The following is a 54,889-nucleotide window of genomic DNA, read 5'->3' on the forward strand; positions in this document are numbered from 1 at the left end:
TGCCGGTGGCCGCGGCGTCGGGGGCGGTCGCGGAGACCGAGACCGGCACCCAGGAACCGTCCGTCTCCGGCTGCCAGGCGGACACGTTCGTGAGCCGGTTGCCGTCGGCGTCGTAGTAGCGCAGGTAGATCCCGAGGTCGTCGCGCTGGACGTTCATCATCGCCGCGGCCGTGTACGCGCGCCGGGGGTCCACCTCGAAGGGCGCGCTCTCCACGCCGACGGAGTAGGTGGCCGAGTCGTCGACGAGCGCCAGGCTGTGCGCGCCGTCGTGAGCGACGGCGTCCGTGACCTGGAAGGAGGTGCCTGGGCGGGCGGCCGCGAGGGGAGCCCAGCCCGGGATGCCGTCGTCGCCGGCGACCTCCTCGAAGGACGGGTTCACCAGGACGGGGTCGGGCGCGACGGCGTCGCGGGTCTGCGCGGCGGGCGCCGGCGCCGCCGCCGCGGCCAGCATCATGGCGGCTGCGCCGGCCACGGCCGCCGGCATCGTCAAACGCCGCCGGATGGGCGTGCGGCGTGGATCTCGGTCGATGTGCGCGGTGATCATTCCGACCTCCCTGAAGCGGACGGGACCGGGCACCGCCCGACGCGAGGAGCGTCGATGCCTCCGCACCTGCAACCGGTGGCATGCAAGCGGTTGCAGGCAACCTAGTGGCGCCCTCCGGGCGCCGTCAAGGGTGTGTCACTGCCCCCGATGCCGGGATCAGGTCGAAATCGACGGTGAAGGTGTAGCCCCACGGCAGACGCGCGCCGGACACGGTCCAGGCGGCCAGGGCATCGACCCCGCCGGCCCAGGTGCCGAGGTCACGGGTGATCCGCTCGTGGACCGCGGGGAGTTCGTCGAGCGGAGGATCGAGCAGGCCACGCTCGCGCGCCTCGTCCTGGATGCGGCGGCGCACGACGGGGAGGTAGTGCCCGTCCTCGACGATCTTGCGGGCGAGGAACCGCCGGCGCTCGGCCGCGGCGGCCGGGGCATCGCACAGCCGCGCGGACACGCCGGCCGCCAGCGTGGTGCCGATCGTGTTGCCCGCGGTGTTCCACCCTCCGTATGCGGCGAGCCGGCCCAGCAGGCCCCGGCTGTCCAGGAGCTCGACCAGGCGCGGGTCGCCGCCGTTGGCGTAGTGGACGTCGGCCAGGGCCACCGGGCGACCGGCGGCCAGCAACCGCTCCACCTCGTCGGCCACAGGACCCGGAGGGGACCCGGCGGCGAGGTCCGGCGGGTTCGACACCCAGTCGCCGGGAGCGGCCGCCGGCGGATGGACCACGAGCACCAGGTCGGCCTCGTCCGGCTCGCTCACCTGGACGCCGCCCACCGCCCGGATCTGGTTGGCCAGGCCCACGCGAACCGGTCGATCCTCGTACGGCGCGATGCGGTCGAGGCCGGCCACCTCCGGGCACACGACGGCGACTCGCGGGCGGACCCCGGCAGCCTCGGCCGCGACCCGGGCGACCAGGACGCTCGGCACCTCGTCGGCACCCGGATACATCAGCACGGGCACGCCGAGCCGGTCGGCCCACTGGCCGAGCAGCCGCCGTTCCGCCGCCGGGAGACCACGCGGGGCGGTGTCGTCGGACGAGATCACGAGCGTGTCGAACACGCCGTCGGCGGCCAGGTCGAGGGCCGCCAGATTGACGACGTGGTTGCGGTTGCGACGCTTGACCATGTCGCGGACATACCCGTCGGGCACCTGAGCGCGAGCCGCGGCGACCGCGTCCGGCTCGGCCTCGCCGAGCGACGCCTCGTCCCAGAGCCGGGACAGCGTTCCCAACCGCTCTCCGTGGGTGGCCCAGTACGCCGGCTCCTGGCGCGAGCGTCCCGGGTTGTCGTACGTGGGCAGCCGGGTCACGACGCTGTACGCCGTGACCGGGACGCCGAGATCGCGCAGCGCGTCGAGCCGGGCGACGACGTCGGCCATCCGGTCGTCGGTGTTGCGGGACGGGATCAGGCCGCCGTGGGCGAGCAGCTCCAGTGATACGACCAGGTGGTCCACGTCGGCGGCGACCTCCCGCAGCCAGCCGGCCAGGGCCGCGGTGTCCGCGGGTGTCCGGAACGACGGCATCGCCTCGTCCGGCGGCGTCAGGACGTCGACGCCCGCGCAGCGGCCGATCGTCACCGCGTAGCCGCGGGTGTTCGGTCGTTCGTCAGGTGGGAGCAGGGCGATACGCATCACGGGGCGACCTCTCGCTAGCGGGATGGGCAGCGTCTCAGTAGAGACCGGGCTGCGACGGAGGCGGCACCGTCACCCCGCCGTCGCGGACGGTCGTCAGATCCGGCCAGACGCCGCCGAGCGCCTGGTTGGCCGCCGGCGCGTACTGGCGGCTGTTGTACTCCAGGTGGGGCGAGGGCAGGTCGAGCAGGCTGACCAGGCGGGCGGAGTGGACGAACGCCAGGTCCACGGCGGTGAGGTCCTGCACGGTCACGTAGAGCCCCGCCGCCTTCGCGACGGCATGGGCGAGCAGGGCAGCGCTGTGGCCTTTGCCGGCCTTGATGGCCACACCACTCCAGCCGCGCTCCCGCAGACCGTGGACGGCGCGCGGATCGACCAACCCCTCGTCCATGACGACCGGGGCGAGGCGTCCGACGCGGGTGAGGCCGTCCGGGTCCGGCGTGGCGTCCCGCGGCACCGGCTGCTCGACGTAGGCGAGCGCTCGGCGTGCGGCCGGGGCGGATCGCTCGAGCACATCGAGCAGCCGGAACACGTCGGCCGCGCTCTCATACCCCTCGTTGGGATCGACGGCGAGGGCGACATCGACCCCCAGGCCATGGCCCAGCCGCCAGACAGCCTCGATGCGCCGGGCGTCGTCGTCCACGTCCGCCCCGCGTACCTTGACCTTCAGGTGACGTACGCCGTCCGCGCCGAGCCACTCGCGCAGCGAGCGCTCGCCGTCGGCGGTCTCCGCCGGCTCCAGCGGGTCGCCCACGCCGACCACGTGCTGGACCGGCACCCGCGACCGCGCCGGCACGAGGAAGTCGCCCGGCCAGCGTCCGCTCATCCGGCCGCCGGACACCACGCCGAGGTCGTCGTGCAGGTAGCGGCCCGTGTACATCGTGTGTGCCGGCCGGCCCGCCGCCCGGGCCCAGCCGTCGTGGACGGCGTTGTCCACGGCGCCGAGTGCCAGGAGCGCGGCCAGGGACGGAACCGGATCGACGCCACCGGCTGCCGCGGCGACCTTCGCGGCGGTCTCGGCCAGGGTGGCGTGGGCGTCGAGCCACCGCCGGATCGGGTCGGACGGCGGCGCCGCGCACGCGTCGTCCGCCAGCCGCGCCGTCAGCGCGCGCAGTACCTGGTCGCGCCGCTCGACGGAGAGTTCGGAGCGCGGCCATGCCCACGGCACCGACAGGATCGTCGCGCCCCGGCCGGACGCGACGGTCCCGAGCCGGTCGCGCACGTCGACCTCGACCACGGCCATCGTGAACCACGCGATGGTCCGGCCGCTGATCGCGAACGGGCGGCCGAGCTCGATGGGGGAGAACGTCACCCGCGCGTCGAGCACGTCGACATCGGTGTCGAGCCGCCGCGTGCCGGTCACGGCTCGGCCTCCAGCTCGACCAGCTGCATGAGGTTGCGGGCGATGTGGAACGGGTCCTTCACCGGCAGCGCCACGACCTCGTCGAGCGGCCGGCCCGCCCGGTCCCGGATCTGGATCCACTCGGTGCCGTCGCCGCGACCCGGGAAGGTGTCGATCGTGTAGGCCCAGATGCGTTCGAACCAGGCGGCGGCGGTCTCACTGCCGTATCGGCGGGCCGCCAGTGCCGTCGTGTAGGCGGCCTCGGTGTGCACCCACCAGAGCTTGGTGTCCCAAGTACGCAGCACGAGCTGCTCGTACGGGGTGCCGTGGTCCCGGCCGCGCGGCGCACTCGCACCGTCGCGGTCCGCGTATCGGACCAGCCCGCCGTGCGTCTCGTCCCAGGCCGAAGAACAGAGCGGGCCGACACTGGCCAGCAGGTCCTCGACGACGTCGTGGCGGTCGAGCAGCATGGTCGTGTGCAGCGCCACCCACAGGCCCTCGAGCGCGTGTCCGGGCACCCGGTGCCGAGCCACGAGGGTGTCGTCCTCGCCGGCGTCGAGCGGACGCATCTCCACGAACGTGCCGTCGGTGAGCCGGTGGGCGAGGACGGTCTCGAGAGCCGCGGAGAGCCGGTCACGATCCGGCGCCCGCAGCCGGCCGAGCCGCTCGAGCGCCTCCGCGTGCACCAGGAGGGTGTTGAGGAGGATCATGCGGGGACCGAAGGCCACGAAGCCCGCCGGGACGTCGTACGGCGGCGTCGGGGCAGTGCCGTCCGAGATCTCGCGATCGGCCCGCGCGAGTATCGGCTCGGCGAGCTCCAGCCAGTGCCCTTCGCCCGTCGTGGCGGCCAGTTCGGCCAGGCCCATGACCACGAAGCAGTCGGCGTAGACGCTGCGGGTCTCCCCGTTCGGCCCGGCCGACGGGGCGCCGTCGGTGGTGGTGACGAAATGGCAGGTCCCGTCGTCGCGGATGGCGTGCTTGGCGAGGAAGTCCGCGCCCGCGCGAGCGTGACCGACGAGAGCGTGCGGGTCGGCGCCGAGCAGGCCGCGGTCGGCCAGCCGGGCGGCCCGGGCGAGCAGCCAGACGAAGCGGCCCTGCGACCAGGTGTACTTGTCCGTCGACACGAGCGTGCGGCCACGGTTGTCGAAACAGGTGTGGAATCCGCCGTGCGCCGAGTCGATTCCGCGCTCCAGCCAGAACGGGAGGATGACCGTCTCGAGCTCACGCCGCGCCGTGGTTCGCATCGTCTTCCCTCTGGTCGCAATCGCTTGCAGTGGCAATCCGCGGCTACAGTAGCGCGGGGAGGAGAGATCAGTGGCAGGAGATCGGCCGAAGCGGGTGACGATCTATTCGATCGCCCGGGAATGCGGCGTGTCGGCGTCGACCGTGTCGCGGGCGTTCACTCGCCCGGAGATCGTCAACGACGACGTGCGCGAGAAGATCCACGCCGTGGCCAGGCGTCTGGGGTACCAGCCGAACAAGGCGGCCCGGGGGCTCGCCACCGGCCGGGCCGGCATGATCGGCCTGCTCGTGCCGGACATCACGAACCCGTTCTTCCCCCCGCTCGTCCGGTCCATCCAGCAGGCGGCCTCGGTGGCCGACTGGTCGGTGCTGCTGGTCGACGCCGACGAGGTCGCCGCGGAGGAGACGGAACTCGTCGAGCAGGTCAGGAGCCAGGTCGACGGGTTGATCGTCGCCTCGCCGCGTTCGACGGACGCTGACCTGGAGACGACGCTCGGGGACATCCCGACCGTGGTCATCAACCGGGTCGTCCCCGGCCGGCCGAGCGTCGTCTGCGACAACACGACGGCGCTGACCGCCGCCGGGCAGCACCTGCGAGAACTCGGTCATCGGCGGTTCGCGCTGCTGAAGGGGCCGGAGGCGTCGTGGGCGGCTCGGCAGCGATCCGAGGCGATCCGTCAGTGGGCCGCCGACGCCGAGGTCGACCTCGTCGAGTCGGGCGACTTCGCCGCGTCGTACGACGGCGGACGCGAGGCGTCGCGCGCGTTCCTGGACAGCGACGCCACCGCGGCGTTCGCGTTCGACGACCTCATGGCCTGCGGCGTCCTCGCCGGGCTGGTCGAGGCCGGCAGCTCCGTGCCGGACGACCGCAGCCTGGTCGGGTGCGACGACGTCCTCCTGGCCCGAACGGTCACGCCCAGCCTCACCACGGTCACCGCGCCGGTCGGTGCTCTCGGCGCGGCAGCCATCGACCTGCTGCGCGAGGCCATCGGTGGCGAGCCCGCACGCGAGCTGCGCCTCGACGGCACGCTGACATTGCGCGCATCGACGGGCACGGTCCCGGTGGGCGCCGTCCGGGCGTGACGGCGCCCAGCTGCCCGCGCCCGTCCGGCGGCAGGCGATCCGGCACGCATCCGGGCTGTGGAACGCGCCGAGCTGGGTACGGACCGGGACAGGAAAGGAGACATCATCATGACGAACCAGCCTCCGAGCCCCGTCCGCGACAAGGACTACAACCTGGTGACCGTCCTGCAGGCGTCGCTGGAGTACGCCTGGCAGATGGAGACGTACGCCGCCGACGCCGAGCAGGCCGGCGACCCTGAGCTCGCCGAGTGGTTCCGCAAGATCCAGCACAACAACGTCAAGGCGGGCGAGCAGGGCAAGCAGCTGCTCGCCGCGCGGCTGGCGGGAAACCGTGAGGGCTCAGCCGGCTAGGCCCACGCCCCCGCACACCGGCAGGAGCCGGCCCCGCCCGCGAGGGCGGGGCCGGTCCGTCTATCCGGGTTCGTCTATCCGGGGGATGGGCCCTGCCGCGGTTTCGTCGGACTGGTCGGCACACCGTGAGGCGGCGCGTGGGTCGGCGGTCCCTGGCTTCCCGGCCCCACCCGCTGCGTGTCCGACGGCGGACTGCTGGCCTGGGGGCCAGGCGGCGGTTCGCCCTGGGCCGGCACGGCACCGGACTCGAGCTCGCTCATCCGCGTGCCGAGGATCTGCTTGATGTGCGGTCGATCGGCGTGTTCGGATTCGTACTCGAGCAGCCGGCGCACACCACCGACGTCCAGGTGCCGGATCGCGTGCGGAAGGGTCTCGGCCGACAGATGGTCGTAGTCCTCCACCGGAAGGGTCTCCTCGTGGCCCACGTCGTACCTCCGTTCTCTGGTCGACACCCAGATCGTTACCCGTGCACCCGGCCGGCACACGGATTCACCTGTCGTCGCGGTCCTGGCGGTGGTCGCCCGCCCCGAGGTGCGCGGTGAACCAGTCGCCGGCCAGTCTGGCGGCGTCATCGAGTGCGCCGGGTTCCTCGAACAGGTGCGTGGCGCCCGGCACGATCTCCAGTTCGCGCACGCAGTGCATCCGCTGGAAGGCCTCCTGGTTGAGGCCGATCACCGGCTCGTCCTCGCCGCCGACGATGAGCAGGGTCGGGGCCTCGACGCTGCGGAGTGCGTCACCGGCCAGGTCGGGACGCCCGCCGCGGGAGACGACGGCGCTCACACGGACGCCGGAGCCTGCCGCGGCGACCAGGGCCGCAGCGGCGCCGGTACTGGCGCCGAAGTAGCCGAGCGGTAGAACAGCCGTCGAGGGTTCGCCGGCCAGCCATCGGCTCGCCAGTTCCAGGCGCCCCGCCAGCAGTCCGATGTCAAACCGGTACTCGCCGGTCGCGAGGTCCGCTCGCTCCTCGTCCTCCGTGAGCAGGTCCGTGAGCAGCGTCGCCAGCCCGCGGCGCTGGAGGGCGCGAGCGACCGAACGGTTGCGCGGACTGTGCCGGCTGCTGCCGCTGCCGTGGGCGAAGAGCACGGCCCCGTGGGCGTTCTCAGGCACGGTGAGGTCGCCCTCGATCGCGCCGCCGTCCGGGACGGCGACGGTGACCGGCCGCGCGGTCATGCGCTGGTCCAGGTGTCGCCAGCACTCATCCGTGGTGCGTACCCGCGCGCCGCCGGGCCAACCCGCGGCAGCCCGCATGCGCCCGGGTTCGCCGGGTACCCGCCGGGTGTGACTGCTACAGAGCTGAACCATGACCTGGACCTCGCCGAACTCGGCCAGCAGCTGCGGGTCGATGCCGTCCGGTGTTCGGCCGCGTCCGGCTCGGGTCACCCGACGTCGTCCATGTCGGCCGCTGATCTGATGGGGACCCTGTTCGCCCGGTATCTGCGCTACGACTTCGACGAACCCGGCAACCCGGGCAACGACCACCTGATCTTCTCCAAGGGCCACGCATCGCCGTTGCTGTATGCGCTGTACAAGGCCGCCGGCGCCATCACGGACGAGGAGCTGCTGACGTTCCGGCAGGAAGGTAGCCGGCTCGAGGGACACCCGACGCCGCGGCTGCCGTGGGTCGACGTGGCCACCGGGTCGCTCGGCCAGGGCCTCCCGGTCGGCGTCGGGATCGCCCTGGCGGGCAAGCACCTGGATCGGCTGCCGTACCGGGTGTGGGTGCTGTGCGGGGACAGTGAACTGGCCGAGGGCTCCATGTGGGAGGCGTTCGAGCACGCCGGACACGAACGGCTGGACAACCTGGTCGCCGTCGTCGACGTCAACCGGCTGGGGCAGCGCGGTCCGACCCGGCACGGCTGGGACACCGCGGCGTATGCGCGCCGGATCGGTGCGTTCGGCTGGCACACCATCGAGATCGACGGACACGACCTCGCCCAGATCGACCGCGCCTACGACGAGGCCATACGCGCCGGCCGGCCGACCGCCGTGCTGGCCCGGACGGTCAAGGGTGCCGGCGTGGCCGCCGTCGCCGACCAGGAAGGCAAACACGGCAAGCCGCTGCCGAGCACCGACGATGCGATCGCGGAGCTCGGCGGCGTCCGTGACCTCAGGGTGCGGGTGGCCGGCCCGGAGCACGGGTCGGCGCCGCACCGGTTCGGCAGCGCCAGCGCACTGGAGCGGCCGGCGTTCGAGATCGGGACGCAGGTGGCCCCCCGGGCAGCGTTCGGCGCCGCCCTGGCCGCGTTGGGTACCGCGCGGCCGGAGGTGGTCGGCCTCGACGGCGAGGTGGCCGACTCCACCCGGATGGAACGCTTCGCGACGGAGCACCCGGAGCGGTTCTTCCAGTGCTACATCGCCGAGCAGCAGCTGGTGGCCGCCGCCGTCGGTATGCAGGCCCGCGGCTGGATCCCGTACGCCGCGACGTTCGCCGCGTTCTTCACCCGCGCCTACGACTTCATCCGGATGGCGGCGGTGAGTGGCGCGGATCTACGGCTGGTCGGGTCGCACGCCGGGGTCGCCATCGGACAGGACGGCCCGTCGCAGATGGGCCTGGAGGACATCGCCGCCTTCCGGGCGGTCCACGGCAGCGCGGTGCTCTACCCGTGCGACGCGAACCAGACGGCCGCGCTGGTGGCCGCGATCTCCGACTATCCCGGAATCGGTTACCTCCGCACGACGCGCGGCGACCTGCCGGTGATCTACGGTCCGGACGAGGAGTTCACCATCGCCGGCAGCCGGGTGCTGCGCTCGTCCGACGCTGACCAGGTCACCCTCGTCGGCGCGGGCGTGACCGTGCACGAGGCCCTGGCCGCGGCGGACGAGCTGCGGGGCGACGGCATCGCCGCCCGGGTCATCGACCTCTACTCGGTCAAGCCGGTCGACGCGGTGACGCTGCGGGAGGCCGGGCAGGCGACCGGCCGGATCATCACCGTCGAGGACCATTGGGCCGAGGGCGGGCTGGGCGACGCCGTCCTGGACGTCTTCGCTCACGGTGACGCGGCGCCGACGATCCTCAAACTCGCCGTCCACGGGATGCCGGCCTCGGCGTCGCCCGCCGAGCAGCTGCGCACCGCGGGCATCGACCGGACGGCCATCGCTCAGGCCGCCCGTACGCTGCTGGCCGCCCCGTAGCCGCTGGGCGGCGGGTGCCCCGCTCGGCGCCTCTTCCCGGGTGTTTGAACGATAGTTCTAGTTGTACTACCGTTCAGACATCTGCCTGGAGGAGGATCAATGACCCTGACCGCAGCACGTCGTGCCGGAACCCGGGAATGGGTGGGCCTGGGCCTGCTGGCCCTACCCACCGTTCTGCTGGGCCTCGACGTCACGGTGCTGTACCTGGTGCTGCCCAGCATGGCGGCCGATCTCGACCCGACGGCGACCCAGACGTTGTGGATCATGGACGCGTACGGCTTCTTCATCGCCGGACTGCTGATCGCGATGGGGGCCCTGGGCGACCGGATCGGCCGCCGCCGGCTGCTGACGATCGGGGTCGCGGCGTTCGCGATGGTCTCGGTGATCGCGGCCTACGCGCCCAGCGCCGAGCTCCTGATCCTGGCTCGCGCGCTGCTGGGTGTCGCGGGCGCCACGCTCATGCCGTCGACGCTGTCGCTGATCTCCACCATGTTCCGGGACGTGCGGCAGCGCGCGGCGGCCATCGGCGTGTGGGCCACGATGTTCGCCCTGGGGATGGCGGCCGGGCCGGTGGTCGGCGGCGCGCTGGTGGACCGGTTCTGGTGGGGAGCGGCGTTCCTGCTGGCCGTGCCGGTCGCCGTTCTGGTGCTGGCCGGTGCGCGGGTGTTGCTGCCGGAGTACTCCGCGCCCGGGGCCGGGCGGCTCGACCTCATCAGCGTCGCCCTGTCGCTGGGTGCGATCCTTCCGGTGATCTACGCCGTCAAGCACGCGGCCGACGACGGCTTCGGCCCGCGGACGCTGCTCCTGGTGGTGGCCGGCGGGATCGCCGGGGGCGCGTTCGTGCGCCGGCAGCGGCGGCTCGCCGCACCGCTGCTGGACGTGACCCTGTTCGCCGACCGTGCGTTTTCAGCCGCCTTGGCGGTTCTCCTGATCGGACTGGTAGGCGTCGGCGGCACGATGTACCTGGTCACCCAGTACCTGCAACTGGTCGAAGGACTCTCGCCGGCGGCGGCCGGGCTGTGGATGGGACCGCCGGCCCTGGCCATGTTCGCCGCGGCGATCGGCGCCCCGATCGTCGCCCGCCGAGTCCGGCCCGCCACCGTCATGGCCGCCACCCTGGCGATGTCCGTGGCCGGATACTCGCTGCTGGCCACCGCCGGCGTCGGCGACCCGGTACCGGTCGTGGCCGGGTTCGCCCTGGTCTATCTGGGCCTGGGCGCCATCGCCGCGCTGGGGACGGACATCGTCGTCGGGGCCGCTCCGGCGACGCGGTCCGGCTCGGCGGCCGCGATGTCCGAAACCGTCCAGGAGCTCGGCGTCGCCGTCGGTGTCGCGCTGCTCGGCAGTCTCGCCACCGCGGTGTACCGCAGCCACGTACCCATGCCCGCCGGGACGCCGTCCGACGCGGCCGAGCGGATCGTTGACGGCCTCCCCGGTGCGCTCGCCGTGGCCGGCGAGGTCCCGCCGAGCGCGATCCAGGCGGCACGTGAGGCCTTCACCACCGGCATCAACGTCGCCTCGCTCGTCGCCGGTGCCGGCATCGCCGCCGTCACCGTCATCTGCGCGCTCACCCTCCGGCATGTCCGCCCCCTCGGCGAAGACCCGCCGTGACCGGCGCTTCCTCGGTGTCGAGATCCAGGGGGTGACACTGATGCCAAGACGTGCATCAGTGTCACCCCCATCGATCAACGACGACCCGGCCCGCGGTGATCGAGTGTCACGGCGGGGTGACGTCGTCGACCTCCACGGCGACGTCGGCGGCGGTGACCGGCGGCCGGACCGGGCCCAGAACCTCCCGGACGCGGGTGACCACTCGGCGGCGGACCTCGTCGGCGAGGGGATGGATGCGTTCGGGGTAGCGCACGCTCACCCCGACGGTGATGGCGACCAGCAGGTCGTCGCGGAGATCGAGCCGGGCCCGGGCGAGGCGCACGTCGGGCAGGTCGTCGACCGCGTCGGCCAGCTGCATCGTCACGACCTGGTCACTGACGTGGACGGTGCCGTCCGGGCTGGCGGCACGCACCGGGCGGGAACGGCGGGTGGCCGTGAGGACATGGTCGAGGATCCGGCGCGAGGCACCGGCCCATGCCCGGTCGGCGTAGGAGCGCAGCGCGGCCGCCGCCTCGTCGACGATCGCGGCGTCGGGCTCGCGCGCCGCCCCGCGGTCGCGACCGTCGTTGTCCGGGCTCGGCTTCATCGCCATGGCGCCAACCTTTCCGCGAGTGCGCGTCGGGCACGATGCAGCTGACCGCGGACGGCATCCCGTGATGTGTGCATGACCTCGGCGATCTCGTCGTAGGTGAGGCCGTCGATCTCGCGCAACAGCCAGGCCACCCGCTGGTTCAGCGGCAGCGTGGCCAGCGCCTCGTCCAGCGCCGCGACCAAGGCGTGACCGATCGTCTCATGGGCCGGATCGTCCGGCGCGGGAACCGACTGGCCCACGCTCAGGTCGCGCGGCTCCGGGCGGCGGCGCCGGCGCAGATTGTGGGCCTTGTTGAGGGTCAGCCGGAACAGCCAGGTCCGCAGGGCCGCGTCGCCGCGGAAGTCGGCGAGGTTCCGCCACGCCGCGACCAAGGCGTCCTGGACGGCCTCCTCCGCGTCGCCGTCGTCGAACAGCACCCGGCGGGCGAACCGGAACATCGCCGGGCCGTGGCGCTCGGCGATGACCGCGAAGCCCTGCCGGTCGCCGAGACCGGCGCGGCGGGCCAACGCCAGGTCGTCCTCACCGGCGAGGCGGCGCTGTTCCACGGCCATGGCACCAGTGTGCGGCGATCTGGTTCTCCTGACGGGCGCCACGGGAGCGCATAGTGTGATGGGTATCACATTTCCCGGCCATGACGACCGGTCGGGCGGTGGTGTCCAAGGGGGACGGAGCCGGCTCGCCAGAGGCCGGCAGTGATCGACGAGGGAGTCGACATGGGGGAATCGGAAACGAGGCCGTTCGGCGGCAGCAACCCGGCGACGGGCGGCAGCAACCCGGGGACGGAGGCGAGCGGCGGCCCGCTCGTCAGCGAAAAGGGACGCACGAGCATCGCCGACAGCGTGGTGTCGAAGATCGCCGGAATCTCCGCGCGCGAGGTCGCGGGCGTCTTCGACCTCGGCGGCGGCACGGCCCGCGCGGTGGGAGCACTGCGGGAGCGGATCCCAGGCTCCCGGACCAACCTGCAGCAGGGTGTGACGGTCGAGGTCGGCGAGCGGCAGACCGCGATCGACGTCGACATCGTGGCCGAGTACGGCGTCTCCATCGTCGACCTGTCCGACGGTATCCGCCGCAACGTCGTCGCCGCGGTCGAGCGGATGACAGGGCTCCAGGTGACCGAGGTGAACATCAACATCAACGACGTGCACCTCGAGGAGGAGGACGACCAGGAGCCGGCGGAGAGCCGGGTCGAATGACCAGCACCGGCGCGGGTGGTGCCGTCGCACGCTCCGGCGAGCTCGCCGATCACGTCGCCGAGGCGGTCCTGGCCGTCGACGGCGTGACGGACCTGCACGGCGGGTTGTTCGGTGAGATCGGCACCTACCTTCCGGGGCGCCGGGTACGCGGCGTCCGCCTCGGCCCGGCCGGCTCGGCGCAGGTGCACGTCGTGCTCCGGTGGGGCGTGGACATCCCGCGAACCGCCGGCGCCATTCGACGGGCCGTCGCGGCGCTGGTGGACGGCCCGGTCGAGGTGACGGTCGAAGACCTCGCCACCGGACCCACCGCCGGCGGTACGAGAGGAAGCGGATCATGAACGCCACCACCACGGGACTCCTCGTCGGCATCCTGCTGGCGATCGCCGCCACGACCGGGGGACTGGGCGGCTTCCTGCTGGCCGTCATCCTGGGCGTCGTCGGCCTCGGCGTCGCCGGCCACCTGTCCGGTGAGCTGGATCTGGGCCGCATGTGGCGGGCCCGGGAACGCGAATGACGACGGTCGCGGACGGGACGGGCCTGCCGGCTCGGCCCGCCGACACGGACGACGCGGCCGGACGGGGCCAGCTGACCATCCACCCCCGGGTGGTCGAACGGATCGCCGAACGTGCCGCCGTCGACGCCACCGGCCTGCGGGAGCACGCGTCGCGCTGGTCCCTGATCGGCGGCGGCGGACGGTTGCCGAAGGCATCGGCCACAGTTGTCGGCCGGCACACCCGGGTGGCCGTGACGGCGGCGGCCGCGGCGGACCGGACAGTGGCGGAGGCAGCCGCCGGCGTGCGCGACGGGGTCACCCGCACAGTTCACGACCTGACCGGCCTGGAGGTCGACGAGGTCGACGTGCACCTGGCGGCCCTGAGCGGAGAGCCACCGCCGGGCCTGGATCCGCTGCCCGCGGCCGCCGCACCACGACGAGGCGGTGCGGCGCGCCGGGCCGGGATCCTGCTCGCGTTCGTGCTGGTCGCGCTCGGCGCCCTTGCACTGTACGAAGGTATCGTCGCCTTCGGCGCGGTGGACGGACCAGAACCGGCACGAGACCTGCTGAACCGGCTGGACGGCGCCGAACCGCAGACGTGGCTGATCCCCGCCGGCGTGGTGGTGGCACTGATCGGGCTGTGGCTCGTGGTGGCGGCGGTACGGCCGCGGCCGCGCCGATCGCTGCCGGTGACCGCCGACACCGGCGTGTACCTGTCCCGGCGCGCCGTCGAGAGCCTCGCCGAGGACACCGCGTCCCGGCATCCCGGCGTCGTGAAGGCGTCCGCGCGGGCGAGGCGCTCGAAGGTGGTCGTACGCATCACCACCGACGGTGAGCCCGCAACGCCCGGCGAGGTGCGCGCCGCACTCGGCGAGCGGCTCGACCGGCTTGCCGACCGGCCGGCCATCCGGGTCCGGGCCCGCCGTGAGGGGGGCGCGTCGTGACCCGGCGGGCGGCCGCCGCGGAGCGGGTGCTCGTCCTGGTGATCGGCCTGCTGCTGGTGGCTGCCGGGGTGGCCGCGGTCGCCTGGCGGGAGGAGTGGTTCCCCGATCTGATCGGCGGCCCGATGGACACCTCCACGGTGGCCGACCGCACCGACGATGCGTGGTGGCCGTGGGCGCTGTGCGGTGCCGGCGTCCTGCTCATCCTGTTGGGCCTGTGGTGGTGGCGCGTGCACCTGCGCCGCGACACCGAGCGGCAGCTGCGGTTGGCCGGGTCCGGCCGCGGCGGCCGGCTGACGGCGGACACCGGGGCCATCGTCGACTCGGCCGCCGCGGCGCTCGACGCGGTACCGGGCCTGACGTACCGGCAGGGCCGGCTGCGGCGCGAACGCGGCGGGCACGTCGTCGAGGTGACGGCCGCCGCCGACCCCGGCGCCCAGTTGGCCGACGCCGCCGTCGCGGCGGAACGGGCCGCCGTGGCCGTCCGGGCCCACCTCGGCACGGAGGCGACGGCGGGGTTCCGGCTGCTGGTGGTCGCCGCCCGGCGCCGAACACAACCGACCCGCGTGCGCTGAGCCGGACCACTCGCTCCGCCCATCCGCCGTTGATCTTGGAGTTCGCGCGGAATCAACCGGACAAAGCGGGCGCAGTTACTGCGTAAACTCCAAGATCAACGGGATTGCGCGTCACACGGCCCGGCCCGTGATCAGGAACTGCAGCTGCACCTCGTGTCCCTCGGCCACGCCGTAGCGCCGGTCGAGGTCGAGGATCCGGGTCAGCGGCGTGACCACCACGTCGGTGAAGCCGGCCGCACGGACCGCGGCCGCGGACTCGTCGATGCTGGTCGCCTCGGCCAACGGCAGCAGCGACAGCACATCGCGGTCGTACAGGTCGCCCAGGCCGGGCTGCCGCTCGAGCGGGGTGGCGGAATCGCCGGAGACCGGCGCGTGAATGCCGGTGGGGAACCAGGTGCTGTCGACGGCGGCGAGCAGGCCGCCCGGCCGGAGCAGCGCACGCCAGTTGCGCAGTGCCACCTCTGGCGTGCGCAGTGTCCACAGCAGGTACCGGTTGGTGACGACGTCGAAGCTGGCGGGCGGGAACTCGGGCGCGACCGCGTCGCCGAGCCGCAGTTCGGGCGGGTTCGGCAGCGCCGCCGCCTTCTCCCGCGCCTTGTCCAGCATGCCGTCGGCCAGGTCGGTGCCGACGACGTCGTAGCCGAGCTCGGCCAGGAGCACCGAGACGTGGCCGGTGCCGGTCCCGACGTCCAGCACGCGGGCCGGCGGCGCGGGCAGGGCGCGCTGCCAGACGTCGATCCAGCCGGCCCGGATGTCGGCGTTGCCGATCTGCTTCAGGTGATGCGCGTCGTAGGAGTCGGCGCGCTCGCTCCAGTACCGGTTGATGTTGGCCTGGGCGGCCACGGGGGCGGGCCGGTGCGTGGTGTCGGTCATGACGCTCCTCGGGTAGCGGGTGTCCTGGCATCGAGGGGACGGAAGAGCAACTGAACGCCGTCGTCGGTGGCGACGCGCTGCACACCGATCCGGTAGACCGGCTCCAGCACCTCGGCGCGCAGGACGGCGTCGGGCGTGCCGGCCGCGGCCACCCGGCCGCCGTCCAGCAGCACCAGCTCGTCGCAGTACCGGGCGGCGAGGTTGAGGTCGTGCAGCACCACGACGGTGGTGACGTCCAGCCGGCTGACCAGCTGCAACACTTCGTGCTGGTAGCGGATGTCGAGGTGGTTGGTCGGCTCGTCGAGCAGCAGGTGATCGGCCTGCTGGGCGAGCGCCCGCGCGATGAGCACCCGCTGTTTCTCGCCTCCGGACAACCCGGCGAAGACCCGGTCCGCGAGATGCCGGGCACCGACCCGCTCCAGCGACGCCGCGGCGATCCGGTAGTCCTCGCGGCCGTGCCGCTGGAACGTCGACAGGTGCGGTGCCCGGCCCAGCAGGACCGTCTCGGACACCGTCAGCGGCAGCTCGCCGGTGCCCTCCTGCACGACGACAGCGAGCCGGCGGGCCAGCTCGCCCGGCTTCAGCTCGCCGACCGGCGTCTGGTCCAGCGTCACCAGCCCGGCCCGCGGGGCCAGCGCGCCGTACAGGGTACGCAGCAGGGTGGTCTTGCCGCTGCCGTTCGGGCCGATCAGACCGACCACCCGGCCCGGCGCGGCGGTGACGTGGGCGCCGTCGACCACCAGCGTGTCGCCGTAGGCGAACGAGACGTCGTCGGCGCTGATCATCGGCCGGTGCCGAACCGCTCGGCGATACGCTCCAGGCCGTCGATGGACAGCGGCGTGGGCGGCTCGGTGAAGTTGAACAGCTGCACCAGGATGTCGTCGTTCTGCACCGCGCGCAGTCCCTCGGCGCCGGGGAGACTGAGCACGGCGTTCTTCACCGCGTCCGGGTCGCCGTCGACGTGGAGCAGGACGAGCACGTCGGGGTCGGCGGCGATGATCTGCTCGAGCGTCACCTCGAACACCCGCTCGTCGACGTCGGCGAATACGTTGGTGAACCCGGCGGCCTCCAACTGCGGGTGCGCCATGCTCCGATTGCCGTACGCGTAGCCGCTGCCGCCGCCGACGGTGGGGAAGAGGACGGCGGCGGTGCGTTCGGGTGCGCCCTCGACCGAGGCTTCGACGGCCTCGACCCGGTCCCGCAGCTCGGACACCAGCTCGCCGGCCGCCTCGGCCCGGTCGAAGATCTGGCCCATCGACTCGATCTGCTCGTAGACGTCGTCGAACGTCGTGGCCTCGACGCCGTTGGGGCAGTACACCGGCTGCACCAGGGCGTTGATGCCGACGCCGGCCAGGCCCTCCCGCGTGATGCCATCGGGCAGGCCGATGACCAGGTCCGGCTGCTGGGCGATGATGACCTCCTGCGAGATCTGCAGGTGGCCGCTCTCGTCCACGTCCTCGCCGAGCGACTCGATGCCGGCGATCGCTTCGTTGGTGGCGTCGTCGTAGTACTCCGCGGGGAACGCCCCGGCCCGCAGCACCGCCGCGTCCAGGACGCCCAGTCCGTGCAGGACGGTGACCGGGGCGCTCTCCAGCATCACCACCCGCTCCGGCGGGGCGTCGAACGTGACGTCGACACCACAGTTCTGGACGGTGAGCGGATAGGTCGTACCGCCGCCGGCGGCGTCCACGGTGGCGCCGGCATCGCTCGTGTCGTCGGCGGTGCCGGCGGCGTCGGCGCCGCACGCGGCGGCCAGCAGGGCGAGCGCGACGACGGGCGGCAGGTATCGCATCAGATCTCCTCGAACGGGTCAGGACCCGGCGGCGTGGAAGCGCCGGACCAGGAGCAGCAGGAACGGCGCGCCGACGAGGGCGGTGATGATGCCGATGGGCAGCTCTCGCGGCGCCAGGACGGTCCGGGCGGCGACGTCGGCCCACACCAGGAAGATCGCCCCGATGAGCGCGGCCACCGGAACCACCCGGCCGTGCGCGGCGCCCACGAAGCGCCGCGCGATGTGCGGGATGACCAGGCCGACGAAGCCGATGCCGCCGGCGGCCGCGACGACCGCGCCGACGCACAGCGACACCACCAGCAGCAGCTGCACCCGGAACCGGGTGGGCGGGACGCCGAGGGTGTGCGCGGTCTCGTCGCCGATGGCGAGCGCGTCCAGCCGCCGGCTCCACACCATCAGCGCCGCCACCGTCAGGCACACGATCGCGACGACGAGGGCCAGCGGCGCGGACCAGCGGGCCAGACCGAGCGAGCCGAGCAGCCAGAACAGGACCGACCGGGCGCCTTCGGCCGAGTCGGAGGCGAAGATCAGGAAGCTGGTGGCCGCGTAGAGGGCGTAGCCGACGGCGACCCCGGCCATGAGCAACCGCAATGAGGTGATGCGGCCGCCGGCCCGGGCCACCACGAACACCGCGGCGGAGGCGCCCAGCGCGCCGAGGAACGCGCTGACCGACAACGCGTTCTCACCGAACCCGGCGCCCAGCCCGAACAGGATGGCCGCCGCGGCGCCGGTGGACGCCCCGGAGGTCACGCCGAGGAGGTAGGGGTCCGCGAGCAGGTTGCGCACCATGGCCTGCAGCGCCACCCCGCAGACCGCGAGCGCCGCGCCCACGACCACACCGAGCACGACCCGCGGCAGCCGTACCTGCCAGACGATGGAGTCCTCCGCCGTCGTCCAGGTGACCTCGGCCGGCCAGCCGGCGATGTGGTGGGTGACGATGCGCGCCACCGTGGCCGGCGAGATGGACACCGCGCCGAGCCCCACCGCGAGCACCACGGTGACCAGCAGGCCGGCGGACAGCCCGCCGATCCACAGCGCCGTGCGCCGCCGCTGGGCTCCCTGACCGAGGTCGTCGTCCGGCAGCTCGGTCAGGTCGATGGCCGTGACGCTCACGATCTCCGCCTCCCTCGCCGGCTCCGTGGGGCTCGTACATGCGACACGGTCGCGTCAACAGATGCGACCTTGTCGCATCTTGCCGGATCCGGCACGAACGGACAACGGGGTGCGCGGGTGGAGCGCAAAGGTTCAGAACGCCGTCATCTGGGCGTCCAGGACAGTTCGCCACCGGGACGTCGCGGAGTTCGGCCGCGCGGCCGTGCGTGGCCCGGGGAGCGTCGCCCTCGCCGATGGCTTCATCCGACGGTGCTCGGGCGTGGCCGTCAGGTGGCGCGGGGCGACGAGCCATTATCGTGGTGGGGTGAGCCGCAGGCCGCGCTGGCGGCGCTCGTTCCGCGACGGCGACGGCCTCGGCGCCGGGGAGCGTGCGGTCCGCGAGTCCGGAGCCATCGACGTCCACGTCGTCACCCGCGAGCGAGCACGGCCGGGTCCGCTGCTGCGCCGGGCGGAGTTGCTCGGCCGCAGCAGGCGCGCCGCCGGCTGGGCGCTGGCCGTGCTCGGCCCGGTCGCGCTGGCCGCGATCCTGGTGTCCTTCCGCGACCTGCGCGAGCTGCCGAGCGACCTGAGCTGTTCCTCGCACTCACCGTGGGGGTGGCACTGCTGGGCGGGTTGTGGCCGGCGGTGACCGTCGCGGTCTTCGGCAGCCTGCTGCTCAACTGGTACCTCACGCCGCCCTACCACACGCTGACCATCGCCGACCCGGAGAACGCCCTCGCGCTGGCGATCTTCATCCTGGTCGGTGTCGGCGTCGCCTCCGTCGTCGACCTGGCCGCACGGCGCACCCTGCAGGCGGCGCGCAGCAGCGCGGAGGCCGACACCCTCTCCGCTCTCGCCGGCAGCGTGCTGCGCGGCGAGGACACCGTCGTGCCGATCTTGGAACAGATGCGCGAACGTTTCGGCATGGAGTCCGTCACCCTGCTGGAGCGCGACGGCGGCGGCCGTGGAGCCTGGCGGCCCGTCGCGCATGCCGGCGACCCCGCGTGCCGCGGGCCCGGAGACGGCACCTCGGAGGTGATGGTCTCCGAGACGCTGACGCTGGGCCTGCGCGGACCGGTGCTCGACGCCGGCTACCGGCGGGTCCTGGAGGCGTTCGCCGCCCAGGCGGCGGTGGTGCTCGACCGGCAGCGGCTGCGGCAACGGGCCGCGGAGGCGCGCCAGCTGGAGGAGGGCGAGGCCATCCGCACCGCCCTTCTCGCGGCCGTCTCGCACGACCTGCGCACCCCGCTCGCCGCCATCAAGGCGGGCGTCACCAGCCTGCGCCAGGACGATGTCGAGTGGAGCCCCGCCGACGAGGCCGCGTTGCTGGCCACGGTGGGCGAGGCCACCGACACGCTGGAGCGGCTGATCGACAACCTGCTCGACCTGTCCCGGCTGGAGACCCGGACGGTGCATCCGGTGCCGCGACCGGTGAGCCTCGACGAGATCGTCCCGCGCGCCGTCGCCGGCGTACCGCCGGGCAGCGTCGTGCTGGACATCCCGGAATCGCTGCCGCTGCTGGTCACCGACGCCGGCCTGGTGGAGCGGGCGATGGCCAACGTGGTGGAGAACGCGGTCAAGTACTCACCGCACGGCGCCGAGGTGACCGTGTCCGCGGCACTCGTACCGGCGCTGGGACCCGGTGCCGGCCACGTCGTGGAGGTGCGGGTGGTCGATCGCGGCCCCGGCGTGTCCGACGAGGACAAGGCGACGATGTTCCTGCCGTTCCAGCGCCTCGGCGACTCCCGGCCGGCACGAGTGGCCGGAACGCCCGGCGTGGGCGCCGGCGTCGGTCTGGGTCTCGCCGTCGCCCGCGGCTTCGTAGACGCCGTCGGCGGAACCCTCACCGCGGACGACACCCCCGGCGGCGGGCTGACCATGGTGGTGCGCCTGCCCGTCGCCGCGATGCCCGCCACCCCCGCACCGGACCGGGTCGAGGAGACCGCATGACGGCACCGGAGACCGCGGACGGGAACCGCGTTCTCGTCGTCGACGACGAACAGGCACTCACCCGGGCCCTGGCCATCAACCTGCGCGCCCGCGGCTGGGACGTCATCACCGCCGCCGACGGACACGGCGCGCTCGACGCTGCCGCCCACAAGGACCCGGACATCGTCATCCTCGATCTGGGCCTGCCCGACATGGACGGCGTCGAGGTCATCGGCGGGCTGCGCGGCTGGACGACGGTGCCGATCATCGTCCTGTCGGCGCGGACCGGCTCCGACGACAAGGTGGAGGCTCTCGACACCGGCGCCGACGACTACGTCACCAAGCCCTTCGGCATGGACGAGCTGCTGGCCCGGCTCCGCGCCGCCCGCCGCCGCGCCATCCCGGCGGATGGGGAGAGCTCCATCGTCACGGCGGGCGAGCTCACCATCGACCTGGCCCGCAAGAAGGTCGCCCGCGCCGGTTCCGACGTCCGGCTGACCCCCACCGAATGGCATCTGCTGGAAGTGCTGGTGCGCAACGCCGGCCGCCTGGTGTCGCACACACAGCTGCTGCACGAGGTGTGGGGGCCGGCGTACGGGTCCGAGACGAACTATCTGCGCGTCTACTCCGCGCAGCTTCGGCGGAAGCTGGAACCCGACCCGGCCCGGCCGCGGCACATCATCACCGAACCGGGCATGGGGTACCGCTTCGAGCCGTGAGGACGTCGTGGACGGAGGCGGGTGGTGTTCCGGTCAGCCGGGCCACCTCGTCGGACACGGCGCCCCAGCGCTGGTGGCGTACCGACTCCAGCATGGTGCTGTAGGCGTGCGCCCACCAGGAGGTCTCACCCGCCCGGGCGAGTGCGGCCGTGTAGTCGGCCGGGTCGACGTCGATGTACTCGAGCCGATCGCCCCGGGCCGCCGACATCGCGGCCGCAATCGCCGGTACGTCGAGGGCCGACGGTCCGGTGATGTCGTGGCGGCGGCCAGTGGGACCGGCCAGCGCGAGCGCGGCCAGCGACCGTGCGACGTCGGTGCGCGAGACCAGCGAGAGGCGCCCGTCGCCGGCGGGCAGCCGCAGCTGACCGCGATCGACGGCACCCTCGGCCAGCCGCAGGAAGAACTCGGTGTAGATCGACGCTCGGGCGACGGAGACCGCGCAACCGCTGGACGCCAGCAACCGCTCGGTGTGCCCGTTGGTGACGGCGTAGCAGAACGGTGACTCCACGTCGACGTCCAGGCCGCTGAGGACGACGACATGCCCGACTCCGCAGTCGGCGGCGGCCTGCACGACATTCACGTGGTGCAGCATCACGGTGGCGGCGTGGCCGTCGCTGGAGACGAAGACCAGGGTGTCGACGCCGTCCAGCGCGGCCCGCAGGGTCGCCGGGTCGGCGTAGTCGGCGGGCGCGACGAGGACGCGGGGCGGGGGAGACCATCGGGTGGCCGGCCGGACCAGCGCCACGACGTCGTGTTCGGGGTACGCGGCCAGCTGCGTCGCGACCTGGCCGCCCACAGTGCCGCTCGCTCCGGTCACCGCGATCCGCATGCCCGTCTCACCTCCACGAGAAGGAACCACCTCGGCGGTCAGCGTGGCACAACCCGCTGGTGGTCAGATCGCGCCCCGGTGGATCAGGCGGACCAGTTGAGCCGCTCGTGCAGGATGGCGCGTTCGGCCGGGTTGGCGGTGAGCTCGAGGGCACGCGCGTCGGCGCCGCGGGCGTCGTCGGGACGGCCGAGTGCACGCAGCAGGTCCGCACGGGTCGCGTGGTAGAGGTGGTACGCGTCGAGAGGGTCGGCCAGAGCATCCAGCTCGGCCAGCGCGGCGGGCGGCCCGGCCGTGTAGCGCAGCGCGACGGCTCGGTGCAGGCGGGTGACCGGCGACGGAGCGACGTGCAGGAGCATGTCGTAGAGCAGCACGATCTGCTTCCAGTCGGTGTCCTCCCAACGCGGCGCCTCGGCATGGCAGGCCACGATCGCCGCCTGTAGCTGGTACGGGCCGGGGCGGTGCTGACGGGCGGCTCGCGCGAGCAGCCGGGCCGCGTCGCCGATCGCGGCGTGGTCCCAGCGCGATCGGTCCTGGTCCCGCAGCAGCACGATGTCGCCGGCGGCGTCGAACCGGGCGGCGCCGCGGGCACGGTGCAAGCGGATCAGCGCGAGCAGGCCGGCCACCTCCGGCTCGTCCGGGGCCAGCTCGTGCAACAGGGCCGCCAGCCATTCGGCGTCGTCGACGAGGCGCTCGGAGTGAATGGAATCCGCGGTGGACAGGTAACCCTCGTTGAGCATCAGGTACACGACCGAGAGCACCTCCGTCAGGCGGTCGTGCAGGTCCGCCGCGGCGGGCAGGCGATACGGGATGCCGGCGTCGGTGATCTTGCGCTTGGCGCGGGTGATCCGCTGCGCCACGGTCGCCTCCGGCACCAGGAAGGCCCCGGCGATCTGCGCCGTCGTGAGCCCGCAGACCACCCGCAGGGTCAGCGCGATCTGGGCGGCGCGGGGGAGCGAAGGGTGGCAGCAGGTGAAGATGAGCCGGAGGCGTTCGTCCGGCTCGGGCTGCACCGGCCACTGCACCTGAGCGAGCTTGGCGCGGTAGGTGCTCTCGCGCCGCAGGATATCCAGGCCGCGCCGGCGCGCGACGGTGAACAGCCACGCCTCGGGCCGCTCGGGAATGCCCTCGGCAGGCCAGCGTTCGAGGGCTTTCACGACGGCGTCCTGCACCAGGTCCTCGGCGGTGGCGAAGTCACCGATGAGCCGGACCAGCGCGCCGGCGAGCCGGCCCGCGTGCTCACGCACCACGCGGGTCAGCTCGGCATGCGACGGGTGGGTCACTGCCGTCAGGCCTCCAGCGGCCGGATCTCGACCACCGGGCAACCCGGCCAGGTGCGGGCCATCCGCAGCGCCTCGTCGAGATCGGCGACATCGACCTCGACGTACCCGCTGACTACCTCCTTGCCCTCGACGAACGGGCCGTCGGTGACGATCGGCTCGGGCGCGTCGAGCCGGACCGTGGTGGCCGTGTGCGGGCCTTGGAGCTTGCTGCCGCCGCGGATGACGCCCGCGTGTTCGGCCATCCAGGCGTTCACCCGGCCGTAGGCGCGGTCGCGGTCGGCTTGCGACATCGACTCGAGCTCGGCCGAGAACCCCTCGGTGTCGACGAACAACAGCACGTACTTCATCGCTCAGGCTCCCTGGTTCAGGTTCTGCAGCTCGGCCAACCGCCGTGCCAGTTCCGGCGGCGGCACGTCCTCGACGTGCGTCGCGATGGTCCAGCCATGACCGTACGGGTCGACGACGAAGCCGTCGCGGTCACCGTAGAACTGGTCCTGCGGCGGCCGCCGCAGCGCCGCACCCCGTTCGACCGCCCGTGTGACGACCGCGTCGACGTCCTCGACGTAGATGAACAGGAACGACGGCGAACCGGGGAGCCCCCCGGATGGCGGCGCCTGGGTGCCCATGCCCGGGGACTCGTCCTCGACGATGACCACCGAGTCGCCGATGACGATCTCGGCGTGTGCGACGGTTCCGTCCGGGCCCGGGAAGCGCATCCGCTCGATGGCGCCGAACACGTCGGCGTAGAACCGCAGTGCTTCGGCCGCGTCGCTGACCACGAGGCACGGTGTGACCCGGCGGTAGGTGTCCGGGATCGGCTGGGGCGTGGTCGACGTCATGGGTCGTCCTCCTCATCGTGGGAACCTGCTTCTACTCTCCTGACGATCGGGCCGCCGGCCGATACGACACGTCGACCACGGCGAGACCGCCCGCATCGCCTGACCCGGTATATTCGTGCAGGTTCGACGGCTGGGGGAGGTAGCGCGATGGCGGTGACCGACCTCGCGATCGAGAAGATCAAGCAGATGATCCTCAGCGGTGAGCTGAAGCCGGGCGACCGGCTGCCGCGCGAGGCCGACCTCGCCGAGCGGCTGGGACTGTCCCGTAGCTCGCTGCGTGAGGCCGTGCGGGCGCTGACCCTCATCCACGTCCTCGACGTGCGGCAGGGCGACGGCACCTACGTCACGAGCCTGTCGCCGGACCTGCTGCTCGACGCGATGGCGTTCGTCATCGACTTCCACGGCGACGACACCGTCCTGCAGTTCTTCGAGGTCAGGCGCATCATCGAGCCGGCCGCCGCGTCGATGGCCGCGCAACGCATGTCCGAGGAGGCGGTCGACAAGCTCGCTGAGGTGATGTCCGGGATCCGCCCGGAGACCGACATCGAGGAGTTCGTCGCCGCGGACCTGGAGTTCCACCGGCAGGTCGCCGACGGTTCCGGGAACCCCGTGCTCGCTTCACTGGTCGAGAGCATGTCCGGCCCCACGCACCGGGCTCGGGTGTGGCGTGGTGTCACGCAGGAGTCGGCAGTGGCCCGGTCGCTGGCCGAGCACGACGCGATCGTCCGCGCCATCCGGGCGCGGGAGCCGGAGGTCGCCCGCTCGTGGGCCACGGTCCACGTCGCCGGCGTCGAGCAGTGGCTCAGGGAGGCGTTGATTCTCCCGGAGGGGTGACGGCCCGCGGCACCGGGCGGGTGCGAGAATCGGGGCCGTGTGCGGACGGTACGTGGTCGACGCGTCGATCGAGGATCTCATGGACGAGTTCGCCGCGGTCGCCGGAGCCGGTGCGTCGGACCTCGGCCCGTCGTTCAACGTCGCACCCACCGACCGGGTACCGATCGTCCTGGAGCGCACCGACCAGCCGCCCGAGGCCGGCCGGCAGCTGCATCCGGCGCGTTGGGGACTGGTGCCGCCCTGGGCGAAGGACACCGCCGGTGGCGCGAAGATGATCAACGCCCGGTTGGAGACCGCCGCCGGCAAACCGGCCTATCGCGGCCCGTTCGCTCGCCGCCGCTGCGTTGTACCGGCCAGCGGCTACTACGAATGGCAGCGCGGTGCCGGCGGGAGGAAACAGCCGTTCTACATCCACCCGCGCGACGGGGTGGTGGCGATGGCTGGGCTGTTCGAGTGGTGGCGCGACGACCGGTTGCCGCCGGACCACCCGGACCGGTGGGTGCTGTCGGCGAGCGTCCTGACCACCGCCCCCGCCGAGCACCTGGCCCATATCCACGACCGGATGCCGGTGATGCTCACGCGTGACCAGCTGGCCGGTTGGCTCGACCGCGGCCACGACGACACCGTCGCGCTGGCCGAGCTCGCCCGGGCCGGCACCGCCGAGGTCGCCGCCACGTTGACGGCGCGGCCGGTCGGGCCCGGGGTGGGCAACGTCCGCAACAACCACCCCGACCTGATTGCGGCACCGCCCTGACCGGCGGCTACGGGAACGCGTCCTGCTCGAGGTCGGCGATCAGCTCGTCGAGCCAGCCGATGATCGCCTCCCGCTGCCGGCCGGCGGCGATGCCGCGTTCACCTGCGTAGTCGCCGTACGCGGCCGCCAGGCCCACGACGTCCAGGTCCAGTTCGAGACTGAGCTGAGCCTCGTATCGGCCGTGCCCCGCCGGCCAGTTCCGCTCGGCTGCTCGATCTTCCGTCACCCGAGAACCCCTCCGCTGTCAGCGCCTTCGCCGCCTTCGTCCGGTCTCAGGGAGGCGGCCCGTGCGTGCCGTACCCCCTGCGCCCGAATCGATGCCTGCGGCCGCGACACCGGCCGCGATCGTCTGCCGGCGGACGCGACGGGCGGCACGCCGGGCCGTACGCCGGAATCATCCGGTTCGGCTAGGGTGAGCCTCCGCTTGTATCGTCGGTCAGCCGAGTTCTGGAGGCGTTAGGTGCCCAGCTCCATCGTCCTGGGGCCGATGCTGCGCCACGTCGGCCGGGAGTCGGCGCTGGTCTGGGTGGAGACCAGCCGGCCGGCCACCGTGCGCGTCCTCGACGCCGAGGCGCGCACGTTCACCGTCCACGGCCACCATTACGCCCTGGTCGAGGTCGACGGCCTCGAGCCGGGGACGTCCACGCCGTACACCGTCGACGTCGACGGCGAGCCCGCCTGGCCGGAACCGGACGGCCCCTTCCCGCAGCCGGTCATCCGTACCCGCGACGACGGTCCGGTGCGGATGGTCTTCGGTTCGTGCCGGATGAGCGTCCCGCATGACGACCGGCACAACCGCGTCTACGGCACCGATGCGCTGCGTGCTCTCGCGCTGGGGCTGGCCGTGGCCGGTGAGGCGGAGCGGCCGGACGGGCTGATCCTGCTCGGCGACCAGGTGTACGCCGACGAGACGTCACCGGCGATGCGGGAGTTCATCAGCGCCCGGCGCGACCCACGGCAGGCGCCGGGAACCGAGGTGGCCGACTTCGAGGAGTATGCCCACCTGTACCGGCTGGCGTGGAGCGACCCCGCGGTGCGCTGGCTGCTGTCCACCGTCCCCGCTGCGATGATCTTCGACGACCACGACATCCGCGACGACTGGAACACCTCCCAGGCGTGGCGTGAGCGCATGGCCCGTGAGCCCTGGTGGCGCCGGCGCATCACCGGTGGCATCGCGGCGTATTGGCTGTACCAGCACGTCGGGAACCTGTCACCGGCAGAACTGGCCGCGGACCCGGTGCTCGCCGCCGTCCGGGCGGCCGACGGCGACGCCGGCGAGGTGGTCGACGAGTTCGCCTGGACGGCCGACCAGGATCCCGCGTCGTACCGCTGGAGCTTCACCCGCGACATCGGCCCGGCCCGGCTGGTCATGATCGACTCCCGCTGCGGCCGGATGCTCGACCCGGGTCGGCGCACCATTGTCGACGACGCCGAATGGGAATGGATCGCCGAGCAGGTCCGCGACACCGAGCACGTCGACCACCTGCTCATCGGCACGTCGCTGCCGTACCTCCTGCCGCGCGGCCTGCACGACCTCGAGGCCTGGAACGAGGCCACCGCAGCCGGCGCCTGGGGCCGCCGGTTCGCCGCCGCCGCGGAGACCCTGCGCCAGGCGGTGGATCTCGAGCACTGGGCGGCCTTCGGGACGTCGTTCCGGGCGATGGCCGACCTCGTCACCGAGGTGGCCACCGGGCCCGACGAGCGCCGGCCGCGCACCATCAGCTTCCTGTCCGGTGACGTCCACTACTCCTACGCGGCCGAACTGCGGTACCCCGGTCGCGGTGAGACCACCAGCCGGGTGCATCAACTCGTGTGTTCTCCGGTGCGCAACCCACTGAGCACCACCCTGCGCTACCTCAACGGCGCAGCGGCCTTCGCCGTCGCCCGCCTGGTGGGGTCGGCGCTGGTGAAGTTCGCCCGGGTACCGCGGTCGCCCGTCGCCTGGTCCATCGAGGCCGGCCCGCGCTTCGACAACGCCCTGGCCACCCTCGAACTCGCCGACGGCGCCGCCCGGGTCCGCTGGCACACCGGGCGGGTCGGCGACGACGGCGTGGCCACCCGCCGGGAGATCCTCGCTGCTGAACTCTGAGCAGGTCAGAGGCGGGTCAGGGCGGCGGTGCGATCACCCGGGCCGCGTGGTGCAGGACCGTCCACGACCGGTCGGCCTCGAGCATCGACAGCTCGCCGTCGGCGTTGACGGGGACCGGCTCGTCGGCCGTCACCGTCACGGCGTGCCCGCGCGCCTCGACGACGTCGTGGCGCTCCGGATGCCGGCCGCGGACCAACGCCACCGCGAAGCCCAGCCGGGCGCGCCAACCGGTCGAGAACGACACGACGACGTCGGCCTGCCCGTCGTCGGGGTGGGCGGACGGAGCCACCCGGGCACCCCCGCCGACGGTGACGCCGTTGCCGAGCGCCGCCATGAGAACCCGCCGTCCGCCGCCGGCCACGACCCGGCCGTCGACCGCCACCCGCAGCCGCCAGCCGCGTGCGGAGGCTCCTGCGACCGCGCTCCCCACCGGGTAGGCCAGCTTCCCCAGCCGCGGCTTGAGCGGGACCGCCCGTCGCCCGGCCTCGGCTCCCACGCCCAGGTGGACGGCGTTGACGACGACGCCGCCGGTGTCGTCGACCAGGACGTCCAGGTCGCTCGGCTGCCCGTCGAGCACCGCCTTGGCCGCCTCGGCCGGGTCCAGTGGCAGCCGCAGCGTCCGGGCCAGGTCGTTGCCGGTGCCCATGGGCACGATGCCGAACTCGAACGGACGCTCACGGGCACCCGCCTCGGCGCCGGAACCGCCCAGCCGGCCGAGCCGGTGCGCCGCCGCGATGAGCGCGTGCACGGAGCCGTCGCCGCCGAGGATCACCGGCAGCCGGTCGCCGAGCCCGCCCAGGACGGCGGCCAGCTCAGCCGGGTCGCGCGTCTCGGCGACTTCCACCCGCGCGCCGGAGCGCAGCACGTCCAGGGCAGAGCGCGTCGCGCCGTCGCCCGTGCCGCCGGCCCGGCCGTTGGTGATGACGAGCAGGTCCTTCACGCGCCCTCCACTCGGTGTCGGCTCCCATTCTGCCCGTGATCGCCGGGCCCAGGTGAGCCGGCCGGTTTCTGTCAGAACGGCCGGTTCCTGCAAGCCGAGCCAGGGGTGGGCGGCCGACCATGGCGCTCCCGATACCCGACCGAGGGAGGACCATGACCGTCGATCCCACGTCCGAACACCGGCCGGCCGCCACCCCGGCGGGCGACCTGCTCATGCGGGAGATCCCGGGTACCGGCGAGCGGCTTCCGGCACTCGGCCTGGGCATGTTCATGACGTTCGACGTGCTGCCGGGAGCGCCCCGAGCGCACCTGCGCGAGGTCGTCGAGCGGTACTGGACCGGCGGCGGGCGCGTCTTCGACGTGTCGCCGCTGTACGGCAACTCCGAGCACGTACCCGGCGACATCATGACCGACCTGGGCATCACCGACCAGGCGTTCATCGCCAACAAGCTCTGGACGACCGGGGACTTCCTGAGCGACCGCCGCGACGCCGAACGCGCGCTGGAGCGGTCGCTGAACAACCTGTGGCGCGAGCGCTTCGACCTGATGCAGGTGCACAGGCTCACCAACGCGGAGATGAACGTCGCCATCCTGCGCTCCTGGAAGGAGGCAGGCCGCATCCGCTACGTCGGCGTCACCCACCACGTCACGCACTACTTTCCGGCTCTGGAAGCGTGGATCCGCACCGGCAACGTCGACGTCGTGCAGGTGCGGTACTCGATCTTCCGCCGGGACGCCGAGCGCCGCGTCCTCCCGGCCGCGGCCGACCACAGCACGGCGGTCCTGGCGCACATGACGCTGGAGAAGGACCGGCTGCACCGTGTCGTGGGCAACCGGCCGTTGCCCCGGTTCGCCATCCGTGACCTCGGCTGCGACACGTGGGCCCAGTACTTCCTCAAGTACGTGCTGTCGCATCCGGCGGTCACCTGCGCGGTGGTGGCGACCCGCGACCCCGACCACATCGACGACGACCTCGGCGCCCTGACCGGTCCGCTGCCCGACGCCGAAACGCGCCGCGCCATGGTCGAGCACCTGGAACGGCTGCGCGGGTTCTCCGCCATCGACAGCGTCGGCTGGTACCCGGACAAGACATTCGACGGCCGGGTGCAATTGTCCGGCGGGGAACACCTGTTCGCCTGACTGCGCCCGGTGCCCTCGGCGGGAGCGATCAGGTGACCGATCACGCCGCATTGCCGCGTCGAGGTCAGCTGATCCTTTCGGGTCCACAAGCTGGAGACGATCAGGTGCCCGATTCGCGCCGCCCACGGGTGCGATCGTCATCTGATCGCCGCCACGGAACCGATCAGGTGACACACCGACGATCAGGTGGAGACCCAGCGGCACTCCGCGGTATCCGGCGGTGTCAGGCGCGACCGGTATCGTCGGGGCTGTCTCGCTTCGCCGCCCTGGAAGGAACACCGCGATGCCGCAAGTCGCGCTGGTCACCTGCGCCGAGCTACCCGACCTCGACCCTGACGACCAGCTGCTGTTGCCGCCGCTCGCGGCCCGCGGTGTCGAGGCCGTGCCGGCGGTGTGGGACGACCCGGCCGTCGACTGGGCCGGGTTCGACCTCGTCGTCGTGCGCAATCCATGGGACTACGCGCGCCGGCGCGACGAGTTCCTGGCGTGGGCGCGGTCGGTGCCCAGGCTGGCCAACCCGGTCAAGATCATCGAATGGAACACCGACAAGCGGTATCTGCGCGACCTCGCCACCGCCGGTGTCCCCGTCGTGCCCACCACCTGGCTGGAGCCGGGGGGCGTCGTCGAGCTTCCCGAGGCGGGGGAGTACGTCCTGAAGCCCGCGGTGAGTGCCGGGTCCGCCGACACCGGCCGGTACCGGCTCTCCGACCCGGCAGAGCGCCGGCTGGCCGAGGAGCTCGCGGCGCGGTTGCTCGGCCGGGGCGCCACCGTCATGCTCCAGCCGTATCTGAGCGCCGTCGACACCGCCGGGGAGACGGCGCTGCTGCACTTCGACGGCGTCTACAGCCACGCCATCCGCAAGGGCCCGATGCTCGACGGGCCGTACCGGGGCGACGACGGCGAGCTGTTCCGTGCCGAGCAGATCGACCCGCGGGTGCCGGCGGCGGCCGAGCGCGAGCTGGCCCGGGCGGCCCTCGACGTCGTCCCCGGGAGCCACCAGGACCTCCTGTACGCGCGGGTCGACGTCATCCCGGGAGCCGACGGCACGCCCGTGGTGCTGGAGGTGGAGCTGACCGAGCCGAGTGTGTTCCTCGCCCACGCCGACGGCGCGGCCGGACGGCTGGCGGACGCGATCGTGGCTCGCCTGTAGCGGGTAGCATCGGGCGCGTTCGTCAACCACCCCGTCACTTCCGAGGAGCAGTCGTGTCCGAACAGATCCGCATCGTCGTCGCCGGCAGCGAGCGACAGGTCGATGCGGGCACGACGGCGGCGGACCTGTTCGCCGACCAGTCCACGGTGATAGCCGCCCGGGTCGGCGACACGCTGGTCGACCTCGCCCGCGTGCTGGCCGACGGCGACGACGTCGAGCCTGTCGCCATCGACTCGCGCGACGGCCGCGACATCCTGCGCCACTCGACGGCCCATGTCATGGCCCAGGCCGTGCAGGAGCTGTACCCGCAGGCCAAGCTCGGCATCGGCCCGCCGGTCGAGAACGGCTTCTACTACGACTTCGACGTCGCCGAGCCGTTCACACCCGATGACCTGAAGAGCATCGAGAAGAAGATGCAGCAGATCGTCAAGGAGCGGCAGTCGTTCGTGCGCCGCCCGGTCAGCGACGACGACGCCCGCGCCGAGCTGGCCGGCGAGCCGTACAAGCTCGAGCTCATCGGCCTGAAGGGCGGCGGCGCGGAAGCGGCGGCGGAAGGCGCGTCGGCCGAGGTCGGCGCCGGCGAGCTGACCATCTACGACAACGTGAAGCCCGACGGGGAGCTGGCCTGGAAGGACCTCTGCCGCGGCCCGCACCTGCCGACCACCCGCGCCATCCCGGCGTTCAAGCTGATGCGCGTGGCCGCCGCGTACTGGCGGGGCAGCGAGAAGAACCCGCAGCTGCAGCGCATCTACGGCACCGCCTGGGAGAGCCGTGAGGCGCTCAAGGACTACCTCGACCGGCTGGCCGAGGCCGAGCGACGCGACCACCGCAAGCTGGGCCGCGAGCTCGACCTGTTCAGCTTCCCGGACGAGCTCGGCTCCGGCCTGCCGGTGTTCCACCCCAAGGGCGGCGTCATCAAGCGGGAGATGGAGGACTACGTCCGCCGCCGGCACCTGGAAGAGGGTTTCGAGTACGTCGGCACCCCGCACGTCTCCAAGCAGGGCCTGTTCGAGACCTCCGGGCACCTGCCGTACTACGCCGACGGCATGTTCCCGCCCATGGAACTGGAGGGCAGCTCCTACTACCTCAAGGCCATGAACTGCCCGATGCACAACCTCATCTACCGCTCGCGGGGCCGTTCGTACCGGGAGCTACCGCTGCGGCTGTTCGAGTTCGGCTCGGTGTACCGCTACGAGAAGTCCGGCGTGGTGCACGGCCTGACCCGGGTGCGGGGGATGACGCAGGACGACTCGCACTCCTACGTCACGCAGGAGCAGGCCGCCGACGAGATCAAACACCTGCTGGACTTCGTGCTCGGCCTGCTGAAGGACTTCGGGCTGGACGACTACTACCTCGAGCTGTCCACCCGCGACCCCGGCTCGGACAAGTTCATCGGCACCGACGAGCAGTGGGAGCAGGCGACCCGCACGCTCGAAGAGGTCGGGAAGGCGTCCGGCCTCGAGCTGGTGCCCGACCCGGGCGGCGCCGCCTATTACGGCCCCAAGATCTCGGTGCAGACCCGCGACGCCATCGGCCGCACCTGGCAGATGTCGACCATCCAGCTCGACTTCAACCAGCCGGCCCGGTTCGAGCTGGAGTACCAGGCCGCCGACGGGTCCCGGCAGCAGCCGGTCATGATCCACTCGGCGAAGTTCGGTTCCATCGAGCGGTTCATCGGCGTGCTGACCGAGCACTACGCCGGCGCGTTCCCGCCTTGGCTTGCCCCCGTCCAGGCGGTCGGCATCCCGATCGCCGACGAGCACGTGCCGCACCTGGAGAAGGTCGCTGCCGTGCTGGCCGAGCAGGGGGTGCGCGTCGAGGTCGACCGCTCCGACGACCGCATGCAGAAGAAGATCCGCACCGCGCAGAAGCAGAAGATCCCCTTCATGCTCATCGCCGGCGACGACGACGTCGCCAAGGACGCGGTCTCCTTCCGCTACCGCGACGGCAGCCAGAAGAACGGGGTACCCGTCCAGGAGGCCGTGGCCGAGATCGTCGACGCGGTACGCCGTCGCGTCCAGGTCTAAGGTCTGACGCCTGAATCCCCAGGTCAGGACATGCACATGCTAATGTATGTGCATGTCCATGACCCATCGCCTGCAGATCCTCCTGGACGAGGAGAGGCACCGGCGCGTCATCGCTGTAGCAGCGTCGCGACACGTCTCGGTGGCGACGGTCATCCGCGAGGCCATCGACCGCGGGCTGCCCACCACCGGGCGCCCGCGGGAAGAGGCGGCGTCTCGGTTCCTCGCGGCGGAGCCGATGGACGTTCCCGAGGTGGACGAGCTGCTGGACGAGCTCGACCAGCTACGGGGCCGGCGCGGGTGATCGTCGTCGACACGACGGTGCTCGTCTATGCGGTGGGCACCGAGCACCCGTATCGCGAACCATGCCGGTCGCTGGTCCAGGCGGTGCGCGACGGGCGGGTGCGCGCGACCACCACGGTGGAGGTCGTGCAGGAGTTCACACACGTCCGAGCGCGCCGCCGAGGGCGCGAGGACGCCGCGTCGCTGGCCCTGGACGTCGTCGACACGTTCTCACCGCTGCTGCGCGTCGACGAGAACGACCTACGCACCGGCATCGCGATCTACCGGAGCTCCGGCCGGCTGGGCAGTTTCGAGGCGATCCTGGCCGCGACCGCTGTGAACGCGGGCGCCGACGGCCTCGTCTCGGCGGACAAGGCGTTCGGAGACGTTGCCGGCCTCCGGCACGTCGTTCCGGACATCGACGCCGTGCAGGCCTTGATCGGAGGATGAGCGGTGCCCGAGACCGACCGCCTGGAGCGGCTATGGACGCCGTACCGGATGGCGTACATCAACCGTGAGCCCGGCAACGGGGTTGACGGCGACGGCTGCCCGCTCTGCGAGATCCCGACGCTGTCCGACGAGGACGGGCTGATCCTGCGGCGTGGGCGGACGGCCTACGCGGTGCTGAACCTGCACCCGTACAACCCCGGCCATCTCATGGTGGTTCCGTACCGGCACACCGGCGAGTTCGAGACGCTCACCGACGACGAGTCGCGCGAGCTCACCTCGATGACGCAGGAAGCCGTCCGGGCGGTCCGCGCCGCGTCCAGCCCGCACGGCTTCAACGTCGGCCTCAACCTCGGCGGCGTGGCCGGCGGTTCGCTGTCGGCCCACCTGCACCAGCACGTGGTACCGCGGTGGAACGGCGACGCCAACTTCATGACGGTGCTCGACAACACGAAGATCATGCCGCAGCTGCTGGCCGACACCCGGACGTTGCTCGCCGCCGCCTGGCCGCGCTGACCCGACCTCTGGCCGTGTTGACCCGACCTCTGGCCGCGCTGACCCGGCGCCGGCCGGGCGCCGGCGGCACCGATAAGGTCGGCCGCGATGAGCGACGCCGAACCGACGCCCCCGCCCAGCTCTTCCGGCTCCGAGCCCGCCGCCGCTGACCCGCCGCAGGTCGAGGACGAGCTGATCACCACCCAGCACGTCCTCGACACCCCGGACGGCCCGCTGCACTACACGGCCAAGGCTGGCCGGGTGGTCCTGTGGGAGGACAAGGTCGAGGACGGGGTGTGGAAGGGCCGCCGCCCCCGCGCCCAGGTCGGCCTGACGGCGTACACCCTCGACGACGCCGAACCCGGTAGCCGGCCGGTGACCTTCGCCTTCAACGGCGGGCCGGGCTCGGCGAGCGTGTGGCTGCACTTGGGCTTACTCGGCCCGCGCCGCGTCGTCATGGGCGACGTCGGCGCCCTGGCCCCGCCTCCTTACGCGCTCGCCGACAATCCGGAGTCCCTGCTCACCGTCAGCGATCTGGTGTTCATCGACCCGGTCTCCACCGGCCGTTCGCGGGTGGTGGACGGCGAGAAGGCAGGCGACTTCCACGGGTTCACCGCCGACATCGAGTCCGTCGGCGAGATCATCCGCCAGTGGATCACGGCCGAGGGCCGCTGGCTGTCGCCGAAGCTGCTGGCGGGGGAGTCGTACGGCACCACCCGCGCCGCCGCGCTCGCCCAGCACCTGCAGAGCACCGGCATGTACCTCAACGGGCTCATGCTCATCTCGTGCGTCCTCAACTTCGGCGTGCACGACTTCAAGGAGGGCAACGACCACGCCTATGCGCGGTTCCTGCCGTTCTACGCCGCCACCGCGCACTACCACGGCAAACACCCGGGCCGGGAGCTCACCGACGTCGTCGCCGAAGCCGAGGCCTACGCCGCGCGCGACTACCTGTACGTGCTGGCCCGTGGCTCCCGGCTGAGCCCGCAGGAGCGCGCCGACGCCGTCGCCACCCTCGCCCGCCTGACCGGGATCAGCGAAGACTACGTCTCCCGCGCGGACCTGCGCCTCGAGCACTGGCGCTACTTCACCGAGCTGCGGCGCGACGACGCCCTGACGATCGGGCGCCTCGACTCCCGCTTCACCGGCCCGGCCGCCAGCCAGATCGCCGAGGGGATGGACTCCGACCCGTCCATGGACGCGATCCTCGGGCCATACGCGACCGCGTACCAGCACTACGTGCGCGCCGAGCTCGGCGTCGAGGACACCTCGCCGTTCCACGTGTTCGGCCCGGACGTCATCGGGAAGTGGAGCTACAAGGAGTTCGAGAACGCGTCGGTGTCCGTGCTCGACCGTCTCTCCCGGGCGATGCGGCAGAACCCGCACCTGCTCGTGCACACCGCGTTCGGCTACTACGACGGCGCCACCCCGTTCTCGTGCGCCGAGGACGACCTCGCGCACGTTCGCATCCCGGCCGAGCTGCAGGGCAACATCGAGCGGCGCTACTACGAGGCCGGACACATGATGTACGTGCACGAGCCCAGCCGGCTGCGGCAGAGCGCCGACCTGGCCGACTTCGTGCACCGAGCCACCGGAGCCTGACCTGGTCCGACGCCCGGACGGCCTCAGGCGACCAGGTCCAGATCGGTCTGCGGGAAGTCGTCGCCGACGCAGAGCAACGGCCGGCCGCTGACGGCAGCGACCGCGTACGTCAGGCAGTCCCCGAAGTTCAGTGCCGCCGGATGCCGGCCCTTGCCATATCTGAGGTAGGCGCCGACGGCGACCGGCCAGTGCGCGCCGGTGACCTCGACAGGTCGTAGCCCGGCCTCGGTGACGAACCGGCCCAGCAGGCTCGAACCGGACGGCCCCAGCCGCGCCGCGAGCACGATGCCGGTCTCCACCAGGGTGGGAACGCCAATGCCCACGTCGGCCGCGTCGACGAGATGATCGAGCAGGAGCTCGTGATTGGGTTCGCCGAGCAGGATCGACACCACCGCGGAACTGTCGACGATCACACGCCCTCCGCCCCGATACCGAGGATCTCCTCACGCTGCTGCTTCGTGGGGGCATGGCCACGGATCTCGACGGGTATCTGCGGCCACACCTCGTCGACCAGGAAGCGCTGGAGGCGCTGCCGGCGGTCGGCGGCGACCCTGGCCGCCAGCACCCTTGCGAGCCGATCCTCCAAGGCACTGCGAATCGCGCCGGTCTTGGTGTCCTGCGTCAGTGCGGCCAGCTCCGCGGCGAGCCGTTCCGTCGTCGGGTCCTTGATGTTCAGCGCCATGGTGTAAGGGTACCTTCGATGGTGTAACGGCATCAATCCTTCGCGGCCGAGAGGATCTTCGCGGCGAGGTTGTGCGGCATCGGGTCGTACCGGGCGTAGGTGCGGGTGAACGTGCCGGTGCCGTGGCTCATCGCCCGCAGGTCGATCGCGTAGCGCACGATCTCGGTCTGCGGCACCTCGGCGCGCACCACCGTGCGACCCTGGCCGACCGCCTCCGTACCCAGCACCCGGCCACGGCGCCCGGCCAGGTCGCCCATCACCGCGCCCACGTAGTCGTCGGGCACCATGACCGAGATCTCGTCGACGGGCTCCAGCAGGTTCACCCCGGCAGCCGCGGCGGCCTCCTTCAACGCCAGCCCGCCGGCGGTCTGGAACGCCATGTCGGAGGAGTCGACGCTGTGCGCCTTGCCGTCGAACAACGTCACCTTGATGTCGACCATCGGATAGGCCGCGGCGGTCGTGCCGCGCTCCATCTGAGCCCGCACGCCCTTCTCGACCGACGGGATGAACTGCCGGGGGACGGCGCCACCGACGACCCTGTCGACGAACTCGAAGCCGGAGCCTTCGGGCAGCGGTTCCACCTCGATCTCGCAGACGGCATACTGCCCGTGGCCGCCGGTCTGCTTCACGTGCCGGCCGCGGGCGGTGGCCTTGCCTGCCAGCGTCTCACGCAACGGCACCCGCAGCCCCACCTGCTCGACGTGCACGCCGTAGCGCGAGCCGAGCCGGTCCAGCAGCAGGTCCGCGTGGGCCTCGCCCATGGTCCAGAGCACCAACTGGTGGGTCTCGGGGTTGTTCTCGACCCGCAGGGTCGGGTCCTCGGCCACCAGCCGGGACAATCCCTGCGCGAGCTTGTCCTCGTCGGCCTTGGCCGCCGGCACGATGGCCACCGGCAGCAGTGGCTCGGGCATGGACCACGGCCGCATCAGCAGCGGGTTGTCCTTGTCCGAGAGGGTGTCGCCGGTCTCGGCCCGCGACAGCTTCGCGACGGCGACGAGGTCACCCGCGTGTGCCTCGCTCACCGGCCGCAGCGTCTTGCCCAGCGGGCAGGAAAGCGACCCGACGCGTTCGTCCTCGTCGTGCTCCTCGTGGCCGCGGTCGGCCAGGAAATGGCCGGACACGTGCACGGTGGCGTCCGGGCGCAGCGTTCCGGAGAACATCCGCACCAGACTGACCCGGCCGACATAAGGATCAGACGTCGTCTTGACCACCTCGGCCAGCAGCGGCCCGGCCGGGTCGGCGCCGATCTCGCGCCCCAGCGGGGCACCATCGACCGTCGTCACCTCGGGCAACGGATGCTCGGCGGGGGACGGGAACGCGCCGGACATGACCTCCAGCAGTTCCTGGGTGCCCAGGCCGGTGGCCGCGCAGACGGGGATGACGGGGTGGAACGATCCGCGCGCGACCGCCCGTTCGAGGTCGTCGACCAGCACCTTCATCTCGATGACCTCGCCGGCGAGGTAGCGGTCCATGAGCGATTCGTCCTCGGACTCCTCGATGATCCCCTCGATCAGCTCACCGCGGGCGTCCTCGAGCGGGCCGGCTTCGTCGCCGGACGGGTCGCGCTCGGACCGAACGCCGTCGGCGTAGGTGAACACCCGGCCACTGAGCAGGCCGATCAGGCCGTCGGAGCCGGTCGGCAGATAGAGCGGCAGCACCTTCTCGCCGAATCCGTCGCGGCAGGCGGCGAGGGTCGCGGCGTAGTCGGCACGCGGGTGGTCGAGCTTCGTCAGGACAACGGCGCGCGGCATCCCGACCGCGTCGCATTCCGCCCACAGCATCCGGGTGGTGCCGTCGATCGGCTCGGCCGCGGAGACCACGAACAGCGCGCAGTCCGCCGCGCGCAGCCCGGCCCGCAGGTCACCGACGAAGTCCGCGTAGCCGGGCGTGTCCAATAGGTTGATCTTGACCTGCTGGTGCATCAGCGGCGCCAGCGCCAGCCCCACCGAGCGCTGCTGGCGGATCTCGGTGTCGTCGTGGTCGCACACCGTGGTGCCGTCCTCGACGCGTCCGGGCCGGTGGATCGTCCCGGATGCGACGAGGAGGGCCTCGACGAGTGTGGTCTTGCCAGCACCGGTGTGGCCGACGAGGACGACGTTGCGCACGTCCACCCCGCCGGCCGGTGGTGTGCCGCCGGCCTCGGTGGCGTCTACTGCCTGGTGTCGTGTCGCCATGCGCCAGCCTCCTGCCTCGCAGGGCGACGCCGCCGGCGGTTCGAGCGCCTCGTTGCGCCGCCGCTTTCGGGTTGGGAACACGATGTGGTGATGGCCACTTTGGTGCGCGAAGCGTGGATGCGCAAGGCCCTCGGCACCAACATCAGTAGCATGGCGGCGCCGGGTGCTGTTCGTACAGCCAACCGGTCGCGGACACCTCGGAGCCGAACGGACGGGCGATGCTCGACAAGTACACGCGGGTTTACACCACTCGCATCCTCACACCGGCCGCGCGCGGCCTGTTGCGGCTGGGCCTCACCCCGGACGCGGTGACGGTGATCGGCACGCTCGGCGTGGTCGCCGGCGCAGTCGCGTTCTACCCGCGCGGCGAGTTCCTGTGGGGGACGCTGTTCATCACCGCGTTCGTCTTCTTCGACAACATCGACGGCATCATGGCCCGGTTGAAGGGGCGCAAGAGCGGCTGGGGCGCGTTCCTCGACTCCACCCTCGACCGATTCGGCGACGCCGCCATCTTCGGCGGCCTGGCCATGTGGTTCGCCGGCGACGGCGACAGCCTGCGAATGACCGCGCTGCTGATCACGTGCCTCACCCTCGGGGCCGTCGTCTCCTACGCCAAGGCGCGCGCCGAGAGCCTCGGCTACACGGCCGGCGGCGGCATCGCCGAGCGGGCCGACCGGCTGGTCGCCATCCTCGTCGTCACCGGCCTGGTCGGCCTGCTCGACCTGCCCGTCGCCGTGCTCGAGGTCCTACTCTGGCTGTTGGCGGCAGCGAGCGCGTGGACGGTGTGGCACCGCGTTCGCGAGGTCAGGCGGCAGGCGGCACGGGAGTGAGCGCATTCAGCGAGCAGCGGCAGCTGTGGCTGTACAGCACCGGCTGGACGGCCGTGCAGAACATGCCGGAGCGCGCGGCCTACCGCTCCTTCCGCGCCATCGCCGACCTGTCCTGGCGCCGGCGCAGCCCGTCGGTGCGGCGGCTCGAACTGAACCTGGCCCGGGTGGGCAAGTACGAGCCAGAGGAACTGCGCGAACTGACCCGGCTCGGCGCCCGCTCCTACATGCGGTACTGGTGCGACGCCTTCCGGATGTCGGAATGGAGCCACGAGCGCATCATCGAGCGGGTCCGCGTCGTCAACGAGGACCGCTTCCGGTCGGCCATGGCCTCCGGTCGGGGCGTCGTCGTGGCGCTACCGCACATGGGCAACTGGGACTGGGCCGGCGCCTGGGCCTGCCTCACCGGTGCGCCGCTCGCCACCGTCGCCGAGCGGCTGCGGCCGGAGAAGCTCTACGAGCGGTTCGTCACCTACCGCGAGGCCCTGGGCATGACCGTGCACCCCCTTGGCGGCAACGGCGTCATGTCGGACCTGGCCGAACACCTGCGCCGGGGCGGGCTGGTGTGCCTGCCGGCCGAACGCGACCTGTCCCGCCGCGGCGTGCCGGTCACGCTCTTCGGCGAGCCGACCCGGATGCCGGCCGGCAGCGCCATGCTCGCGCTGCGCACCGGCGCCGCGCTGCTCCCGGCCACGCTGGCGTACGAGGGCCGCGAGCCCGACCACTCCTTGGCCGTCACGTTCCACGAGGAGATCGAGGTGCCGGAAGAACGCGGTGACCGCCTGGCCACGATGACCCAGCGCATCGCCGACGCGTTCGAGACGGGCATCGCCCGCAACCCCGAGGACTGGCACATGACCCAGCGCATGTTCCTCGCCGACCTCGACGCCGACGACCCGCGCCGAGCACAGCCGGTGCTGCCATGAAGGTCGGCATCGCCTGCCCGTACTCCTGGGACGTCCCCGGCGGCGTCCAGGTGCACATCCGCGACTTCACGGAGGAGCTGACCCGGCGCGGGCACACCGTCTCCGTGCTGGCACCCGGCGACGACGATGACGACCTGCCGCCGTACGTTGTCACCGTCGGACGGCCGGTGTCCGTCCCGTACAACGGCTCCGTCGCCCGGGTGGCGTTCGGGCCCCGCATCGCCGCGCGGGTGCGCCGCTGGCTGCTGGACAACGAGTTCGACGTCGTCCACGTCCACGAACCGGCGTCACTGAGCCTCGGGCTCATCACCACCCTGTGGGCGGAGGTGCCCCTGGTCGCCACGTCGCACTCCGCGATGCGCCGGTCGCGCGCCATGAGTGCCGCGCAGGGCATCCTGAAGTCGGCGTTCGAGAAGTTCACCGCCCACATCGCGGTGTCCGAAGAAGCCCGCCGCACGGTCGTCCAGCACCTCGGCGGCGACGCCGTGCTGATCCCGAACGGGCTGTACGTCGACCGGTTCGCCGTCCCACCGCGGCCGGAGTGGCTCTCCGCCGACGGCACACTGTCCTTCCTCGGCCGCCTGGACGAGCCACGCAAGGGCCTGCAGGTCCTGCTCGAGGCCTGGCCGGTCGTCCACGACGCCTTCCCGGAAGCGCGCCTGCTGGTCGCCGGGCGGGGCGAGATCGACGAGATCCGCCGCGGCATCGACCCGCGCCATCGCGACGCCGTCCAGTTCCTCGGCGGCGTCAGCGACGAGGACAAGGCCGCCATGCTCGCCAGCAGCGACATCTACGTCGCACCGCACATCGGCGGGGAGTCGTTCGGCATCGTGCTCGCCGAGGCCATGGCCGCCGGCGCGCCGGTCCTGGCCAGCGAGCTGGAAGCATTCCGGACGGTGCTCGACGGCGGCCGGCTCGGCGCGCTGGTCCCCGTCGGCGACTCCAAGGCGCTGGCCGCCGAGGCCATCGCGATGCTCGGCGACGACGAGCGGCGGCAGCGCTACCGCCAGGCCGCCGCGGCCGGGGTGCGGCGCTACGACTGGTCCCGCGTCACGGAGGAGATCCTGGCCATCTACGAGATGGCCATCGCGGTGGGCGCCGGCGGCGCCGACCGGCACACCTTCCGGCTGCCTCGGTTGTGAGGGGAACTGACCTCGTGCAATGGGTGTTCATCACGATCGCGGTGCTGGCCGCGCTCGGCGTCTACCTGTCCTGGACCGCCGGCCGGCTCGACCGCCGGCACGCCCGCCTCGACGCCTCCCGCGCCGTCCTCGACGCAGAGTTCCTGCGCCGCTCCGGGTCGGTTCTCGACATCGCCACCGCCGGCCTGCTCGACCCCGCGACCTCGGTTGTGCTGGCCGATGCCGCCTCGCGCGCCCGCACCGCCGACGACACCGAGCGCTACCAGGCCGAGAGCGACCTCACCGCTGTCCTGGTGGCGGCCCTGGACGACCCTGACGACCTCGTGCCGCTGCGCGACGACCCGGCCGCCGCGGCCGCCTTCGACGAGCTGGCGATGGCCTGCCGCCGTGCCGCACACGCCCGGCGTTTCCACAACGAGCTGGTCCGCGGCGCCATTCGGCTGCGCCGCAAGGCACTGGTGCGCTGGCTGCGGCTGGCCGGGTACGCGCCGATGCCCGAGACCGTCGAGCTGGACGACCGCGTCCCACCCGGCCTGGCCACCGCCGGCTGACCGGGGCGTCGGAGGCCGGCACACGTCCGCCGGCCCCAAATGATCACGTTGCGTTGGGGTCTTCCCACGTCACCAGGAAAACTTGCCTGTGGCGACGGCATGTCGCCTCGGGTGGGGCCGGTCGCCGAAACGCGTCCCGCGCGCCGGCGTTCGAGTGTGTCAGGCGCGAGGACGTACCATGGACGTGACCACCACCCTGTCGAGTCGCGAGGTTGCAGCAGCAGTGTCCGAAGAGACGCAGTCCACTGTCGGTACCGCCCGGGTCAAGCGCGGCATGGCCGAGATGCTCAAGGGTGGTGTGATCATGGACGTGGTCACCCCGGAGCAGGCGCGCATCGCCGAAGACGCCGGAGCCGTCGCCGTCATGGCGCTCGAGCGGGTGCCGGCCGACATCCGCGCCCAAGGCGGCGTGGCCCGCATGAGCGACCCCGACCTCATCGACGGCATCATCGACGCGGTGTCCATCCCGGTCATGGCGAAGGCGCGTATCGGGCACTTCGTCGAGGCGCAGGTCCTGCAGAGCCTCGGCGTCGACTACATCGACGAGTCCGAGGTGCTCACCCCGGCCGACTACGAGCACCACATCGACAAGTGGCAGTTCACCGTGCCGTTCGTGTGCGGCGCCACCAACCTCGGCGAGGCGCTGCGGCGCATCACCGAGGGCGCGGCCATGATCCGGTCGAAGGGCGAGGCCGGCACCGGCGACGTCTCCAACGCCACCACCCACATGCGCCAGCTGCGCGACCAGATCACCCGGCTTGCGTCGCTGCCGGAGGACGAGCTGTACGTCGCGGCCAAGGAGCTGCAGGCTCCGTACGAGCTGGTCCGCGAGGTCGCGCAGGCGGGCAAGCTCCCGGTGGTGCTGTTCACCGCCGGCGGCATCGCCACCCCGGCTGACGCGGCCATGATGATGCAGCTCGGCGCCGAGGGCGTCTTCGTCGGTTCCGGCATCTTCAAGTCCGGCGACCCTGCCCGCCGGGCCGAGGCCATCGTCAAGGCCACCACGTTCTACAACGACCCGGACACGCTGGCGAAGGTGTCGCGTGGCCTCGGTGAGGCGATGGTGGGCATCAACGTCGCCGACGTGCCCGAGCCGCACCGGCTGGCCGAGCGCGGCTGGTGACCACCGGCCGGTGACCAGGCCGACGGAGCACAGCTCCGATCTGGGGGAGTGGCGCGACGACGACGGCGTCTGGTTCCGCCGGGCAGCGCGCGTCATCGCGGTGGACGACACCGGGCGGGTGCTGATGATGCGCGGTGTCGACCCCGCCGACCCGGGCCACGTCTGGTGGATCACCCCCGGCGGCGGGCTGGAACCGGACGAGGACGAGCGGGCCGGCGCGGTGCGCGAGCTGTTCGAGGAGACCGGCGTCCGGCTCACGGCGCCCGACCTGGCCGGCCCGGTCGCGGTGCGCAGCGCCACCTTCAGCTTCATGGGCCGCCCGTACCGGCAGGACGAGGTGCTCTTCTTCGCCCGGCTCCGCGGTACGGCCGAACAGCTGGTCACCACCGGCTGGACCCCGGTCGAGCAGGCGTCGGTCACCGAGTTGCGCTGGTGCATCCCGGACGAACTGGCGACCGTGGGGGAACCGGTCTACCCGCCGGCGCTGCCGGACCTCGTGCGCGGTCTGCTGGCCGCCGGCTGGGACGGCACGGCGCCCACCGTCGACTGACACCGCGGCCGGTAAAATCGAACCACACCCATACTGACGAGAGGTTCACCCGTGCCCCAGCCCACCGTGGGGGTCCTGGCCCTGCAGGGCGACGTCCGCGAGCACCAGCGCGTGCTGACCGAGCTCGGTGCCGGCACCGTGGCCGTGCGCACGCCGGAGGAGCTCGACCGCGTCGACGCCCTGGTCGTGCCGGGCGGCGAGTCCACCACCATGTGGCGGCTGGCGCGCAGCTTCGGACTGCTCGAACCGCTGCGCCGGCGCATCGCCGCCGGCCTGCCCGCCTACGGCTCCTGCGCCGGCATGATCATGCTGGCCGACCGGATCGAGGGCGGCGTCGCCGGTCAAGAGACGGTCGGCGGCATGGACATCACGGTGCGGCGCAACGCGTTCGGCCGTCAGGTCGACTCGTTCGAGGCCGACCTCGACTTCCCGGCGCTCGGTACGGCCGTGCCACCATTTCGGGCCGTGTTCATCCGGGCGCCCTGGGTCGAGAAGGTCGGCGACGGCGTCGATGTGCTCGCGCGGGTGGCGTCGGGCGCGAGCGCGGGTAGGATCGTCGCGGTCCGTCAGGGGCCGTTGCTGGCCACGTCGTTCCACCCGGAACTGACGGCCGACGCGCGGGTGCACGCGCTCTTCCTCGACATCGTGAAGGAGGCTTGAGGGCCATGTCCGGCCACTCCAAGTGGGCGACCACGAAACACAAGAAGGCTCTGGTCGACGCCAAGCGGGGCAAGCTCTTCGCGAAGCTGATCAAGAACGTGGAGGTGGCGGCCCGCACCGGCGGCGGCGACCCCGCGGGTAACCCGACGCTCTACGACGCCATCCAGAAGGCGAAGAAGTCGTCGGTCCCCAATGACAACATCGACCGCGCCGTCAAGCGCGGCTCGGGCGCCGAGGGCGGCGGGGCCGAGTACCAGACCATCATGTACGAGGGCTACGGCCCCAACGGCGTCGCCGTGCTCATCGAGTGCCTCACCGACAACCGAAACCGTGCGGCGTCGGAGGTACGCGTCGCCATGACCCGCAACGGCGGTTCCATGGCCGACCCCGGCTCGGTGTCGTACATGTTCGACCGCAAGGGCGTCATCGTCGTGCCGAAGGCGCAGGACGGCCGCAGTGTCACCGAGGACGACCTGCTCGAGGTCGTGCTCGACGCCGGCGCCGAGGAGGTCGAGGACCTCGGCGAGTCCTTCGAGATCCGCAGCGAGGCATCGGACCTGGTGGACGTACGGACCGCGATCCAGCAGGCCGGGCTCGACTACGACTCCGCGGACTCCTCGTTCGTCCCGTCGGTCAACGTGCCGCTGGACGAGGACGGCGCCCGGAAGATCTTCCGGCTCATCGACGCCCTCGAGGACAGCGACGACGTGCAGAACGTGTGGGCCAACTTCGACGTCTCCGACGACGTCATGGAGGCAGTCGGCTGAGCGGCGGCCGGAGGTACGACGAGCGCCAGCGAGTTGTGCCGGAGGTCGCGGCGAGGCCGAGGCCGACCCGGCGGATGGAGGCAGTCGGCTGAGCGGCGGCCGGAGGTACGACGAGCGCCAGCGAGTTGTGCCGGAGGTCGCGGCGGCCCAGGCTGTCGCCTGACGCCCGGCGCGTCTGTCCGGGGTGACCAAGCCGCTGCCGGTAGGGTCGGCACCGAACTGGTGTTCGGCGGAGGGTGGTCCATGCGGGTTCTCGGGGTCGATCCGGGTCTGACGCGGTGTGGCCTCGGCGTGGTGGACGGCACGCCCGGCCGGCCGCTGAGCCTTGTCGCCGTCGACGTCGTGCGTACCTCGGCCGACGCGTCGCTGGGCGACCGCCTGCTCGCCATCGAACGGGTGATCGAGGAGTGGCTGGACCGGCTGGCACCCGACACCGTCGCCGTCGAGCGCGTGTTCAGCCAGCACAACGTCCGCACGGTCATGGGCACCGCGCAGGCCAGCGGGGTGGCGGCGCTGGTGGCCGCGCGCCGGGGCATCCCGGTCGTCACCCACACGCCCAGCGAGGTGAAGGCTGCGGTGAGCGGCAGCGGCCGCGCCGACAAGGCGCAGGTCGCGGCCATGGTCACCCGGCTGCTGCGGTTGGACGCGGCACCCAAGCCGGCCGACGCGAGCGATGCGCTGGCCTTGGCCATCTGCCAGGTGTGGCGCGGTTCCGCGCAGCGCCGGCTCGATGCCGCGGTCGCCGCGGCGGGAAGGGGTCGACGGTGATCGCGTTCGTCCGGGGTCAGGTGGCGGTGCTGCGCCCCACCGAGACGGTGCTCGACGTCGGCGGCATCGGCCTGGCGCTGCATTGCACGCCGGCCACCACGTCGTCGCTGCGGCTGGGCGAGGTGGCGCAGCTGGCGGCCAGCCTGGTGGTGCGCGAGGAGTCGCTGACGCTGTACGGGTTCGCCGACGACGACGAACGCGCGGTGTTCGAGCTGCTGCAGACCGCCAGCGGGGTCGGGCCGCGCCTGGCGCAGGCGATGCTGTCGGTGCATTCGCCGGATGACCTGCGCCGTGCCGTGGCCACCGAGGACCTCGCGGCGCTGACGAAGGTGCCCGGCATCGGGAAGAAGGGCGCTCAGCGCATCGTCATCGAGCTGAAGGACAAGCTCGGCGCCGCCGCCGTCGGCTCGGTGCCGCGGGCGGGCCAGCCGCAGCCGGCGGCCGTGGCGGGTGACTGGCAGACGCAGGTGCACGAGGCCCTGCTGGGGCTCGGCTGGTCGTCGCGGGAGGCGGACCGGGCGGTCGAGACGGTCGCCCCGCAGGCCGACGGTGAGCCGGATGTCGCCACGCTGTTGAAGTCCGCGCTGCGCACGCTGGCCAAGACATGAGCGTCCCGTCCGACGACGAACCCGTCACCCGGCTGGTGGGCGGCGACGCCGACCACGAGGAGCGGGCCGCCGAGGCCGCGCTGCGCCCGCGCACCCTGGCGGAATTCGTCGGGCAGGAACGCCTGCGTGAACAGCTCTCGCTGGTACTCGATGCCGCCAAGGCCCGCGGCCGCAGCGCCGACCACATCCTGCTGTCCGGTCCGCCCGGCCTGGGCAAGACCACGCTCGCGATGATCGTCGCCGCCGAGATGGGCGTGCCCCTGCGCATCACCAGCGGCCCGGCCATCCAGCACGCCGGTGATCTCGCGGCCATTCTGTCCTCGGTGTCCGAGGGCGACGTGCTGTTCTTCGACGAGATCCACCGGATGGCCCGGCCGGCGGAGGAGATGCTGTACACCGCCATGGAGGACTTCCGGGTCGACGTCGTGGTCGGCAAGGGCCCCGGCGCCACCGCGATTCCGCTGGAACTGCCGCCGTTCACGCTCGTCGGCGCCACGACCAGGACCGGCCTGCTGCCCGGCCCGCTGCGCGACCGGTTCGGCTTCACCGGCCACCTGGAGCTGTACGAGCCGTCCGAGCTGGAGCAGGTGCTGGTGCGCTCGGCCGGGCTGCTGGATGTCGAGCTGCGCCCGGACGGCTACCGCGAGATCGCCGGGCGGTGCCGGGGAACTCCCCGGATCGCCAACCGGCTGCTGCGCCGGGTCCGCGACTTCGCCGAGGTACGGGCCGATGGCGTCGTCACCGGCGACGTCGCTCGCGCGGCCCTGAAGGTGTTCGCGGTCGACGAGCTTGGATTGGATCGTCTGGACCGCGCAGTATTGACCGCGCTGTGCCGCAACTTCGGCGGCGGTCCGGTGGGCCTGGGCACACTGGCCGTTGCCGTCGGCGAGGAGCGCGAGACCGTCGAGGAGGTCGCGGAACCGTTCCTGGTCCGCGCCGGCCTGCTGGCCCGGACCCCGCGCGGGCGCGTCGCCACCCCGGCCGCGTGGGCACACCTGGGGCTGGCTATGCCGCGTGACATCCCCTTCACCGGCGGCCTCGGCGAACCCGACCTGTTCTCTGCGGCCGACGAGGCCTAAGCTAGACCCTTCTGCCAGGTAAACTCGAAGTTGCGGCGGGCCATCGGGGCCGCTGACACGTGTTGCGGTACCCGCGGCGGGGCCGCTGGGAAAGGAAGCTCGACACTCACATGGAAGCACTGCTGCTCCCGATCATGCTGATCGCTGTGTTCTACTTCCTGCTCATCCGGCCGCAGCAGCGGCAGCGGAAGCAGATGGCGGAGCTTCAGCAGTCGGTCGCGCCCGGCACCAAGGTCATGACCACGGCCGGTCTCATCGCCACCGTCGTCGAGATCGACGACGACGAGGTGGTGCTCGAGGTCGCGCCCGGGGTCCACAGCCGCTACGTCCGCCGCGCCATCGTCAACGTCATCCAGTCCGAGGAGTCGAAGCCGGCGTCGGCCGACGACGAGGCCGTGCGTCACGAGCCGGTGCCGCAGGCCGAGGACCGCACCAACGGCGACGACAACCGCTGAGGCGCCGCGCGGGCCGTCAGGTCCGCCGCTCCCGCCGGCACGGTAACCTCCACCCGTGACCATCGCCGATTCCGACCGCGATCTGCTGCTCTCGCGCATCAGGGACGTCCCCGACTGGCCCGAGCCGGGCGTGGTGTTCAAGGACATCACGCCGCTGCTGCGCGACCCGGCCGCGTTCAGCACCACCACCGAGCTCCTCGCGGGCGTCGGCGGCGAGGGGGTGGACGTCGTCGTCGGCATCGAGGCGCGCGGGTTCATCCTCGGCGCGCCGGTGGCGCACCGTCTGGGTGCCGGGTTCGTGCCCATCCGCAAGGAGGGCAAGCTGCCCTGGGAGACCACGGCGGCCAGCTACCAGCTCGAGTACGGCGAGGCCACCATCGAGGTGCACCGCGACGCGTTCGCGCCGGGGGAGCGGGTCCTCATCGTCGACGATGTGCTCGCCACCGGCGGCACGGTGCGGGCCACCGTCGACCTCGTCCGCGGCGCCGGTGCGGACGTCGTCGGCGTCGGGGTGCTGATGGAACTGGGCTTCCTCAGGGGACGCGACAAGTTGCCCGACGTCAGGGTGGAATCGCTGCTCGTCATCTGACCACCGCCGGCCGCCGTCTCGCGGGATGGTTACCCGCGAGGAACACTCCGTGTCTAGACTGTGTTGTCTCCTTCACGGGATGAAAGGGGGCCTGTGGCCGAGCAGAGTGTCACCACCGGCGCGCTGACCCCGGTCAGGGTGCGGGCCAGGCTTGCGCGCCTGACAGCCCAGCGTCAGCAGTCCGATCCGGCGCTGGAGCCGCTGTTCCGCGTCATCAAGGCCAACCACCCCAAGGCCGACCTCGAGATCATCGAGCGGGCCTACCGGGTGGCCGCGCGGGCGCACAGCGGGCAGAAGCGCAAGAGCGGCGACCCCTACATCACCCACCCGCTGGCCGTCACCACCATCCTGGCCGAGCTGGGCATGACACCCCCCACTCTCGCCGCGGCACTGCTGCACGACACCGTCGAGGACACCGAGTACCGGCTGGAGCAGCTGCGCGGCGAGTTCGGCGAAGAGATCGCCATGCTCGTCGACGGCGTCACCAAGCTCGACAAGGTCAAGTACGGGCAGGCCGCACAGGCCGAGACCGTCCGCAAAATGGTCATCGCCATGGCCAAGGACATCCGAGTCCTGGTCATCAAGCTCGCCGACCGCCTGCACAACGCCCGCACCTGGCGTTACGTCCCGAAGGAATCCGCGCGCCGCAAGGCACACGAAACGCTCGAGATCTACGCTCCGCTGGCACACCGACTGGGCATGAACACCATCAAGTGGGAGCTCGAAGACCTCTCCTTCGCCACCCTGCACCCCAAGGTGTACGACGAGATCGTCCGGCTGGTGGCCGAGCGGGCCCCGTCCCGGGACGACTACCTGGCCTCGGTCATCGACCAGGTCCAGGGCGACCTTCGGGTCTCCAAGATCAAGGCGAACGTCTACGGCCGGCCCAAGCACTACTACTCGATCTACCAGAAGATGATCGTGCGGGGTCGCGACTTCGCCGACATCTACGACCTCGTCGGCATCCGGGTCCTGGTGGAGTCGGTCCGCGACTGTTACGCCGTCCTCGGCATCGTGCACGCGCGCTGGAACCCGGTGCCGGGCCGGTTCAAGGACTTCATCGCGATGCCGAAATTCAACATGTACCAGTCGCTGCACACGACGGTCATCGGGCCCGGCGGTAAGCCGGTCGAGCTGCAGATCCGCACCCACGCCATGCACCGCCGCGCCGAGTACGGCATCGCCGCGCACTGGAAGTACAAGGAAGACTCCAACGCCGGCCGAGAGACCGACAAGCACGCGACGTCGGGCGACAACGCCGCCACGAACGACATGACGTGGCTGCGCCAGCTGCTGGACTGGCAGAAGGAGACCGAGGACCCGGGGGAGTTCCTCGAGTCGCTGCGGTTCGAGATGGAGTCCAACGAGGTCTTCGTCTTCACGCCGAAGGGCGACGTCGTCGCGCTGCCCGCCGCGGCCACCCCGGTCGACTTCGCCTATGCCGTACACACCGACGTCGGCCACCGCACCATCGGCGCGCGCGTCAACGGCCGCCTGGTGCCGCTTGAGTCCAACCTGGACAACGGCGACGTCGTCGAGGTGTTCACGTCCAAGGCGCAGGGCGCCGGGCCGAGCCGCGACTGGCTGACGTTCGTCACCAGCGCCCGCGCCCGCAACAAGATCAAGCAGTGGTTCTCGAAGGAGCGCCGCGAAGAGGCCATCGAGCACGGCAAGGACGCCATCGCCCGGGCCATGCGCAAGCAGGACCTCCCGTTGCAGCGCATGATGAGCCAGGAGTCGCTCAAGGCCGTCGCCGACGACCTGCGCTACCCGGACATCTCCGCGCTGTACGCCGCGGTCGGCGAGGGCCACGTCTCCGCGCAGAGCATCGTGCAGAAGCTCGTGCAGATCCTCGGCGGCGAGGAAGGCACCACCGAGGACGTCGCCGAGGCCGCCACCCCGGACCGCCCCCGCCGGCGCACCGGCGGTGACCCGGGCGTCGTCGTCAAGGGCGTGTCGGACGTGTGGGTCAAGCTGGCCCGCTGTTGCACTCCGGTGCCGGGCGACGCCATCGTCGGCTTCGTCACCCGCGGCTCCGGCGTGTCCGTGCACCGCGAGGACTGCGTCAACGTCGACTCCCTGCGCCGCCAGCACGGCCGCATGGTCGAGGTCGAGTGGGCGCCGACGGCCAACAGCATGTTCCTCGTGGCCATCCAGGTCGAGGCGCTCGACCGGGCCCGGCTGCTGTCGGACGTCACCCGGGTGCTGTCCGACCAGCACGTGAACATTCTGTCCGCGACCGTGTCCACCAACACCGACCGCATCGCCACCAGCCGGTTCACGTTCGAGATGGCCGACCCCAAGCACCTCGGGCACGTCCTGAAGGCCGTGCGGGGTGTGGAGGGCGTCTTCGACGCCTACCGGCTCACCAGCGGCATCCCGGCGCCCGCGCCACACTAGCCCTCGTCAGCTGGTGAACTCCTCCAGCGCCTGCTGAGCCTGCTCGAGCCACGAACGCCGGGCCGCGATCGCCTCCTCGGCCTCACGCAGCTTGCGCTCGTTGCCGGCCTCACGCGCCTTCGTCGCCTTGGCCTCCAGGTCGGCGATGGACGTCTCCAACTGGGCGACGGTGGCCTCGGCGCGGGCCCGGGCCTCCGGGTTGGACCGCTGCCACTCCGCCTGCTCGGCCTCGCGGATGGCGTCCTCGACCCGGCGCATCCGGCCCTCGACCGAACGCATGGCGTCGCGGGGGACGTGGCCGGCCTCTTCCCACCGGTCCTGCAACGCCCGCAGCGCCTGCCGGGCCGCCTTCCAGTCGGTGACCGGCAGCAGCGCCTCGGCCTCGACCAGGATGGACTCCTTGACCTTGAGGTTTGCCTGCTGCTCGTCGTCGCGGCGGGCCTGGTTCTCCGACCGGGCGCCGAAGAACGTGTCCTGCGCGGCCCGGAACCTCTTCCACAGGCTGTCCTCGACACCGCGCGGCGCCGGGCCGGCGGCCTTCCACTGCGCCATGAGCTCGCGGTAGCGGCGCGACGTGGCGCCCCAGTCGGTGGAGGTGCTCAGCTCCTCGGCCTCCACGAGGATCCGTTCCTTGATCACGCGGGCTTCGTCGCGCCGCTCGGCCAGCTCGGCGAAGTGCGCCTTGCGCCGGCGCGTGTAGTGCGTGCGGGCGGAGGAGAACCGGCGCCACAGCTCGTCGTCGGTGCTGCGGTCCAGTCGCGGCAGCGACTTCCACTCCTCGAGCAGCCCCCGCAGGGTGTCCGCGCCACCCCGCCAGTCGTTGCTCTCGGCGATGGCCTCGGCCTGGTCCGCGATCTGCTCCTTGCGCCCGCGTGCCTCCTCCTGGGCCTTGGCCCGCGCGGCGCGGCGCTCGGCGCGACGTTCGGCGATCCGGGCCTCGATGGCGTCGAGGCGGGACGCCAGCGCGTCGAGGTCACCGATCGCATGGGCGTCGGCGAGCTGCTCGCGTACGCGCGAGACACCCTGCGCGGTGTCGTCGGGCGCGGCGGCCCCGGACTCCAGCCGCTGCTCGAGCAGATCGACCTGGACGACGAGGTCGTCGTACTTGCGGGTGAAGAAGGCCAGCGCTTCCTCCGGCTTGCCGACCTGCCACGATCCGATACTGCGTTCGCCGGACGCCGTGCGTACGAAGACCTCCCCGGTGTCGTCGACGCGGCCCCAATCGTTGGCGGCGACGGTGGCGGGCGTGGGCTCAGGGCTACCAGTGGTGTTGGTCACGGTGTCCTCATCCGGTGTCAGGCAGCGGTCGTGACGGTGTCGAGGGTGACGGGGTGAAGCGGCGCGCCGTCCTCGAGTCCATTGTCGGTGCCGTCGGCCGCGATTCCAGTGATCACGTCCAGACCGGTGGTGATCTGGCCGAAAACTGTGTAGTTGGGTGGGAGCTCGGAGTCGGCATACACCAGGAAGAACTGGCTGCCGTTGGTGTCGGCTCCGGAGTTCGCCATCGCCACGGTACCGGCGGGGTAGGTGGCGCCGTCGGTGTTCTCGTTGTCGAACTCGTAGCCGGGCCCGCCGGAGCCGGTGCCGGTGGGGTCGCCGCACTGCAGGACCTTCAGGCTCTCGGACGTCGTGAGCCGGTGGCACGTCGTGCCGTCGAAGTAGCCGGCGCTGGCGAGGTGGGCCAGCGAGTTGACGGTGCACGGCGCGGCGGCGTCGAGCTGGACAGTCACCGGCGAGCCGTTCAGCGTCAACGTGGCCGTGCCCGGCAGCGTCGCGGCGTCGACGGGAACGGCCGGCGTGCCGAGGTCGGGCACTGCGGAGGTGCCGCTGGCGCGGTACTCGCAGCTGCCGGGTTCCGGGGCCTGCGTCGCCTCCGGATCGGAGTCGCTGCTGGCGGCGACGGTGTCGTCACCACCGCCGAACACGCCGGAGAAGTAGAGCGTGCCGGTCACCAGCGCGGCGACGGCCAGGACCGCCGCGACGGCCAGCCCGCCCGTGCGGCGGCGCTTGGCCTGCTCGGCCCGCCGGGCCTGCTGACGCTCGTGCCTTTGCCGCGCGAGCTCACGCCGACGCTGCTTGGCGCTCTGGGCCACCTGCCATCCCTCCCGCTCGCTCCCGACGAGACAAGGGGAGCGCCAGGCGCGCGCCCCCCGGTCCACAGTGCTGTGCGGAGACAGTCTAGGCAGTACAGCGCCGGAATCAGATAACGAGTTCGCGGCGATGATGGGGCCGCCGGTAGCCTGCCGGAGTGCTCCTCCTCGCCATCGCCGCTCCCGTCCTCGGCACCAACTGCTACATCGTGGCGCCCGACGACGCCGACGAGTGTCTGCTCGTCGATCCCGGCATCGGCGTGGTCGAGCAGGTCGAGAAGGTCCTCGACGAGCGCGGTCTGCGCCCGGCCGGTGTGTTGGTCACCCACGGCCACCTGGACCACACCTTCTCCCTGTCGCCGCTGTGCCAGCCCCGCGACCTGCCCGTCTACCTGCACGAACGCGATGTGTACCGGCTCTCGGACCCACTGGGGTCGCTCGGCCCCCAGCTCGCCTCGCAGTTCGCCGGCCTGGCCGCCGGCTGGGTGGTGCCACGCGACGTCCGGCCGTTCGACGGGGCCGAGGCCGCCGTCACCGTCGCCGGCGTCGAGCTGCGGGCCATCCACGCCCCAGGCCATACCGAGGGGTCGACGCTGTACCACGTTCCGGGCGCCGACCTCTGCTTCACCGGGGACGTTCTGTTCGCCGGCACCATCGGGCGTACCGATCTGCCCGGCGGCGACGACGCGCTGATGCTCGAGACCCGGCGGTGGCTGGCCTCGTCCGCCGCGGCCGGCGGGCTGCCGGACACCACCACCGTCCTGCCCGGGCACGGCGAGGCGTCGACGCTGGGGCAGGAGCGTGCCACCAACCCGTATCTCCGAGGACTCTGAGTGAATCAACCGATCTTCCGTGCCCCGCGGGGCACCTTCGACCTGGTGCCGCCGCGCGGCGAGGCGATGCTGGCGGTGCGCGAAGCGATGGCCGCACCGTTGCGCGGTGCCGGCTACGGCTACGTCGAGACGCCCAGCTTCGAGGAGACCAGCCTGTTCGCCCGCGGCGTGGGCGAGTCGACCGACATCGTCACGAAGGAGATGTACTCCTTCACCACCCGTGGTGGCGACGACGTCACCCTGCGGCCGGAGGGGACGGCACCGGTCCTGCGCGCGGTGCTCGAGAACGGCCTGCACCGCGGCGCGCTGCCGGTCAAGCTCTGGTACTCCGGCTCCTACTACCGCTACGAACGTCCGCAGAAGGGCCGTTACCGGCACTTCTCCCAGGTGGGCGCCGAGATCCTCGGCACCGAGGACCCGGCCAGCGACGCCGAGCTCATCGTGCTGGCGGTCGACGCCTACCGCGCGCTGGGACTGACCGGGGTGCGGGTCCTGGTCAACTCACTGGGCTCGAACGAGTCGCGCCCGGCCTATCGGGCGGCGCTGCAGGAGTACCTGCGCACGCTCGACATCGACGACGACACCCGACGACGCGTCGAGGTCAACCCGTTGCGGGTGCTGGACGACAAGCGGCCGGAGATCCAGAAGGCACTGGCCGAGGCACCGCTCATCACGGACTTCCTCTCGCCGGGTGATCGTGACCACCACGAGGCCGTTCGCTCGCTGCTGTCCGACGCCGGGGTGGAGTTCTCCGACGACCCCCGGCTGGTGCGCGGGCTGGACTACTACACGAGGACGCTGTTCGAGTTCGTCCACGACGGTCTCGGCTCGCAGTC

The 54,889-nt window shown here is 72.1% G+C and carries 61 protein-coding genes (2 of these 61 cut by a window edge); 38 read left to right on the plus strand and 23 right to left on the minus strand.

From position 1 onward, the window contains the following. The 4 genes from JIAGA_RS0113180 to JIAGA_RS0113195 all read right to left on the minus strand — a co-directional run. On the minus strand, window positions 1-544 hold the 5' portion of the coding sequence (locus tag JIAGA_RS0113180; protein WP_026876019.1) for a hypothetical protein. It extends 2,474 nt beyond the left edge of the window; 544 of the gene's 3,018 nt are visible here — the first part of the coding sequence; its start codon is at window positions 542-544; its stop codon lies beyond the left edge, outside the window. Between the two features lie 124 nt (window positions 545-668). Beyond that, the gene (locus tag JIAGA_RS29565) at window positions 669-2,165 is read right to left on the minus strand and encodes a DUF4127 family protein (RefSeq protein WP_051426041.1); all 1,497 of its coding nucleotides are present in this window, start codon (window positions 2,163-2,165) and stop codon (window positions 669-671) included. Between the two features lie 37 nt (window positions 2,166-2,202). Beyond that, window positions 2,203-3,528 (minus strand): enolase C-terminal domain-like protein, encoded by a 1,326-nt coding sequence (locus tag JIAGA_RS0113190; protein ID WP_026876020.1) that lies wholly within the window; start codon window positions 3,526-3,528, stop codon window positions 2,203-2,205. Then, window positions 3,525-4,751 carry an AGE family epimerase/isomerase gene (locus tag JIAGA_RS0113195; RefSeq protein ID WP_051426042.1) on the minus strand — a complete coding sequence of 409 codons (1,227 nt, stop codon included), beginning with the start codon at window positions 4,749-4,751 and terminating at the stop codon, window positions 3,525-3,527. Before JIAGA_RS0113195 ends, JIAGA_RS0113190 begins: the two co-directional genes overlap by 4 nt. A gap of 70 nt (window positions 4,752-4,821) precedes the next feature. Between JIAGA_RS0113195 and JIAGA_RS0113200 the strand changes: the two genes are divergently transcribed. Together JIAGA_RS0113200 and JIAGA_RS0113205 are read left to right on the plus strand one after the other, a co-directional pair. Next, window positions 4,822-5,832, plus strand: coding sequence for a LacI family DNA-binding transcriptional regulator (locus JIAGA_RS0113200; RefSeq protein WP_026876022.1), 1,011 nt, complete (start codon window positions 4,822-4,824; stop codon window positions 5,830-5,832). Between the two features lie 108 nt (window positions 5,833-5,940). After that, window positions 5,941-6,183, plus strand: a complete 243-nt coding sequence (locus tag JIAGA_RS0113205; RefSeq protein ID WP_026876023.1) for a hypothetical protein — start codon at window positions 5,941-5,943, stop codon at window positions 6,181-6,183. A gap of 74 nt (window positions 6,184-6,257) precedes the next feature. On the opposite strand, the gene JIAGA_RS0113210 is transcribed toward JIAGA_RS0113205, so the two are convergent. Together JIAGA_RS0113210 and JIAGA_RS0113215 are read right to left on the minus strand one after the other, a co-directional pair. Next, window positions 6,258-6,608 carry a DUF8129 domain-containing protein gene (locus JIAGA_RS0113210; RefSeq protein WP_026876024.1) on the minus strand — a complete coding sequence of 117 codons (351 nt, stop codon included), beginning with the start codon at window positions 6,606-6,608 and terminating at the stop codon, window positions 6,258-6,260. 64 nt (window positions 6,609-6,672) lie between these two features. Further along, window positions 6,673-7,353 (minus strand): dienelactone hydrolase family protein, encoded by a 681-nt coding sequence (locus JIAGA_RS0113215; protein WP_026876025.1) that lies wholly within the window; start codon window positions 7,351-7,353, stop codon window positions 6,673-6,675. Window positions 7,354-7,461: 108 nt separating this feature from the next. On the opposite strand from JIAGA_RS0113215, the gene JIAGA_RS0113220 reads away from it, so the two are divergent. Both JIAGA_RS0113220 and JIAGA_RS0113225 read left to right on the plus strand, forming a co-directional pair. Beyond that, window positions 7,462-9,315 (plus strand): transketolase, encoded by a 1,854-nt coding sequence (locus JIAGA_RS0113220; protein ID WP_026876026.1) that lies wholly within the window; start codon window positions 7,462-7,464, stop codon window positions 9,313-9,315. Window positions 9,316-9,414: 99 nt separating this feature from the next. Beyond that, on the plus strand, window positions 9,415-10,926 hold the full coding sequence (locus JIAGA_RS0113225) for an MFS transporter (protein ID WP_026876027.1): 1,512 nt from the start codon (window positions 9,415-9,417) through the stop codon (window positions 10,924-10,926). Window positions 10,927-11,032: 106 nt separating this feature from the next. Here the strand turns inward: JIAGA_RS0113225 and JIAGA_RS0113230 are convergent, their stop codons facing one another. Next, on the minus strand, window positions 11,033-11,518 hold the full coding sequence (locus JIAGA_RS0113230) for a hypothetical protein (protein WP_026876028.1): 486 nt from the start codon (window positions 11,516-11,518) through the stop codon (window positions 11,033-11,035). Beyond that, a complete protein-coding gene (locus tag JIAGA_RS0113235) occupies window positions 11,509-12,069 on the minus strand; it encodes an RNA polymerase sigma factor (RefSeq protein ID WP_051426044.1) in 561 nt (186 codons plus the stop codon). The genes JIAGA_RS0113230 and JIAGA_RS0113235 overlap by 10 nt, the downstream gene beginning before the upstream one ends. 162 nt (window positions 12,070-12,231) lie before the next feature. Between JIAGA_RS0113235 and JIAGA_RS29570 the strand changes: the two genes are divergently transcribed. The 5 genes from JIAGA_RS29570 to JIAGA_RS0113260 are packed head-to-tail and all read left to right on the plus strand — an operon-like array spanning window position 12,232 to window position 14,720. Then, entirely contained in the window at window positions 12,232-12,711 is a 480-nt protein-coding gene (locus JIAGA_RS29570; protein ID WP_051426655.1) for an Asp23/Gls24 family envelope stress response protein, read from the plus strand. Then, a complete protein-coding gene (locus JIAGA_RS0113245; protein WP_026876030.1) occupies window positions 12,708-13,049 on the plus strand; it encodes an Asp23/Gls24 family envelope stress response protein in 342 nt (113 codons plus the stop codon). Before JIAGA_RS29570 ends, JIAGA_RS0113245 begins: the two co-directional genes overlap by 4 nt. After that, window positions 13,046-13,225, plus strand: a complete 180-nt coding sequence (locus JIAGA_RS0113250; RefSeq protein WP_026876031.1) for a hypothetical protein — start codon at window positions 13,046-13,048, stop codon at window positions 13,223-13,225. The genes JIAGA_RS0113245 and JIAGA_RS0113250 overlap by 4 nt, the downstream gene beginning before the upstream one ends. After that, window positions 13,222-14,148 carry an alkaline shock response membrane anchor protein AmaP gene (locus JIAGA_RS0113255; RefSeq protein ID WP_026876032.1) on the plus strand — a complete coding sequence of 309 codons (927 nt, stop codon included), beginning with the start codon at window positions 13,222-13,224 and terminating at the stop codon, window positions 14,146-14,148. Before JIAGA_RS0113250 ends, JIAGA_RS0113255 begins: the two co-directional genes overlap by 4 nt. Continuing rightward, window positions 14,145-14,720, plus strand: a complete 576-nt coding sequence (locus JIAGA_RS0113260; RefSeq protein ID WP_026876033.1) for a hypothetical protein — start codon at window positions 14,145-14,147, stop codon at window positions 14,718-14,720. Before JIAGA_RS0113255 ends, JIAGA_RS0113260 begins: the two co-directional genes overlap by 4 nt. A gap of 111 nt (window positions 14,721-14,831) precedes the next feature. Here JIAGA_RS0113260 and JIAGA_RS0113265 read toward each other — a convergent pair whose 3' ends face one another. From JIAGA_RS0113265 to JIAGA_RS0113280, 4 genes are read right to left on the minus strand one after another with little or no spacing between them, the layout of a single operon-like run. Further along, window positions 14,832-15,593, minus strand: coding sequence for a class I SAM-dependent methyltransferase (locus JIAGA_RS0113265; RefSeq protein ID WP_026876034.1), 762 nt, complete (start codon window positions 15,591-15,593; stop codon window positions 14,832-14,834). Continuing rightward, on the minus strand, window positions 15,590-16,378 hold the full coding sequence (locus tag JIAGA_RS0113270; protein WP_026876035.1) for an ABC transporter ATP-binding protein: 789 nt from the start codon (window positions 16,376-16,378) through the stop codon (window positions 15,590-15,592). The genes JIAGA_RS0113265 and JIAGA_RS0113270 overlap by 4 nt, the downstream gene beginning before the upstream one ends. Next, window positions 16,375-17,385: an ABC transporter substrate-binding protein gene (locus JIAGA_RS0113275; protein ID WP_026876036.1), complete on the minus strand. Its 1,011-nt coding sequence runs from the start codon at window positions 17,383-17,385 to the stop codon at window positions 16,375-16,377. Before JIAGA_RS0113275 ends, JIAGA_RS0113270 begins: the two co-directional genes overlap by 4 nt. Window positions 17,386-17,403: 18 nt before the next feature. Next, on the minus strand, window positions 17,404-18,498 hold the full coding sequence (locus JIAGA_RS0113280; protein ID WP_211239642.1) for a FecCD family ABC transporter permease: 1,095 nt from the start codon (window positions 18,496-18,498) through the stop codon (window positions 17,404-17,406). 304 nt (window positions 18,499-18,802) lie between these two features. Between JIAGA_RS0113280 and JIAGA_RS35255 the strand changes: the two genes are divergently transcribed. From JIAGA_RS35255 to JIAGA_RS0113290, 3 genes are read left to right on the plus strand one after another with little or no spacing between them, the layout of a single operon-like run. Further along, a complete protein-coding gene (locus JIAGA_RS35255; RefSeq protein ID WP_051426046.1) occupies window positions 18,803-19,126 on the plus strand; it encodes a hypothetical protein in 324 nt (107 codons plus the stop codon). After that, a complete protein-coding gene (locus JIAGA_RS29575) occupies window positions 19,087-20,427 on the plus strand; it encodes a sensor histidine kinase (RefSeq protein WP_211239643.1) in 1,341 nt (446 codons plus the stop codon). Before JIAGA_RS35255 ends, JIAGA_RS29575 begins: the two co-directional genes overlap by 40 nt. Next, window positions 20,424-21,125: a response regulator gene (locus JIAGA_RS0113290; protein ID WP_026876038.1), complete on the plus strand. Its 702-nt coding sequence runs from the start codon at window positions 20,424-20,426 to the stop codon at window positions 21,123-21,125. The genes JIAGA_RS29575 and JIAGA_RS0113290 overlap by 4 nt, the downstream gene beginning before the upstream one ends. Here the strand turns inward: JIAGA_RS0113290 and JIAGA_RS33110 are convergent. From JIAGA_RS33110 to JIAGA_RS0113310, 4 genes are all read right to left on the minus strand, one after another. After that, window positions 21,088-21,954 (minus strand): NAD(P)H-binding protein, encoded by an 867-nt coding sequence (locus tag JIAGA_RS33110; protein WP_051426048.1) that lies wholly within the window; start codon window positions 21,952-21,954, stop codon window positions 21,088-21,090. The genes JIAGA_RS0113290 and JIAGA_RS33110 overlap by 38 nt on opposite strands. A gap of 83 nt (window positions 21,955-22,037) precedes the next feature. Further along, complete coding sequence (locus JIAGA_RS0113300; protein ID WP_026876039.1) at window positions 22,038-23,234, minus strand: RNA polymerase sigma factor; 1,197 nt, start codon at window positions 23,232-23,234, stop codon at window positions 22,038-22,040. A 5-nt stretch (window positions 23,235-23,239) separates the two neighbouring features. Beyond that, complete coding sequence (locus JIAGA_RS0113305; RefSeq protein WP_026876040.1) at window positions 23,240-23,581, minus strand: YciI family protein; 342 nt, start codon at window positions 23,579-23,581, stop codon at window positions 23,240-23,242. Between the two features lie 3 nt (window positions 23,582-23,584). Further along, a complete protein-coding gene (locus JIAGA_RS0113310; protein WP_026876041.1) occupies window positions 23,585-24,073 on the minus strand; it encodes a VOC family protein in 489 nt (162 codons plus the stop codon). A 147-nt stretch (window positions 24,074-24,220) separates the two neighbouring features. Between JIAGA_RS0113310 and JIAGA_RS0113315 the strand changes: the two genes are divergently transcribed. Both JIAGA_RS0113315 and JIAGA_RS0113320 read left to right on the plus strand, forming a co-directional pair. Then, complete coding sequence (locus tag JIAGA_RS0113315) at window positions 24,221-24,907, plus strand: FadR/GntR family transcriptional regulator (RefSeq protein ID WP_026876042.1); 687 nt, start codon at window positions 24,221-24,223, stop codon at window positions 24,905-24,907. A 37-nt stretch (window positions 24,908-24,944) separates the two neighbouring features. Next, entirely contained in the window at window positions 24,945-25,661 is a 717-nt protein-coding gene (locus JIAGA_RS0113320) for an SOS response-associated peptidase (protein ID WP_026876043.1), read from the plus strand. A 7-nt stretch (window positions 25,662-25,668) separates the two neighbouring features. On the opposite strand, the gene JIAGA_RS0113325 is transcribed toward JIAGA_RS0113320, so the two are convergent. Continuing rightward, complete coding sequence (locus JIAGA_RS0113325) at window positions 25,669-25,887, minus strand: hypothetical protein (protein ID WP_026876044.1); 219 nt, start codon at window positions 25,885-25,887, stop codon at window positions 25,669-25,671. Window positions 25,888-26,121: 234 nt separating this feature from the next. Between JIAGA_RS0113325 and JIAGA_RS0113330 the strand changes: the two genes are divergently transcribed. Beyond that, the gene (locus JIAGA_RS0113330) at window positions 26,122-27,750 is read left to right on the plus strand and encodes an alkaline phosphatase D family protein (protein WP_211239644.1); all 1,629 of its coding nucleotides are present in this window, start codon (window positions 26,122-26,124) and stop codon (window positions 27,748-27,750) included. A gap of 16 nt (window positions 27,751-27,766) precedes the next feature. Here JIAGA_RS0113330 and JIAGA_RS0113335 read toward each other — a convergent pair whose 3' ends face one another. Further along, window positions 27,767-28,690: a diacylglycerol/lipid kinase family protein gene (locus JIAGA_RS0113335; RefSeq protein ID WP_026876046.1), complete on the minus strand. Its 924-nt coding sequence runs from the start codon at window positions 28,688-28,690 to the stop codon at window positions 27,767-27,769. Between the two features lie 152 nt (window positions 28,691-28,842). Here JIAGA_RS0113335 and JIAGA_RS29585 point away from each other — a divergent pair, with 152 nt between their 5' ends. From JIAGA_RS29585 to JIAGA_RS0113370, 7 genes are all read left to right on the plus strand, one after another. Continuing rightward, entirely contained in the window at window positions 28,843-29,829 is a 987-nt protein-coding gene (locus JIAGA_RS29585) for an aldo/keto reductase (RefSeq protein ID WP_051426049.1), read from the plus strand. Window positions 29,830-30,112: 283 nt separating this feature from the next. After that, complete coding sequence (locus JIAGA_RS35650; RefSeq protein WP_026876047.1) at window positions 30,113-30,979, plus strand: ATP-grasp domain-containing protein; 867 nt, start codon at window positions 30,113-30,115, stop codon at window positions 30,977-30,979. Between the two features lie 53 nt (window positions 30,980-31,032). Beyond that, complete coding sequence (gene thrS, locus JIAGA_RS0113350) at window positions 31,033-33,006, plus strand: threonine--tRNA ligase (protein WP_026876048.1); 1,974 nt, start codon at window positions 31,033-31,035, stop codon at window positions 33,004-33,006. A gap of 46 nt (window positions 33,007-33,052) precedes the next feature. Further along, entirely contained in the window at window positions 33,053-33,307 is a 255-nt protein-coding gene (locus JIAGA_RS0113355; protein WP_026876049.1) for a hypothetical protein, read from the plus strand. After that, window positions 33,304-33,735, plus strand: coding sequence for a type II toxin-antitoxin system VapC family toxin (locus tag JIAGA_RS0113360; protein WP_026876050.1), 432 nt, complete (start codon window positions 33,304-33,306; stop codon window positions 33,733-33,735). Before JIAGA_RS0113355 ends, JIAGA_RS0113360 begins: the two co-directional genes overlap by 4 nt. Before the next feature lie 3 nt (window positions 33,736-33,738). Continuing rightward, complete coding sequence (locus tag JIAGA_RS29590; protein WP_051426050.1) at window positions 33,739-34,248, plus strand: HIT family protein; 510 nt, start codon at window positions 33,739-33,741, stop codon at window positions 34,246-34,248. An 87-nt stretch (window positions 34,249-34,335) separates the two neighbouring features. After that, a complete protein-coding gene (locus JIAGA_RS0113370; protein WP_026876051.1) occupies window positions 34,336-35,829 on the plus strand; it encodes a S10 family peptidase in 1,494 nt (497 codons plus the stop codon). A 23-nt stretch (window positions 35,830-35,852) separates the two neighbouring features. On the opposite strand, the gene JIAGA_RS0113375 is transcribed toward JIAGA_RS0113370, so the two are convergent. Genes JIAGA_RS0113375 through JIAGA_RS0113385 form a run of 3 tightly spaced genes read right to left on the minus strand, consistent with a single transcriptional unit; the run spans window position 35,853 to window position 38,685 of the window. Then, window positions 35,853-36,242 (minus strand): type II toxin-antitoxin system VapC family toxin, encoded by a 390-nt coding sequence (locus tag JIAGA_RS0113375; protein WP_026876052.1) that lies wholly within the window; start codon window positions 36,240-36,242, stop codon window positions 35,853-35,855. After that, the gene (locus tag JIAGA_RS0113380) at window positions 36,239-36,511 is read right to left on the minus strand and encodes a type II toxin-antitoxin system VapB family antitoxin (protein WP_026876053.1); all 273 of its coding nucleotides are present in this window, start codon (window positions 36,509-36,511) and stop codon (window positions 36,239-36,241) included. The genes JIAGA_RS0113375 and JIAGA_RS0113380 overlap by 4 nt, the downstream gene beginning before the upstream one ends. 32 nt (window positions 36,512-36,543) lie before the next feature. Beyond that, window positions 36,544-38,685: an elongation factor G-like protein EF-G2 gene (locus tag JIAGA_RS0113385; protein WP_026876054.1), complete on the minus strand. Its 2,142-nt coding sequence runs from the start codon at window positions 38,683-38,685 to the stop codon at window positions 36,544-36,546. A 218-nt stretch (window positions 38,686-38,903) separates the two neighbouring features. Between JIAGA_RS0113385 and pgsA the strand changes: the two genes are divergently transcribed. The 14 genes from pgsA (at window position 38,904) to JIAGA_RS29610 (ending at window position 51,130) form a co-directional block, all read left to right on the plus strand. Beyond that, window positions 38,904-39,515, plus strand: coding sequence for a phosphatidylinositol phosphate synthase (pgsA, locus tag JIAGA_RS0113390; protein ID WP_026876055.1), 612 nt, complete (start codon window positions 38,904-38,906; stop codon window positions 39,513-39,515). Beyond that, complete coding sequence (locus JIAGA_RS0113395) at window positions 39,512-40,438, plus strand: phosphatidylinositol mannoside acyltransferase (RefSeq protein ID WP_026876056.1); 927 nt, start codon at window positions 39,512-39,514, stop codon at window positions 40,436-40,438. The genes pgsA and JIAGA_RS0113395 overlap by 4 nt, the downstream gene beginning before the upstream one ends. Then, on the plus strand, window positions 40,435-41,580 hold the full coding sequence (locus JIAGA_RS29595) for a glycosyltransferase family 4 protein (RefSeq protein ID WP_051426051.1): 1,146 nt from the start codon (window positions 40,435-40,437) through the stop codon (window positions 41,578-41,580). The genes JIAGA_RS0113395 and JIAGA_RS29595 overlap by 4 nt, the downstream gene beginning before the upstream one ends. Before the next feature lie 14 nt (window positions 41,581-41,594). After that, window positions 41,595-42,131 carry a hypothetical protein gene (locus JIAGA_RS0113405; RefSeq protein ID WP_035812502.1) on the plus strand — a complete coding sequence of 179 codons (537 nt, stop codon included), beginning with the start codon at window positions 41,595-41,597 and terminating at the stop codon, window positions 42,129-42,131. Between the two features lie 178 nt (window positions 42,132-42,309). Next, entirely contained in the window at window positions 42,310-43,254 is a 945-nt protein-coding gene (gene pdxS, locus JIAGA_RS0113410; protein WP_211239647.1) for a pyridoxal 5'-phosphate synthase lyase subunit PdxS, read from the plus strand. Window positions 43,255-43,264: 10 nt separating this feature from the next. After that, window positions 43,265-43,804 (plus strand): NUDIX hydrolase, encoded by a 540-nt coding sequence (locus tag JIAGA_RS29600; RefSeq protein WP_051426052.1) that lies wholly within the window; start codon window positions 43,265-43,267, stop codon window positions 43,802-43,804. Between the two features lie 51 nt (window positions 43,805-43,855). Further along, on the plus strand, window positions 43,856-44,464 hold the full coding sequence (gene pdxT, locus JIAGA_RS0113420; protein ID WP_035812504.1) for a pyridoxal 5'-phosphate synthase glutaminase subunit PdxT: 609 nt from the start codon (window positions 43,856-43,858) through the stop codon (window positions 44,462-44,464). 5 nt (window positions 44,465-44,469) lie between these two features. Next, window positions 44,470-45,231: a YebC/PmpR family DNA-binding transcriptional regulator gene (locus tag JIAGA_RS0113425; RefSeq protein WP_026876060.1), complete on the plus strand. Its 762-nt coding sequence runs from the start codon at window positions 44,470-44,472 to the stop codon at window positions 45,229-45,231. A 243-nt stretch (window positions 45,232-45,474) separates the two neighbouring features. Then, window positions 45,475-45,999, plus strand: coding sequence for a crossover junction endodeoxyribonuclease RuvC (gene ruvC / locus JIAGA_RS0113430; protein WP_026876061.1), 525 nt, complete (start codon window positions 45,475-45,477; stop codon window positions 45,997-45,999). Further along, a complete protein-coding gene (gene ruvA / locus JIAGA_RS0113435) occupies window positions 45,996-46,607 on the plus strand; it encodes a Holliday junction branch migration protein RuvA (protein WP_026876062.1) in 612 nt (203 codons plus the stop codon). Before ruvC ends, ruvA begins: the two co-directional genes overlap by 4 nt. Further along, window positions 46,604-47,686, plus strand: a complete 1,083-nt coding sequence (gene ruvB / locus JIAGA_RS0113440; protein WP_026876063.1) for a Holliday junction branch migration DNA helicase RuvB — start codon at window positions 46,604-46,606, stop codon at window positions 47,684-47,686. The genes ruvA and ruvB overlap by 4 nt, the downstream gene beginning before the upstream one ends. Before the next feature lie 110 nt (window positions 47,687-47,796). Next, entirely contained in the window at window positions 47,797-48,141 is a 345-nt protein-coding gene (yajC, locus tag JIAGA_RS29605) for a preprotein translocase subunit YajC (RefSeq protein WP_051426053.1), read from the plus strand. A 61-nt stretch (window positions 48,142-48,202) separates the two neighbouring features. Next, on the plus strand, window positions 48,203-48,730 hold the full coding sequence (locus JIAGA_RS0113450; protein WP_026876064.1) for an adenine phosphoribosyltransferase: 528 nt from the start codon (window positions 48,203-48,205) through the stop codon (window positions 48,728-48,730). Window positions 48,731-48,823: 93 nt separating this feature from the next. Next, window positions 48,824-51,130: a RelA/SpoT family protein gene (locus tag JIAGA_RS29610; RefSeq protein WP_035812507.1), complete on the plus strand. Its 2,307-nt coding sequence runs from the start codon at window positions 48,824-48,826 to the stop codon at window positions 51,128-51,130. Window positions 51,131-51,136: 6 nt separating this feature from the next. Here JIAGA_RS29610 and JIAGA_RS29615 read toward each other — a convergent pair whose 3' ends face one another. Both JIAGA_RS29615 and JIAGA_RS0113465 read right to left on the minus strand, forming a co-directional pair. Beyond that, window positions 51,137-52,408 (minus strand): DUF349 domain-containing protein, encoded by a 1,272-nt coding sequence (locus JIAGA_RS29615; protein ID WP_051426054.1) that lies wholly within the window; start codon window positions 52,406-52,408, stop codon window positions 51,137-51,139. A gap of 17 nt (window positions 52,409-52,425) precedes the next feature. After that, the gene (locus JIAGA_RS0113465; RefSeq protein WP_026876065.1) at window positions 52,426-53,223 is read right to left on the minus strand and encodes a peptidylprolyl isomerase; all 798 of its coding nucleotides are present in this window, start codon (window positions 53,221-53,223) and stop codon (window positions 52,426-52,428) included. A 155-nt stretch (window positions 53,224-53,378) separates the two neighbouring features. Between JIAGA_RS0113465 and JIAGA_RS0113470 the strand changes: the two genes are divergently transcribed. Continuing rightward, the gene (locus tag JIAGA_RS0113470; RefSeq protein ID WP_026876066.1) at window positions 53,379-54,053 is read left to right on the plus strand and encodes an MBL fold metallo-hydrolase; all 675 of its coding nucleotides are present in this window, start codon (window positions 53,379-53,381) and stop codon (window positions 54,051-54,053) included. Window positions 54,054-54,119: 66 nt separating this feature from the next. Next, on the plus strand, window positions 54,120-54,889 hold the 5' portion of the coding sequence (gene hisS, locus JIAGA_RS0113475) for a histidine--tRNA ligase (protein ID WP_425402786.1). 430 nt of this gene lie beyond the right edge of the window; only the first 770 of its 1,200 coding nucleotides appear in the window; it begins with the start codon at window positions 54,120-54,122; its stop codon lies off the right edge, out of view.

Source organism: Jiangella gansuensis DSM 44835 (assembly GCF_000515395.1).
Lineage (GTDB): Bacteria > Actinomycetota > Actinomycetes > Jiangellales > Jiangellaceae > Jiangella > Jiangella gansuensis.

Coding starts and splice junctions, on each gene's coding strand:
- JIAGA_RS29595 (WP_051426051.1), top strand. CDS start 40,435: ATGAAGGTCGGCATCGCCTGCCCGTACTCCTGGGACGTCCCCGGCGGC.
- ruvB (WP_026876063.1), top strand. CDS start 46,604: ATGAGCGTCCCGTCCGACGACGAACCCGTCACCCGGCTGGTGGGCGGC.
- JIAGA_RS0113310 (WP_026876041.1), bottom strand. CDS start 24,073: ATGACGTCGACCACGCCCCAGCCGATCCCGGACACCTACCGCCGGGTC.
- JIAGA_RS0113205 (WP_026876023.1), top strand. CDS start 5,941: ATGACGAACCAGCCTCCGAGCCCCGTCCGCGACAAGGACTACAACCTG.
- ruvC (WP_026876061.1), top strand. CDS start 45,475: ATGCGGGTTCTCGGGGTCGATCCGGGTCTGACGCGGTGTGGCCTCGGC.
- JIAGA_RS0113370 (WP_026876051.1), top strand. CDS start 34,336: ATGAGCGACGCCGAACCGACGCCCCCGCCCAGCTCTTCCGGCTCCGAG.
- JIAGA_RS0113305 (WP_026876040.1), bottom strand. CDS start 23,581: ATGAAGTACGTGCTGTTGTTCGTCGACACCGAGGGGTTCTCGGCCGAG.
- JIAGA_RS33110 (WP_051426048.1), bottom strand. CDS start 21,954: ATGCGGATCGCGGTGACCGGAGCGAGCGGCACTGTGGGCGGCCAGGTC.
- pdxS (WP_211239647.1), top strand. CDS start 42,310: ATGGACGTGACCACCACCCTGTCGAGTCGCGAGGTTGCAGCAGCAGTG.
- JIAGA_RS0113225 (WP_026876027.1), top strand. CDS start 9,415: ATGACCCTGACCGCAGCACGTCGTGCCGGAACCCGGGAATGGGTGGGC.
- JIAGA_RS0113245 (WP_026876030.1), top strand. CDS start 12,708: ATGACCAGCACCGGCGCGGGTGGTGCCGTCGCACGCTCCGGCGAGCTC.
- JIAGA_RS0113270 (WP_026876035.1), bottom strand. CDS start 16,378: ATGATCAGCGCCGACGACGTCTCGTTCGCCTACGGCGACACGCTGGTG.
- JIAGA_RS0113425 (WP_026876060.1), top strand. CDS start 44,470: ATGTCCGGCCACTCCAAGTGGGCGACCACGAAACACAAGAAGGCTCTG.
- JIAGA_RS0113250 (WP_026876031.1), top strand. CDS start 13,046: ATGAACGCCACCACCACGGGACTCCTCGTCGGCATCCTGCTGGCGATC.
- JIAGA_RS0113315 (WP_026876042.1), top strand. CDS start 24,221: ATGGCGGTGACCGACCTCGCGATCGAGAAGATCAAGCAGATGATCCTC.
- pgsA (WP_026876055.1), top strand. CDS start 38,904: ATGCTCGACAAGTACACGCGGGTTTACACCACTCGCATCCTCACACCG.
- yajC (WP_051426053.1), top strand. CDS start 47,797: ATGGAAGCACTGCTGCTCCCGATCATGCTGATCGCTGTGTTCTACTTC.
- JIAGA_RS0113265 (WP_026876034.1), bottom strand. CDS start 15,593: ATGACCGACACCACGCACCGGCCCGCCCCCGTGGCCGCCCAGGCCAAC.
- JIAGA_RS0113385 (WP_026876054.1), bottom strand. CDS start 38,685: ATGGCGACACGACACCAGGCAGTAGACGCCACCGAGGCCGGCGGCACA.
- JIAGA_RS0113215 (WP_026876025.1), bottom strand. CDS start 7,353: ATGACCGCGCGGCCGGTCACCGTCGCCGTCCCGGACGGCGGCGCGATC.
- JIAGA_RS29565 (WP_051426041.1), bottom strand. CDS start 2,165: ATGCGTATCGCCCTGCTCCCACCTGACGAACGACCGAACACCCGCGGC.
- JIAGA_RS0113380 (WP_026876053.1), bottom strand. CDS start 36,511: ATGGCGCTGAACATCAAGGACCCGACGACGGAACGGCTCGCCGCGGAG.
- JIAGA_RS0113255 (WP_026876032.1), top strand. CDS start 13,222: ATGACGACGGTCGCGGACGGGACGGGCCTGCCGGCTCGGCCCGCCGAC.
- JIAGA_RS0113195 (WP_051426042.1), bottom strand. CDS start 4,751: ATGCGAACCACGGCGCGGCGTGAGCTCGAGACGGTCATCCTCCCGTTC.
- JIAGA_RS35650 (WP_026876047.1), top strand. CDS start 30,113: ATGCCGCAAGTCGCGCTGGTCACCTGCGCCGAGCTACCCGACCTCGAC.
- JIAGA_RS0113275 (WP_026876036.1), bottom strand. CDS start 17,385: ATGCGATACCTGCCGCCCGTCGTCGCGCTCGCCCTGCTGGCCGCCGCG.
- JIAGA_RS29585 (WP_051426049.1), top strand. CDS start 28,843: ATGACCGTCGATCCCACGTCCGAACACCGGCCGGCCGCCACCCCGGCG.
- JIAGA_RS0113355 (WP_026876049.1), top strand. CDS start 33,053: ATGTGCATGTCCATGACCCATCGCCTGCAGATCCTCCTGGACGAGGAG.
- JIAGA_RS0113235 (WP_051426044.1), bottom strand. CDS start 12,069: ATGGCCGTGGAACAGCGCCGCCTCGCCGGTGAGGACGACCTGGCGTTG.
- JIAGA_RS0113230 (WP_026876028.1), bottom strand. CDS start 11,518: ATGGCGATGAAGCCGAGCCCGGACAACGACGGTCGCGACCGCGGGGCG.
- JIAGA_RS0113290 (WP_026876038.1), top strand. CDS start 20,424: ATGACGGCACCGGAGACCGCGGACGGGAACCGCGTTCTCGTCGTCGAC.
- JIAGA_RS29570 (WP_051426655.1), top strand. CDS start 12,232: ATGGGGGAATCGGAAACGAGGCCGTTCGGCGGCAGCAACCCGGCGACG.